This is a genomic window from Novipirellula artificiosorum, from assembly GCF_007860135.1.
GTDB lineage: Bacteria > Planctomycetota > Planctomycetia > Pirellulales > Pirellulaceae > Novipirellula_A > Novipirellula_A artificiosorum.
In genome coordinates this window covers 103,215-160,885 of sequence record NZ_SJPV01000010.1, presented here as the reverse complement: position 1 = coordinate 160,885, position 57,671 = coordinate 103,215, and the positions used below count along the sequence as shown (strand labels likewise).

37 protein-coding genes and 1 tRNA gene (1 of these 38 only partly in view) are annotated in these 57,671 nt (G+C 55.9%); 24 read left to right on the top strand and 14 right to left on the bottom strand.

The features are described 5' to 3' along the window. From Poly41_RS23845 to Poly41_RS23835, 3 genes are all read right to left on the bottom strand, one after another. Positions 1 to 811, bottom strand: the 5' portion of a protein-coding gene (locus tag Poly41_RS23845; RefSeq protein ID WP_146529611.1) for a tyrosine-type recombinase/integrase. Its footprint begins 368 nt before the window's first position; 811 of the gene's 1,179 nt are visible here — the first part of the coding sequence; it begins with the start codon at positions 809 to 811; its stop codon lies off the left edge, out of view. A gap of 249 nt (positions 812 to 1,060) precedes the next feature. After that, positions 1,061 to 1,132, bottom strand: a tRNA-Gln gene (locus tag Poly41_RS23840). 103 nt (positions 1,133 to 1,235) lie between these two features. After that, on the bottom strand, positions 1,236 to 2,033 hold the full coding sequence (locus Poly41_RS23835) for a redox-sensing transcriptional repressor Rex (RefSeq protein ID WP_231615884.1): 798 nt from the start codon (positions 2,031 to 2,033) through the stop codon (positions 1,236 to 1,238). A 277-nt stretch (positions 2,034 to 2,310) separates the two neighbouring features. On the opposite strand from Poly41_RS23835, the gene Poly41_RS23830 reads away from it, so the two are divergent. Beyond that, positions 2,311 to 2,844 (top strand): RDD family protein, encoded by a 534-nt coding sequence (locus tag Poly41_RS23830; protein ID WP_146529607.1) that lies wholly within the window; start codon positions 2,311 to 2,313, stop codon positions 2,842 to 2,844. A gap of 15 nt (positions 2,845 to 2,859) precedes the next feature. Here Poly41_RS23830 and ptsP read toward each other — a convergent pair whose 3' ends face one another. Continuing rightward, complete coding sequence (gene ptsP / locus Poly41_RS23825) at positions 2,860 to 5,148, bottom strand: phosphoenolpyruvate--protein phosphotransferase (RefSeq protein ID WP_231615897.1); 2,289 nt, start codon at positions 5,146 to 5,148, stop codon at positions 2,860 to 2,862. 656 nt (positions 5,149 to 5,804) lie between these two features. On the opposite strand from ptsP, the gene Poly41_RS23820 reads away from it, so the two are divergent. Both Poly41_RS23820 and hemG read left to right on the top strand, forming a co-directional pair. Continuing rightward, positions 5,805 to 6,098, top strand: a complete 294-nt coding sequence (locus tag Poly41_RS23820) for an STAS domain-containing protein (protein ID WP_197231583.1) — start codon at positions 5,805 to 5,807, stop codon at positions 6,096 to 6,098. Between the two features lie 559 nt (positions 6,099 to 6,657). Beyond that, entirely contained in the window at positions 6,658 to 8,103 is a 1,446-nt protein-coding gene (gene hemG, locus Poly41_RS23815) for a protoporphyrinogen oxidase (protein ID WP_197231582.1), read from the top strand. Between the two features lie 110 nt (positions 8,104 to 8,213). Here the strand turns inward: hemG and Poly41_RS23810 are convergent, their stop codons facing one another. From Poly41_RS23810 to Poly41_RS23790, 5 genes are all read right to left on the bottom strand, one after another. Then, entirely contained in the window at positions 8,214 to 10,046 is a 1,833-nt protein-coding gene (locus tag Poly41_RS23810) for an adenylate/guanylate cyclase domain-containing protein (protein ID WP_146529599.1), read from the bottom strand. After that, complete coding sequence (locus Poly41_RS23805) at positions 10,039 to 11,484, bottom strand: RecQ family ATP-dependent DNA helicase (RefSeq protein ID WP_146529597.1); 1,446 nt, start codon at positions 11,482 to 11,484, stop codon at positions 10,039 to 10,041. The genes Poly41_RS23810 and Poly41_RS23805 overlap by 8 nt, the downstream gene beginning before the upstream one ends. A 45-nt stretch (positions 11,485 to 11,529) precedes the next feature. Next, complete coding sequence (locus Poly41_RS23800) at positions 11,530 to 12,897, bottom strand: Gfo/Idh/MocA family protein (RefSeq protein WP_146529595.1); 1,368 nt, start codon at positions 12,895 to 12,897, stop codon at positions 11,530 to 11,532. Positions 12,898 to 13,032: 135 nt separating this feature from the next. Then, positions 13,033 to 13,512, bottom strand: coding sequence for a hypothetical protein (locus tag Poly41_RS23795; RefSeq protein WP_146529593.1), 480 nt, complete (start codon positions 13,510 to 13,512; stop codon positions 13,033 to 13,035). A 121-nt stretch (positions 13,513 to 13,633) separates the two neighbouring features. Beyond that, entirely contained in the window at positions 13,634 to 15,010 is a 1,377-nt protein-coding gene (locus Poly41_RS23790) for a PQQ-binding-like beta-propeller repeat protein (protein WP_390621477.1), read from the bottom strand. A 266-nt stretch (positions 15,011 to 15,276) separates the two neighbouring features. On the opposite strand from Poly41_RS23790, the gene Poly41_RS23785 reads away from it, so the two are divergent. The 3 genes from Poly41_RS23785 to Poly41_RS23775 all read left to right on the top strand — a co-directional run bounded on the left by Poly41_RS23785 (position 15,277) and on the right by Poly41_RS23775 (position 18,263). Continuing rightward, on the top strand, positions 15,277 to 15,810 hold the full coding sequence (locus Poly41_RS23785) for a SixA phosphatase family protein (RefSeq protein ID WP_146529591.1): 534 nt from the start codon (positions 15,277 to 15,279) through the stop codon (positions 15,808 to 15,810). 8 nt (positions 15,811 to 15,818) lie between these two features. Beyond that, a complete protein-coding gene (locus Poly41_RS23780) occupies positions 15,819 to 16,979 on the top strand; it encodes a metallophosphoesterase (RefSeq protein WP_231615883.1) in 1,161 nt (386 codons plus the stop codon). A gap of 195 nt (positions 16,980 to 17,174) precedes the next feature. Further along, entirely contained in the window at positions 17,175 to 18,263 is a 1,089-nt protein-coding gene (locus tag Poly41_RS23775; RefSeq protein WP_146529589.1) for a serine hydrolase domain-containing protein, read from the top strand. 122 nt (positions 18,264 to 18,385) lie between these two features. Here Poly41_RS23775 and Poly41_RS23770 read toward each other — a convergent pair whose 3' ends face one another. From Poly41_RS23770 to Poly41_RS23760, 3 genes are all read right to left on the bottom strand, one after another. Next, a complete protein-coding gene (locus Poly41_RS23770) occupies positions 18,386 to 19,270 on the bottom strand; it encodes a sugar phosphate isomerase/epimerase family protein (RefSeq protein WP_197231581.1) in 885 nt (294 codons plus the stop codon). Between the two features lie 107 nt (positions 19,271 to 19,377). Then, on the bottom strand, positions 19,378 to 20,331 hold the full coding sequence (locus Poly41_RS23765) for a beta-propeller domain-containing protein (protein ID WP_146529585.1): 954 nt from the start codon (positions 20,329 to 20,331) through the stop codon (positions 19,378 to 19,380). Further along, a complete protein-coding gene (locus Poly41_RS23760) occupies positions 20,328 to 24,440 on the bottom strand; it encodes an HzsA-related protein (RefSeq protein ID WP_197231580.1) in 4,113 nt (1,370 codons plus the stop codon). Before Poly41_RS23760 ends, Poly41_RS23765 begins: the two co-directional genes overlap by 4 nt. Between Poly41_RS23760 and Poly41_RS34320 the strand changes: the two genes are divergently transcribed. From Poly41_RS34320 to Poly41_RS23720, 9 genes are all read left to right on the top strand, one after another. After that, positions 24,439 to 24,753: a hypothetical protein gene (locus Poly41_RS34320; protein WP_197231579.1), complete on the top strand. Its 315-nt coding sequence runs from the start codon at positions 24,439 to 24,441 to the stop codon at positions 24,751 to 24,753. The two genes, Poly41_RS23760 and Poly41_RS34320, sit on opposite strands and share 2 nt — an antisense overlap. Continuing rightward, entirely contained in the window at positions 24,735 to 25,745 is a 1,011-nt protein-coding gene (locus Poly41_RS23755; protein WP_146529581.1) for an aldo/keto reductase, read from the top strand. Before Poly41_RS34320 ends, Poly41_RS23755 begins: the two co-directional genes overlap by 19 nt. Before the next feature lie 40 nt (positions 25,746 to 25,785). Further along, a complete protein-coding gene (locus Poly41_RS23750; protein WP_146529579.1) occupies positions 25,786 to 28,320 on the top strand; it encodes an HzsA-related protein in 2,535 nt (844 codons plus the stop codon). 342 nt (positions 28,321 to 28,662) lie between these two features. Further along, positions 28,663 to 29,427, top strand: a complete 765-nt coding sequence (locus Poly41_RS23745) for an outer membrane protein (protein ID WP_146529577.1) — start codon at positions 28,663 to 28,665, stop codon at positions 29,425 to 29,427. Between the two features lie 253 nt (positions 29,428 to 29,680). Next, the gene (locus tag Poly41_RS35790; RefSeq protein WP_146529829.1) at positions 29,681 to 29,830 is read left to right on the top strand and encodes an SHD1 domain-containing protein; all 150 of its coding nucleotides are present in this window, start codon (positions 29,681 to 29,683) and stop codon (positions 29,828 to 29,830) included. Positions 29,831 to 30,086: 256 nt separating this feature from the next. After that, positions 30,087 to 32,537, top strand: coding sequence for a DUF6288 domain-containing protein (locus Poly41_RS23735; protein ID WP_146529575.1), 2,451 nt, complete (start codon positions 30,087 to 30,089; stop codon positions 32,535 to 32,537). Positions 32,538 to 32,597: 60 nt separating this feature from the next. Further along, positions 32,598 to 34,529 carry a hypothetical protein gene (locus Poly41_RS23730; RefSeq protein WP_146529573.1) on the top strand — a complete coding sequence of 644 codons (1,932 nt, stop codon included), beginning with the start codon at positions 32,598 to 32,600 and terminating at the stop codon, positions 34,527 to 34,529. A 32-nt stretch (positions 34,530 to 34,561) separates the two neighbouring features. Continuing rightward, on the top strand, positions 34,562 to 35,662 hold the full coding sequence (locus Poly41_RS23725) for a sialate O-acetylesterase (protein WP_197231577.1): 1,101 nt from the start codon (positions 34,562 to 34,564) through the stop codon (positions 35,660 to 35,662). Positions 35,663 to 35,763: 101 nt separating this feature from the next. After that, on the top strand, positions 35,764 to 37,473 hold the full coding sequence (locus Poly41_RS23720; protein ID WP_146529571.1) for a hypothetical protein: 1,710 nt from the start codon (positions 35,764 to 35,766) through the stop codon (positions 37,471 to 37,473). A gap of 100 nt (positions 37,474 to 37,573) precedes the next feature. On the opposite strand, the gene Poly41_RS23715 is transcribed toward Poly41_RS23720, so the two are convergent. Both Poly41_RS23715 and Poly41_RS23710 read right to left on the bottom strand, forming a co-directional pair. Continuing rightward, positions 37,574 to 38,401, bottom strand: coding sequence for an exodeoxyribonuclease III (locus Poly41_RS23715; RefSeq protein WP_231615882.1), 828 nt, complete (start codon positions 38,399 to 38,401; stop codon positions 37,574 to 37,576). Between the two features lie 1,170 nt (positions 38,402 to 39,571). Beyond that, complete coding sequence (locus tag Poly41_RS23710; protein ID WP_197231576.1) at positions 39,572 to 41,992, bottom strand: BNR-4 repeat-containing protein; 2,421 nt, start codon at positions 41,990 to 41,992, stop codon at positions 39,572 to 39,574. Positions 41,993 to 42,146: 154 nt separating this feature from the next. Between Poly41_RS23710 and Poly41_RS23705 the strand changes: the two genes are divergently transcribed. The 9 genes from Poly41_RS23705 to Poly41_RS23665 all read left to right on the top strand — a co-directional run bounded on the left by Poly41_RS23705 (position 42,147) and on the right by Poly41_RS23665 (position 57,305). Continuing rightward, positions 42,147 to 42,389 (top strand): glycoside hydrolase family 2 protein, encoded by a 243-nt coding sequence (locus tag Poly41_RS23705; RefSeq protein WP_146529567.1) that lies wholly within the window; start codon positions 42,147 to 42,149, stop codon positions 42,387 to 42,389. Between the two features lie 534 nt (positions 42,390 to 42,923). Next, positions 42,924 to 44,498, top strand: a complete 1,575-nt coding sequence (locus Poly41_RS23700; RefSeq protein ID WP_146529823.1) for an alpha-amylase family glycosyl hydrolase — start codon at positions 42,924 to 42,926, stop codon at positions 44,496 to 44,498. 13 nt (positions 44,499 to 44,511) lie between these two features. After that, on the top strand, positions 44,512 to 45,510 hold the full coding sequence (locus Poly41_RS23695) for a glycosyltransferase family 4 protein (RefSeq protein ID WP_231615881.1): 999 nt from the start codon (positions 44,512 to 44,514) through the stop codon (positions 45,508 to 45,510). Positions 45,511 to 45,838: 328 nt separating this feature from the next. Continuing rightward, a complete protein-coding gene (locus Poly41_RS23690) occupies positions 45,839 to 51,121 on the top strand; it encodes a sulfatase-like hydrolase/transferase (RefSeq protein WP_197231575.1) in 5,283 nt (1,760 codons plus the stop codon). Beyond that, positions 51,118 to 52,512 (top strand): sulfatase family protein, encoded by a 1,395-nt coding sequence (locus Poly41_RS23685; protein WP_146529563.1) that lies wholly within the window; start codon positions 51,118 to 51,120, stop codon positions 52,510 to 52,512. Before Poly41_RS23690 ends, Poly41_RS23685 begins: the two co-directional genes overlap by 4 nt. 27 nt (positions 52,513 to 52,539) lie before the next feature. Beyond that, entirely contained in the window at positions 52,540 to 55,860 is a 3,321-nt protein-coding gene (locus tag Poly41_RS23680) for a WD40 repeat domain-containing protein (protein ID WP_146529562.1), read from the top strand. Beyond that, positions 55,857 to 56,042: a hypothetical protein gene (locus tag Poly41_RS23675; RefSeq protein ID WP_146529561.1), complete on the top strand. Its 186-nt coding sequence runs from the start codon at positions 55,857 to 55,859 to the stop codon at positions 56,040 to 56,042. Before Poly41_RS23680 ends, Poly41_RS23675 begins: the two co-directional genes overlap by 4 nt. A gap of 131 nt (positions 56,043 to 56,173) precedes the next feature. Further along, the gene (locus Poly41_RS23670) at positions 56,174 to 56,749 is read left to right on the top strand and encodes a hypothetical protein (protein ID WP_146529560.1); all 576 of its coding nucleotides are present in this window, start codon (positions 56,174 to 56,176) and stop codon (positions 56,747 to 56,749) included. A gap of 109 nt (positions 56,750 to 56,858) precedes the next feature. Next, positions 56,859 to 57,305: a hypothetical protein gene (locus Poly41_RS23665; protein ID WP_146529559.1), complete on the top strand. Its 447-nt coding sequence runs from the start codon at positions 56,859 to 56,861 to the stop codon at positions 57,303 to 57,305. The last annotated feature ends 366 nt before the right edge of the window (positions 57,306 to 57,671 follow it).

The window sequence follows — 57,671 nt, the reverse complement described above, 5'->3', positions numbered from 1 at the left end:
GGCGAGTCCCACCGAGCACCGCTTGCAAGGAGGCTACGGTTTCAGGCCACAACCAAGCAGCCCGGTCTTCGCCTGTCTTCCTTCGCGGTCGTTCGAGCCAGCTCTCCCGCCAGTCGATCCAATTGGCCTGAAGAAAAGCACAGTCCGTGTTTCCATATGCTGCATTGATGCCAAGCCAAATCATCGCCCGCATTTGGGGCCTCGCATCGGCTATTAGTGACCATACTTGAGCTGCCGTAAAAAGCTTCTTTGGTTTATCGGCTTTCTCGATACGTATGGCCCGCTTCGGAGGGACCGAAAACAGCTTGCCGTATTTTGGCACCGAATCGATCAGGTCGTTTTCCCAGGCCCATTTGAAGATGGCCCGGATGCCCAGGATGTTGTTGCGACGTGTCCTCAGTGACCACTTGGTCGGAAACTTCGACTTCATCGCAGCGAAGTCCTCTTTCACGATGGTATCGACCTGCCGAGTCGCTCCAAAGTGTTTGAGCAACTGAACGCAGTAGGCTCGGACTTCGCGGACATGGGCATCTGAAATATCCCTCATGGCGGCACGCTGCTTCTGCTCCCTCAAGTACCGATTGCAAATCACTTTTACGGTCGCAATCGTCGCCGCCTTGGCAGGTTTGCCCTCGTCGAGTCGTGCTTTGATTTCCAGCCATTTGCGTTCTGCTGCTGCGGGATCGTCCCATGGGCCGCAATTGTGTTTCGTACCTCCATACGATTTGCACCAGTATCCGCGCGGATGGGCGTACAGGGGGAAGTCGGGGCGGGGTTTCGCTGGCTTCTTGGTCTGCGTCTTTGCGACCATCAAGCTGACTCCATGGGCATGACGAGAGTGCGTTCGCAAGCTGGCACATCGCAGGATCGGTGGCTCGGGACATTGTCTGGGCGATAAGCCTGGGCGGGTCACGAACCACGCGCATTGATGTGCTGATCACGCAAATGTAGGGGTGCCAAATCCAGATTTCAAGAGGTGAAATCGGGGTGCCCGAGGGTGCCGGTCCGTTTCAAGAAGGCGTTTTTAGCTGAAACACCGTAAAAATGGAGCTTTGATAAGCTACCCCGCTAGGACTTGAACCTAGAATGGCTGGACCAAAACCAGCTGTGTTGCCAATTACACCACGGGGTAGAACTTCGAATACTTTAGCAAGTTGCCTTCGAGTCTAAAAGAGGGACTTTTCCAGACTGCGGGCGTTGTTCACCGATTTTTCCCTTCGCCGCCTTTCTTGCGGTTATCGGCCACTTTGCACCGCAAACGCAAGTCTTTGTAGCTCGCTGGCAAGGTCCACATTGACGACCGCGATCCGCGGGGGCAGTCGAAGCGTCACCGGAGCGAAGTTCAGCAGTCCACAGACGCCGAGCGAAACCAATTGGTTCGCCACGTCGGCCGCTTTTTCGGCTGGAATGGCGAGAATGGCGAGATTCGGAGGGCGTTGACGGAATCGTGATTCCATCTCCGCAGCGTCGCGTATCTTGATTCCCCCGACCGTCGTACCAATCCGCACCGGATCGACATCGAACGCGTCGGTAAGCGTGAATCCGAGCCTCTCAAACCCGCGATATCGCAGCAAGGCGTCACCAAGTGAGCCGACTCCGATCAAGACGACCTCCCATTGTTGTCCCGACCCAAGAACCTCACCAATTCGCTCGATCAGCGTTTGTACCGAATAGCCAACGCCTCGGCGGCCGACGGTGCCGAGGGCGCTAAGGTCTCGGCGGACGACAGCGGGCGAGACATTGACCAATCGCCCGAGTTGCTGGCTATTGATCGTCGCATGTTTCGACTCCCGAAGCCGGTGAAGCTCCCGAAAATACAAACTTGCGCGCCCCACCGCCGGTCCCGGCAACTGAGTTGGCAAGGAGGCTTTGGTTCGATCCGAGCTCTCGACGAAATCGGAGCCTTCAACCGAATCCGGACGCTCATCATCCGGACGCTCATCATCCGGGCGCTCATCATCCGGGCGCTCATCATCCGGGCGCTCGTCATCCGGGCGCTCGTCGGGATTTTGGCTGCGGCGACTATCTGACAAGGCAATTCCTCGCCGAAACGAAAAACGGAAGTGGAGGGTCGTGACCCACCGAATACGATCCTTTGGCGAGCGCCTCTGCATGGGCGACGCCAAACGGAATTGTATCGGATTGCCCTGCATTCTGTGGCACCGATCGCCTCACTCGAGGGAGATAGCAGAAGATAACCGAGGGAATTGCCAAGCGGGGCGGCGATCTTCGTTGCAAACCAATTTCGCAATCCGGTATGCTTTTCTCAACTAGACCACTTCACTTCTACTTTTCTTGGGATAGACCACCATGTCGTCAGGCTATGACAACCCCTTCGCTGCTCCTTCGGAAACCAGCACCTTATCCACCGATCCCTCGCTATCCTACGAATTGGCTACCCGAGGCGAGCGGTTTGCCGGTGCGTTGATCGATGGACTCTTGATGCTACCTCTGGTTTTCGGAGGGGGCATGGCACTGGGGGTCGCCATGATTGCGGCCGGAATCAATCCAGAGAGCTTGCAGTTTAATTTGATTGCGACGGTCGTCGGTGGCTTTCTTGGGGCAGTCGTTTTTCTTGTGATCAATGGCTACTTGTTAGCGACCAAGGGACAAACGGTTGGGAAATTGATTATCAAAACACAGATCGTTTCCGAGTCGACTAACACCATTTTGCCATTCGGCCAACTGGTCATGCTGCGTTATCTACCGTTTTGGGTTGCTGGCTCGCTCCCGATCCTGAGCCGATTCGTTCCCTTGATCGATGCGCTGGCAATCTTTCGCGCGAGCCGAAAATGTATTCATGACGACATCGCCGGCACAAAGGTCATCAAACTTAGCCTGTGATGAATGTGGGGCTCTTCAACACGCAGGTGTTGCGGTGGATTCGTCACCCGGTTCACGCAACAGGTCTTCGGCAAGACTGCGAATGTCACTGCCACGTGTCTGTGACAGGGCGACTTGGGCAAGTTTACGAAGTTGTCCGATGGACAGTTTGGACAACCGTGCCTTGAGCGACAGGATGGACGGAGAGGAAATCGAAAATTCACGTAGCCCAAGACCCACCAGGATTGCAAAGCAGGCCGGGTCGCTCGCCATTTCACCGCAAATGCACAGCCCTCGGTTGTGACGGCTTGCCACGCCAACCATGTGATGGATCGCGTGGAGGATCGCTGGGTGAAGCGCATCATAGTAATGTCGAATCCGCGAGTTTCCTCGGTCCGCGGCCAACATGTATTGAACCAGATCGTTGGTGCCGAGGGCAAAGAAGTCGACTTCGCGGGCAAAGTGGTCCGCGAGCGAGATTGCAGCGGGAACTTCCACCATGATCCCAAAGGGAACGTGTGGAAGGATCCAGCCTTCGTCGTGAAGCTTCGACTGCGCTTCGGAAACGACTTCTTTGCAGGCGTGGATTTCCTCGATATTTGTCACCATTGGGAACATGAGTTTGACATGACCATGAGTCGACGCCATCAAGATTGCTTCAATTTGCGTGCGGAACATGTCACGGTGATCGAGTGACACACGCACACTTCGCCACCCGAGGAACGGGTTTTCTTCGCTTGGCGCGTCAAAGTAGGGCAGCATTTTGTCGCCGCCGATGTCGAGCGTTCGAATCGTCACGGATTGGCCAGGGAAGCTCTCCACAACACGTCGATAAACCTCGTACTGAGATTGGCGGTCGGGGAAATCGGCACGTGCCATGTAAGGCAGTTCCGTCCGATAAAGCCCGACTCCGGACGCACCGGAACGATGGGCAATCTCGACATCGCTGAACAAACCAACGTTGGCTCGGAGCATGACTTGCGTCCCGTCAAGGGTCGCTGCATCACGATCCCGATACTGCATCAATTGTTCTTGGTGGCGGATATTGTCGGCTTGCAATCGGCCGTATTCCTTGCGAACCTCCGAGCCCGGTTCGATGTGCAAGCAACCGCTATTCGCATCGAGAATCAGCGGTGCCCCCGGTTCAATATGATGCAGCGCCTGCTTGACTCCGATCAGGGTGGGGATGCCCAGCGATTTGGCGATGATCACCGCATGCCCATTGCTGTCGTCTGATTCCAACACGAGGCCAAGGATCTGGTGAGGATCCATCATCGCGATCTCGGAGGGCATGAGCTCTTTGGCGACGACAATCGCGGGGCGGTTGATTGTAATGGCGCCTCGATCGTGACCCAGCAGATGGGAAGTGACGCGGCGACCGATGTCTTCCATGTCCGCCGCGCGTTCTCGCAAATAGGGGTCCTCCATGCGTCGGAAGGCGGCAACGTATTCGGCAATTACATGTTTTACCGCAGCAACCGCACTCCGCCCCTCATCGATTTGACTGTGCAATTTTTTAGTTAAGACGCGGTCTTGCAGAATCATCAAATGGCTGTGGAAAATCGCGGCGTCTTCTTCACTGAGACGCTCGGCGACTCGCTTCTCCAAGCACAGCGTTTCAACGCGTGCTTTTTCAAGCGATTCATCAAGTCGATTCCGTTCGGCCAGTGAATCCACTGGCTCATCGTCCCTGATTTCGACGCTACCCAGCACATCGTCAATCAAGAACGCTGGACCGATCGCGACCCCTGCGAACGCAGCGCTGCCATTGAGGATCGAGACGATTTCCGCCGACCTGTTTGCCGGTGTCATTCGGTCAAGCGAGGCCGGGCTATCCACTTGTTCGCGTTCAAGTCGATCTAACAGTCGGGCATTCGCAACGACCGTCGACAATTGAAATGCGATCGTCGTGAGCATGCTGATTTCAATCGCATCGAATTCTCGTGGTTCGATGGTTTGTATCGCCATCACGCCGAGCAGGTTTTGGCGATCGAAAAGCGGGATTCCCAAGAACGAATGGTAGCTTTCTTCGTTCGAGGATTCGACGTAACGAAACCGTGCATGCGATTGAGGCTCATTCACATTCACGACCGCCCGTGTTTCGGCCGTGTAACCAATCAGGCCCTCCCCGATCCGAAGCTCGGTATGACCGACCAAATCCTCTGGCAATCCAATCGTTGCCCGCATCGTCAATTGCTGGTCATCACGGAGATAGATTGAACAGACTTCGGTTCGCATCCGATCGGACACGAGTCGAACGATGTTGAGAAGTGTCTCGTCCAAACCATGCGAATCAAGAATCAGCTTGCTGATATCCTCGAGCATCGACAAGCCGTGCCGCTCCGCCACAGGGATGGAAGGGAGCGAGGGTTGGGAGGAGTGACGCAATGAGGAGAGAACCATGACGGAGAAGGCTTCGGTCAAAAGGAGGAAGGATCATCGCCGAACTTTCCGATGGCGCCATCGGGGCAACGCGTCGAAAGCGAATCGCTCCGAGGGGATCGTTCGAATGCAACCGGCATACCAATTGCCGCCGTGGAGCTGCCCAATGAAGCCTTGCGGACGTGGCACATCGACCAAATGCGCCAGCAATTCTTGCACAAAGGCTCATTTTCCTCGGCGTGATAACCGAATCCTACCGAGTGCTGGGGGCAGCTCGCCTGCGCATCAATCGGGCACTGACCTGCGAACTAATTGTGCAGTGACCGATGCAGCGAGGATCCTTTGGGGGGAGGATCTTCCGCTAACCAGCCTGTATCGCCACTGGATGGACTTAAGACGATTGGGCAACCGTGGCACGAGAGCTGCTACACAGGGGAGATACGACCGAGCTTCCGCTCTGTCGTGCATCCACAGCCCGTTGGCTGGGCGGCAGCGACGCGTCAATGCGGCAGTGATGCCTTTTTTTATTTCTGGAACGCGACAATCGTTCGATCGCAACAAGCGATCGGGAAGAGAATTCCATCGGCATGGCCGTCAAGATGACTTCAACGAGTTCAGATTGGCTTACAGCTGTCGCGCGGGCGATCGAGCAAGCAGATGAAGCGGAAGTGATTGTCGATCTGTCGGCGGTCCAGATGATCGCCAGCAGTGACCTGAGCGAACTCATTCGGCTGCAATTGGCGGCCAGGCAGCTTGGACGGAGAATGATTCTTCAGAATCCGCAGGTCAACGTCTTGGAAGTATTTACGCTCACGCGTCTCGATCGGCTGATCGAGCTCCGCCATGAGGGTCAGTCGACCCTCTACGGTCACCATTTCGACGCTGCGAGGTAGTTCGTGTCAGGTGTGTGGGGGCAGCTTGAAGGGATACGGTCGTTGACGCTCGGTTTGCGGACGGATATTCTGTATGTCTAGGTCTACAAGTCGATTGCAGGTCCTTTCGTTCGTCTGCTCGAGTGCCACGATGATCTCCCAAGTCGCCGAATGCGCCCTTCGCGCGGTCGTCTGATTGGCGGTCCTTCAATGACCGCCCGATGCCGGCTTTCTACGACAGGATCCAAGCGTGCGACTTGGTCTGTTTGCGTTGCCGTGCTTGTGCCAAACCGGAGTGTCAGCCCTACGTGGTGAAGAGGACCGAGGCAATGCATTTTCGACGTTTTGCGATCTAAAATCGTCCATCCAAAGCGAATTCGTGTGATCAGGATCCCCACAAGCCATTTATCCCGATGGGGTTGAACGACGGAATAGGGGTGAAGTTCGTTCGCCATGCGGGATGGATACACCCCAGCGGTTTCTTGCCGGCGGTTTATGGTGCGTTCTCGCATCAAGGCACGATCACTATGGGGGACTCACTGCGAGTTTCATTACGAGAGAATCAACGAGGAGAAGAATTATGCGACGTCGTGTCGCGGTCATTGGTGGCGGAGTCTCGGGGCTGGCCGCTGCGCACCATTTGCAAGAAATCGCTCCTGAGCTCGATGTGCTGTTGTTCGAAGCATCGGGTCGAGTGGGTGGGGTCATTCAAACGACGAAGCAAGATGGATTCTTGATTGAAAGTGCGGCGGATAACTTCATCACCACGCCCCCCAGCGGGATCAAGTTGTGTCAGCGTCTTGGCTTGAAAGACGATTTGATTGGCACAAGCCCCACCGGTCGCAAAGCCATGGTCGTGAGTCGGGGCCGGTTGGAACCGATCCCCGAGGGCTTCTTGATCATGGCTCCCTCGCGGATATGGCCGCTGGCGAGCACGCGAACGTTAGGAGTGTTTGGAAAACTGCGTGCTGGATGGGAGTACTTCGTGCCGCGGAAATATCGTGACGAGGACGAGTCGTTGCGGTCCTTCGTGTGTCGACGTTTCGGCAAAGAGCTGTTTGATCGGTTGGTTCAACCGCTGGTGGGCGGGATCTACACGGCGGATCCCGAAAAATTGAGTGTCGCTGCGACGATGCCACGTTTTCTGACCATGGAACGTGAACATGGCAGTTTAATCCGAGCCATGCTCAAAGCGAAAAAGGGAAAGCCCAAGGAGAAGAGCTCGGGGGCGAGGTATGGCCAGTTTGCCACGCTCCGCGGTGGCATGTCGACGTTGCTCGATGCGATGGTCGATCGACTGCCCGCAGGCACGGTCCACTTGAACGCTCCGGTCACGGGACTCACGCGGAACGCGGACGGTCAATGGACGCTGTCGATCGGCGGAGACTCTCCAAGGAGCGAACAGGTCGACGGTGTGATTGTCGCGATCCCTGCCCGCCATGCATCCGAGTTGCTGCGTGAGACCGATGCGAAGATTGCGGACGAACTTGGCCAAATCGAGTACGCCAGTTGCGCGGTGTTGTCGATGGGATATCGCCGTGACCAGATCTCACATCCGCTCAACGCCTTCGGCTTCGTCGTTCCCATCGTCGAAGATCGTCAAATCCTGTCGTGCAGTTTCTCAAGCGTCAAGTATGAAGGGCGAGCGCCGGAAGATCATGTCCTGTTGCGTGTGTACATCGGTGGCGCCTGCCAAAGCGAATTGCTCGAGAAGTCTGACGACGAACTGATTCGAATCGCGAAGGCAGAATTGGCCGACTTGATTGGGCTTCAAGGCGATCCCGTGGTGGAAAAAATGAGTCTGCAGCGGCAAGCGATGCCACAATACCATGTCGGGCATTGTGATCGCATTGCGTTAATCGAACGACGCCTCGAGCCGTTCCCCACTTTAGGTTTGGCTGGCAATTCGCTTCACGGTGTCGGTATTCCTGGGTGCGTCGACACGGGTGAATCCGCTGCGCAAAGCGTCGCCAAGGCGATTCGGGCGACTAGCGGCGTGGACGTCCCGTCACCCCAGCAATCGTGACCGTACCAACGACTTCGAATCGTTCCGCGCCGGGGGCGGCAAGCTTGTACTCCAAGGAATGTTGGCCACTGCTGCCATCGTCGTCGCTTTGTTGCAGAGGACGTAGCAGACTACGACGGGTTCTTCACAAAATCAATCGCCCCCGACCAATCTTCGGGCGGAGCCGACCGATGGCGAAGGATAAAGTTGACGACCAATTGGCTTGCGCGGTCTCGCGATGAGAGCGACTGAAAAACGGGAAGGGCGACGCTCCATTGACCTTCAAGGAAACTCTGGATCGCATCTTCGTAGCGGTTGATGTCATCGTCGGAGAGCAAGTGGACGTCCGCGCTGGGGTCAGTGTCCGGCGACATCAATTCGAACACATCCGCCGCCAGCGTGAAGCCCGCGGGGCGGACGCGCGCGAGATACCGCAGCCGAACCTCGGCCGCAGCAGATTGACGAATCGCATCGGCCGTGGCCTTGTCGAGAATGACGTTCACCCCAAAGGCCTTGGTCAGCCCTTCCAATCGACTTGCCAGGTTCACCACCGGTCCAAACGCAGTGACTTTGACTTGATCGACGGTACCAATTTGGCCGGCGACGGCTCGCCCCGTTGCGATTCCGATGCCGTGTTGAAACGTGATCCCCGGTTGCAGGGAACGAGCCTGCCTTAAGCGTATTTGCACGGCGGCCCTCGCGGCACGGGCAGCGCAATCGGTTTGCGGCAAAGGCCAGCCCCAAAACCCCATGGCCGCGTCGCCATGGAAATCGCCAATGACGCCGCCGGTGTCCAAGATCGCCCGGGTCATCAGCCCTAGCGATTCGCTGACGCGGCTGAGCAGGTCCATCAACGCATCGGATTGCTGCTCGCTGTGTCGCGAGAAGCCACGAAGGTCACAAAACATGACCGTCAGATCGGTTTCTCGCGGCGCGAGCACCTGTTCGGGATCGCGTCCGGCCAGCGCGTCCATGACCAGCGGCGCGAAGAACTGACGCATGGACGCTTGTCGTCGCTCCAATCGATGGCTTTGTCGCAAATTGGCGACCATGGAACCGACAAGCTCCGCGAATTTCAGATCGTCTTGCAATTCGTCGGGCACGGATTGCAACGGATTGGATGTGATCGAATACGTTTCCGGAGAAAATTGACCGATGACATAGATCGCCCATCCGCGGCATGCCTCGGATCGAAGCGGCACACAGAATGCCCAATCCACCCCTTCGTTGGAAGTGTAGACCGGAGACGGGGCTTGGTTGCTCCAAATCTGGAGGACACTTTCGTTCGATTCGATTGCGGTGCGAGCTAAGGTTGCACTGACCGACGTCGAATCACTTTCAAGTTGGCGACTATCGTAGTGCAGCACCTGAACTTGGGCAGGTGGCTCGGATGCTGCAATCTTCGCCGCATCGATCGCGACGACTGCCACCGACGTGGCCGACGGGGTCGATTGCAGCAACACGTTCGTCATTCGCACCAAGAGTTCTTCATCGGTACCGCTGCTGGTGATCAGATCAGGCAATCGGCTGAGCACGTTGATTCGCGACGCTGTGTCGCGAAAGTTCCGACCACGCAGTTCTGCTTGATCAAACGCGTGTTCGGTCAATTGGCGCGTTGAAGCGACCGGCCCTGCAATCGACACATGGGAAACGCCCGGACGATTTGCAAACGTAAAGGTCGTTTCGCCAATCACAAAATGTTCGCCGATGGCGATCTTGAAATGCTGAGATTGGCTGCCGCGGTAGTACACGGGGTTGCGAGCCGAGAGGTTGCGGATCACTTCGAGTTGTTTGTCTGGCATTGCGATCAGTCGCACATGCTTGCGGGAAATCATCGCATCCCATGGCACATTCCAATCGCTATCCGATCGTCCTAAGCTGACTTCTCGCCCCGACGCCGGTTCGGGTAACGGGCGACGCCAGCGTTGGCCTGGCAGGGGGCCTTGCGCGATCAGGTCAAGCATCGACGTAATCCTGCTGAGGTGAACCTTCGAAGTAACGGGTCAAAAACGCTTTTCGATCTCCTTGCTCTGCAGCCAATTGTACCATTGCGTACAAACGTGTTTGGTCTCGACGCTTCTTTTCCTCAAGCGTTTCGTCGCTTTTGAACTGGGGTGGCAGTTCGGTCAGCACATCGAAGCAGCGTGGTGGTTGAGGGCCAGCAACGACACCGGTGCGATCGAGCATCGCTATCGCCGTCGCTAAGCGGTGATCATGGCGACTGAGGCGTTGCAGGCGATCATTCAGCCATTCCATCCCAAACGCCTTGCACGGTTCATTCTGCTCGACCAAGGTGTCGTACAAGCGTCCGTAGAATTCGGCGTCCGGATTGGACCATTCAATGAATTGCATCTGGGTCATCAGATCTTGTTGGTCATACAACCAAACACAACGACTCGGTTGATTGTCACGGCCGGCACGGCCCACCTCTTGATAATACGACTCGATCGACCCAGGGGTTTCGGCATGGATCACCATTCGAATATCTTCCTTGTCGATTCCCATTCCAAATGCATTGGTTGCCAAAACCCTATCGCCGTCTCCGCGCATAAAACGATCTTGCACCTCCCGCCGATGGCGACGATTCAAATCGCCATGGTAACAATCGTGTTCGATTCCTCGCCGCAACAAGTCGTCGCTGAATCGGTTCAGAGTCTTGATCAGACTGAAATAGACCACCACGCTGCCACCGCGGTAGGTGGGATCTGAAAAACAATCGAGCATCGCAGCAAGCTTCTCATCGTCTCCGAGCACCGGCTGCACATCGAGTGACAAATTGGGTCGTTCGATGCCCTGGTAGAAAAGGCGAATGTCGGATGGGTCGATCCCGATTTGACGATAGATGTCGTGACGGCATTCGGCCGTAGCGGTCGCCGTCAGTGTAATTGTGGTTGGAAATCCCAGTTGTTCACGAATCTCGCCGACGCGAGAGTAGTCGGGACGAAAATCATGCCCCCATTGGCTAACACAATGTGCTTCATCGATCGCCAACAGTTTGACACGCCGACGTCCAATGCAGTCACGGAACTCGTTTTTTCGAAATCGTTCGGGTGTGACGTAAAGCAACGGGTGCTTTCCCCTCGCGATCGCTTCATATCGGCGTTCGCGATCCACGCGATCCAGTGACGAGTTGATGTAGGTGGCATCGATTCCCTTGGCTTGTAGCGATGTCACCTGGTCGTGCATCAAGGCAACAAGAGGCGAAAGCACGAGCACGATCTCGTCGGATGCTTCGTCGATGGTCAAGGCGGGAATCTGGTAACAGACCGATTTTCCCATCCCGGTAGGCATGATGACCATGGCGTGACGTTTTGAAAGGACATGTTCGATGACCTCACGCTGGTCGGGACGAAACGTCGCATGACCGTAGTAACGTCTCAACAAATCATCGATTGATTCCATGAGTAGGCGTTCAGTTTCCAGGTGGAGCGGGTTGCAGGCGAAGACTTAGCCGATTCCTGGAATCGCGATGGGGTAAGTTCCCCCTTGGTCAGGATAGACGGGGGCTTGATCCGATAGCGATCGAATCACATCGGTGTCGGCCAATCGCGATCGGTCCTTGATTGCGGTATCCCAATGAACCACCTTTCCGGTGTAAGTCGCGATGCGGCCGAGGATCGCCGTCATGGTGCTGTGGGCTGCTTCATCAGCCTCGTTAGGGATCTCGCCCCGACGAAGTGCGGCAAACAAATCAACCTGTAGCTGCGGAGTCCCGCGCCCCGCCTTGACGTCTGTTGCGCCGAATTCCCAAATGCGATCTCCGTTGGCATCAAACAAGATCCCGCCGCTCAGGTCGGCGGTGCCCTTTGTGCCATGAATGTATTCACCGATCCGGTTGCTACAGCCCTTGATGTGTCGGCACTGGCTCAGCAAAGTCGCGCCGCCCGCGTAAGTGAACTCGACCATGTGGTGATCAAAGATTTGGCCATGGTCCGGTCCACGACGCACCTCACGACCGCCTTGACCCTGAGCTTCATTCGGATGCCCTTTCATGACCCAATTGATCACGTCGAGGTTGTGGATGTGTTGTTCAGCAATGTGATCACCACTGAGCCATGTGAAGTAATACCAATTTCGAATTTGATAATCCAATTCGCTTTGGTCCTTGGTTCTCGGCCGAACCCAAACACCACTTCCGTTCCAGTAGGCTCGAGCAAACAGGGGCTCACCAATCACTCCGTCGTGCAATCGCTTGATGCATTGCTGATAGCGAGCTTCGTGGCGTCGTTGAAGTCCCACTTGAACCGCCAAGTTGTTTTGCTTTGCAATTGCATTGGCGGACAAGATTCGCTGCACGCCAAAAGCATCGGTCGCAACAGGCTTTTCCATGAAAACATGCTTGCCCGCGTCGACAGCAGCCTCAAAGTGTTGTGGTCGAAATCCGGGCGGTGTCGCCAAAATCACAACATCGGCGTCGCTGGCAAAGACCTGTTTGTATCCTTCCAGTCCAATAAAGCGGGTGTCCTGGACGTCCACGTTGTGGGGATGTTTCCCTCGGATCGTACGGTAGGCTGCGTGCAGGTTATCCGCAAAGACATCGGCCATGGCCACAAGCTGAGTTTCGCCACCGGTCGTATGAAGCGCTTCGATCGCGGCCCGGGTTCCCCGAGCTCCACAGCCGACCAGGCCAATTTTGATGGTGTCGCTACCGAACGAATGAGCGGCGCGGGCAACCGCAAGGTTTCCGCCACCGATTGCACCACCGGCGAGCATCATGCCGCCACCCTTCAAAAAACCACGCCGAGACGCAGCGGCTTGAGACGAGGGTGGAACCGAGTCCGTTGGGGTCGTTTTTTTTCGAGATCGTTTCGACATCAATCAGGCTGCGAAAAGCAGAGTCTTGAACCGTTGCAGACAGGAGAAGCTGGCGCGTTTCCTTGAAACTTGCTGCCAATTGAGGATACCCAGCAATCGGCAAAGCAGCAAACGCTTTGCCAGGTCGATCGGAGGCTACAAGTACATGCCCAAAAAACCACCTTCGGCATCACTTTGTTCTTGGATCGCCTTGATCCGCTCTTCGGTCTTCTGCAAGTCGCCGGCCTCGATGTACCGGTCAAATTCGACCATGACCGCCCGCTCGGCACTCTGAGCCAGCAATTCGACCATCGGTTCGGTCAACCATGCACAGGTTTCACCACTCAGTTCAACCGACAGCTCCAGCGCCTTGGTCTTCAGATCCTTTTCTCCCGTCATCACCGATCCCTCAAAGGCAAACTCAACCATGCCGATCTGAGGATCGTTGGTCAAGTAATATCGGCATTTCCCGCGATGCAAGTAATAGGTGTTATGAGACCCATGCTTGGCCATCGCTGCTTTGATTCTCTGCACAAACTGCTGGTACCTGGGAGATGCGTCAATTGGGGCGTCCATGCGGGGAACGCTGCGCAGCGGCAAGCAATCAAATTCGATTTCGACCCATCGTCCAAACATAGCGTTACGTTTCCTTTGATGACTGCAAACAGGAAGAAGCGGCTCCTTCATGGTCTGTGGCGATTGTAGCAAAACCGACGAGCCTTGGCCCGAGGGCTTCGCAGCCAAACAGGACGGTCTGTTATTTGGAGGGATCCGCTAAATCGACTGCAACAATCTCTTTGTCGTTTCTTGCATACGCGGTGCGATTGGCATAAGCCGGATGGCTCCACACCACGTCGCGTCCAGCTGCCTCGCCCGTCGGTTCGAGCACATGAAATCGGCCTCGCTCTTCATACGCGTCCTTGGTCAATCGGGCAAGAATCAGGTCGCCAATCTCACTCATCAACAAGTAGCGATCCGTATCACCAACCCGAGTCAAGAAAGCCGTCGCCTGCTTGAGAAAACGCGTTTCACCCAAATGGGTCGCATCGAGCGTTTCCCACAACCGCGAACCATCCTTTGAATCCACCGCGATCAATTTCCCCGTTCCCGTGTCGACGCCATATAGGATTCCATCGACGATGATTGGAGTGCTGTTGCATGCGTAGACCGATTGTTTCGGCTCGCCTCGCCACAATTCTTCGACCCTCGGTTGATCGGCATCGAGTTTCAGCATCACCCCTTCGGTATAGATGCCGCTCGCGTACATCCGATCCCCTTCAATCATCGGCCTGGCGATCGACATCTCATACAGCGGTTTCAAGGGAACCTCCCAATACTGCGATCCATCGCTGGGATTCAAACTGACCACCGCATCGGGGTGAAAGACGATTAATTGCGTGGTGTTGGCAAAGTGGATCATCGAGGGAGGGCAATAGCCCGCCTTTGCGTTGAGTGACTTCCATTTGACGGCGCCGGTGTTCTTGTCAAATGCGACGACACCCTGGCCGTCGCCGCCGACCATACAGTAAAGCGTATCTCCCTCCACGAGCGGATGGCCAGCGAATCCCCAAACAGGAACCTCGGCCGAGAAGTCATCCTTAAAGGATCGCTGCCAAACCAATTCACCATCGGCGGTCTTGAGGCAGTGGAGGTCCCCCTCGCTGCCGAGAATGTAGACGCGGTCTCCGTCGACCGTCGGCGTACAACGAGGGCCCGCCGGGTACGAGATGCTGTAGGGGCAATCGTATTCAAACTTCCAAATCATCTTGCCCGTGGCTTCATCGAGTACCAAGAGCCGTTCTTTTCCATTCAGATTCGCCCGTTTCCCAGGGTCATTGAAAGCTTCGCCCGATTCCTTTTTGTAGTCAAACACGTAAACGTGGCCGTTGGCGACCGCAGGCCCCGCATAGCCGCCGTGGATTGGCGTCCGCCACTTGACCTTCAATCCTGCCGCTGGGATCGTCTCAACGATTCCTGTTTCGTGGTAGACTCCATCTCGTTGGGCTCCCATCCATCCTGGCCAATCGTCAGCGACGCAAGCAGGATTGCTGGCAAAAGCCATCAACACCGCAGCGACCGAGGAAAATGCGGCAGAGAAGCGGGTCAAGGAACACTGTGTTTGAAGGAATGTCATGGGCAGCGCTTTCGTATTGTCAGTGATCGGGTGAATTCTTGTTAATCGGAGAAGATTGGGTTCTCGAGCAGCCTTTTCCCCCTGAGCAGCCATTCAGCCCCTCCAGCGATGCGGCACGTCAGCGTCCCAGGGTGGCAGCCCGCTTTTTTGGGGCAAAAAGCATTCTGTTCGATTGTACCAACTGGACCCGCGAGGCTCGATCGGAAATAACATCGCCCTGATGCGTTTACTGCAAAATCGTTCCCGCTACCCCTGATCGACAGCCCATGAACCGATCCCAAGCCGATTCCTCCCCCGACTCTCCGTCGAAGCGGCTGGTTTTGATGCGTCACGCCAAGAGCGATTGGTCGAGCCAGGGGCTTTCGGATCATCAGCGTCCGTTGAATCGGCGCGGACAGCGCGATGCCCCCGACATGGCCCGCTGGCTCTGCGATGTCGAGCTTTGTCCCGATCATGTGCTCTGCTCGTCCGCTGTGCGAACACGCGAGACGCTGGACTTGATGACAAGTGAACTCGTAAACCCGCCCACAATCGATTTCTCGGACTCCCTCTACTGTGCTCCATCCGAAGCGATCGCCGAGATCATTCGTGATACCGGCGGCGAGGCAAATCGCTTGCTGGTGCTTGCCCACAATCCGGGAATGTCCGATTTGGTTTCGACCCTCTCGGGGCAATTCATGGGAATGCCAACGGCGGCCATCGCGGTGTTCGAATTGCAGTTGGAAGACTGGCAGCAGTTTCACACCAGCATGATCACGACACTGATCCATTTCATGCGTCCCAAGGCATTGTCATTGTGATTGGGGAAGTGAATCGTTGGTGGTTGGTGCTGTTGGCGGTCGCTGTCGGGCATTTCGGTATCCACCTGGCCATCTACAATCGTGTCAATGCGATTGGCTTGTCGCGGTTGACCACAAAGATCATTACCAAGGGTTTCTTGCTTTCCACGATCCTGATCCCACTGCTCCTTTTGCTTTGGTTTCCGCGGCCCCTGCGAGAGCTGCTGGCGAATCAGACGGAAACCGCTCGCTTCCCAGTCTATGTCACGACCTACGCCATCGTTTGTCTTTCCAGTTGGGTATTCTTGGGGATCCCGTGGCTGCTATGGCGACCGATCTTTGGATTGGAATGGGTTCGAGCCCCGAGGAGCATTGAAATCCAGGACGTTCAGCGTTGGGTCCGTCATTCCTTAGCACGGACACGCCGCTGCAAGATCGAGTCGCGGCTACCGCTGAATCAAATCTTTGATCTTGCGATCGAACAGATCACGCTTCCCGTCGTCGGATTGCCAGCCCAACTTGATGGCTACAAAATTGCGCACTTGTCGGACATCCACTTAACCGGCCATGCCCATCCCGACTACGCAAAGCATGTGGTCCAGATGGCGACTCGGTGGCAGCCCGAGATGATGGTACTGAGCGGCGATATTATCGATCGACAGGTTTGCGTCGATTGGTTGCCCGAAATCTTTTCGCTTGCCGAGGCGAGAGACGGCTGTTACTACGTCCTCGGCAACCACGACACTCGGATCAGCGACTCGCGTCAAACTCGCCGTGCGATGGACCTTGCCGGATGGACCGACTTGGGGAATCTGTCCGCGATCCACAGCCTGCGTGACATCCCGGTGCGGATGATTGGAAACGAGTATCCTTGGTTTGACCGTCCGAAGGTCGAGCCAAACGATCACGGCGAATTCCGGGTCTTGGTCAGCCACAGCCCTGACCAAATTTGGTGGGCGCGGCGGCGCGGAATCCAGCTGATGTTCGCAGGGCACACGCATGGCGGCCAAGGCCGGTTGCCGCTGATCGGGCCGCTGCTGAGCCCCAGTTATCACGGCAGCCGTTTTGCGTCGGGCGATTTCTACAAGCCACCGACGACGATGCATGTGTCGCGAGGTCTCGGTGGTTGCCACTTGATGCGAATTCATTGCCCGCCTGAACTTTCGCTTGTTACACTGAAGGCCGGTTAAAGTCATGGGTTGCCGGAACGGCTGAAGCCTGAACTCCAACATGCTGGTTAAGACAATGGGGTTGCTGGAGCGGCTGAAGCCTGAACTCCAACATGCTCTGGCCCCACTTGGCGACTGCAAAAACCTTAGGCCTTAGAAGTCGGCTTGCGCCGATTAGGTGTGCCTCCCCTTCCCACCGCTCGAAAAGATTTCATCATGAAGAAGTTCGTATTGCTAGTCGGATTATTCGCTTTGGCGCTGAGTCCGTTCAATCTCGCGTTAGCTCAAGGCGATCCTTTGCAGCGCAGTACACCCGAATCCCAAGGCGTTTCATCGGCGCAGATCGCGAAGTATCTCGAAGCCGCGAACGAACAAGTCGATTCCATGCACAGCTTTATGCTGGTGCGGCATGGGAAGGTGATCGCCGAAGCCTGGTGGGCTCCCCAATCGGCAGAGCAACCCCACGTGCTATGGTCGCTCAGTAAGAGCTTTACATCGACGGCCGTTGGGATCGCGGTGGCCGAAGGGAAGTTAAGTGTCGATGATCGGGTCTTGGAATTGTTCCCCGAGGACGCACCACAGAACCCCTCAGCGAATCTGCAAGCGATGCGAGTGCGCGATCTGTTGACCATGTCGACTGGACACCAAGACGAGGTCAATTTGCGAGAAGCGGAGCATTGGACCAAGGCGTTTATGAACCATCCGGTCCCCCACAAACCGGGAACTCATTTTCAATACAACACGCCCGCCACCTACATGCTTTCGGCGATCGTCCAAAAGGTCAGCGGTCAAACCGTGTTGGATTATCTGCGACCGCGTCTGTTTGAACCGCTGGGCATTGCTGCGCCGCGGTGGGACGAGAGTCCGCAAGGGATTTCGATCGGCGGCTACGGTTTGTACCTCTGCACCGAGGACATCGCGAAGTTCGGGCAGTTGTACCTGCAGCAGGGGCATTGGAACGGTCAGCAGCTTGTTCCCGAGTCCTGGATCGAGCAGGCGACATCGAAACAAGTCTCCAACGGCAGCGACCCGGATCGCGACTGGGACCAAGGGTATGGCTTTCAGTTTTGGCGCTGCCGTTTTGGCGCCTACCGTGGCGATGGCAAAGACGGCCAGTTTTGTGTGGTTTTGCCGGAGCAAGATGCGGTGATCGCCATCACCGCCAACACGCGTGACATGCAGGCGGAACTGAACGTGGTCTGGGAAAAACTCAAAAGTGCATTTCACGACAGCCCGCTTCCCGAGGATCCGGATGCCCAAAGGAAGTTGAGTGAGCTGATTGAGACGTTGAAGGCAACGAGATGAAACGCCGGATCCGCAGGCAGCTGTAGCCTTTGCATCAGGGACCGAAAGGTGATTTCAGCGACCCACGGGAGCGGGCTAACGCCACCCCGAGCGGTAGCTCGCTCCGCTGCGGCCGTGCCGCCCTACGAAGTCAACGCCTGTTTGCAGAACTGGACGCACTTGGTGACTTCGTTCACCGCATCGGAGTCCTTCGGAATGGTGTATTCCAACTCGATATCCGCGGGGAACGTCAACTGATTCTCCTTCATGTATTGGAGAACTTCCGTGACGGGGGTCTCGCCGAGGCCAAAAGGCATGTTTGGACCGTTGTCTTTCTTTCGGTCTTTGATGTGCAAACTAAGGATTCGGTCTTGATGCGCCTCGATCAGACGGAGTGGATTTTCGTTGGTGCCTGCGAGGTAGTGACCGATGTCAAGGTTGATGCCAAGGTACTTTCCAGAGGAGAGGATTGATCCGTCGTAAGTCGTTGGCTTCAGTTGGGTGTGGTTGTGAAAGCCGATCATGATCTCATGTTTGTCCGCGATCGGTCCAAGTCGCTTGGCTGCGTCCTCGGACAACTCGCGAGTGATACCGGTTGCTCCAAGCGCCTTTGCTGCAAGGAAGCAGTCTTCGATTTGCTCGTCCGACATGTTGGCGTTCCCAATCTTGGGGAACTTGACGATGTGGATTTCAACACCGGCATCGTTGTACAGCTTCCTGAGTGCCGAGAATCCCGCCGTGCCGCCCTCTTCGCTGCCATTCTTCTGGGCAAACTGTTCTGCTGTATTTCCCATCAATTCAATGGAGTTGATTCCGGATTCACAAACATACTTCAGTATGTCTTCTGCGCTGCTTGGCATCGAACGGTAGCTATAGGTGATGATGCCTATCTGGACACCGCTGAACTTTGAGTTGGGTTTGGCCGCTGCAGCGGCCAAACCGTTGCCTGGCAACATTGCCGTGGTAGCAAGGGTTGCGCTGGCACCGACGAAGGTCCTGCGTGAGACTTTGGGAGTGTTGATTGGCATGGTTTGGCTCTCATTCAGGGGTGTCGTATCTGGAAAGTAAGCGTCGCTCGTTTGACGGCAACACGCATGGTAACGCTGTCGCATGCAGAGAACAATCGTTGAAGAACTCAGTGCAGAATTTCCCCCTGGGTTACGTCGCCGGGGATATCCAAGAGCTGGATCGTCGAGATCGTTTTCATCGCTTCGTGATCCGCAAAGGTCCAGACAACCTTCTTGTCAGGGGTGACCTCGATGGCGTGCGGAGCGGTGCCGAGTCGACCGTGTCCAAGCCAATTCGTCATCACGGTGTTGCCGTTGGGTAGTCGTTGTAGTCCCGACATGAATGCCAAGTGAATGCCTGGCAAGTCTTCGCTTGTCACCTGCCAAACCGTGTTGCCTTGCGGGTCGCATTCGAACACGTGCGCGGGCTCTTTGTTTTGATCGCCGCACGCAATCAGCGTATTTCCGTTCGGTAATCGGATGGCGCTGTGAGGGCCGCCGGGTGCAGCAAATTCGGTGATCGGCGCACCCTCTGAGTCGTACTGACGAACCACGCTTTCGGCGTAGTGAGTCACGAGATAGTGTCCGTTCTTCAATTTTCGGGCATTGCGCATGTAGCCGTGCCCGCCATCTTTTCCTTCGGGCAGTAAGCGAATCTGTTTGACAAGCTGGCCTTTCGGATCCACTTCGATCAAACGTCCTGCATTGCATTCCGCGATGAACGTGTTGCCGTTTGGCAGGCGTTGGCAGGCATAGATCTCGCTTTTCGATTCATACGAAAAGATCACTTCCTTATTTCGATTGACTTCCTTGACGCCGTGTCCGGTTCCAAACAAGAGGTTGCCATTGGGAAGCACCCACAAGTCGTTGCAGTGAGCAGCCGGATGCTCCCAAGTCACCTTGCCGTCTGCCGATACGATCAGGACCTTGCCCGAGGTGTAGTCACAGCACGCAAACGAATGCCCCGCTCTCTCTTGTTGGGTTGCGGGTTGAATCGAGTCGGCCGGCTCTGATGCGTTCAAGTGGGCAAACGCACCGGCAAGCAGGATCGGCGAAATGAGGACCCGTGTTATTGATTTCATGGTTGATTGCTTGTGCAAATGACTCGGAACCCCACATTGAAGACTTTCATGTAGGGTCTGTAATCGACTTGGCTTCCCGCGGTGCATCGCTTGGGACGATCATAGTAGGACCCGCCACACGCCAGCACGCGATTCGCGTCGTTGCGTGTTGCAGTCCATTCCCAAACATTGCCGTGCATGTCATGCAAGCCCCATGGATTCGGTTGAAATAGGGGCCTTTGGGGCATCCCCCGCTGACCGTCGGGGCGTTCGGACTGGTACATTGGCGTTGCCAACATCACGCCGGTTTCATCTCGCGGGAAACGCTGAGTGAGGAAGACATGGTCATCCCATTTGCGGTCGCGCGGAACCCGGTCGTCGTACTTGCCCGGGTTCTGAATCAAGGCTGTTGTCGTGTATTGGCCGGTGTTGGTGTTTGATGCAAATTCGGAAAGCCGAACATCGCCCAAGTTCGCGTACGGTGAGAAATCATCACCCAGTTTTCCAAACCAGAAATCGCGATCGGATCCGGCCCGACAGGCCCACTCCCATTGCTCGAGGGTGGGAAGTGAGAACGTGTGTCCGGTTTGTTGCGAAAGCCAATTGCAGAACGCATTGGCCTTGTTCCAATCGACTCGCACCGCCGCCATTTCATCGCCATTCATGTTGTAGCACAGACGCCCAAACTGATAGCCATAACGATCCTCGCGGCGCGAATTGAATTCGGGTTCAAAGCATCGCAGCTGTTCGTTGGTCGTCTCGAACTGTGCCATCCAGAACGGTTGTTCAACGAGGGTCCGTTCCCCCTCGGCGTTTGTATACTCGCCCGCTGGAATCCGTGACATGTCGAGTTCGATCTGATTGCCAAGATGGACCGACCAAGTCGGCTTGGCGCCTTGCAACGTCACTGCCTTGTCGGCTGAGAACGGCCAATCAGCCAGGGGAGTTGTGGGCGGCAGCGTTGCCCGATCACTTGGGGGCGCGATCGGTGGTTGGAACGGCAACGAACTGGGCAAGGGGTCCTGTTCTTCAAAGTTCGTATAGATCGCAGCATATTGTTTGGCAAGATCCATTCGCCGGTCATTGACCTGCTTGACTCGCTGAGCGGGTTGCTCACCCACGGCAGTCCAAGTGCCGTGGCAGGGTGCGTTCAGGTCGATCCATGTGATCAGTTGCTGCCAGGATTGAGCATCCAAATGCACGTTGTAATGCCTTCCCTCGCGAAGCATCTGAACCAGTTCGGTGGTATCGGCGTGGAACTCGCCTGGGGAGAGCATTTCCAGTGGACCCTCGATGCCATTGCGCCGCACGTATCGCTCGAGCGCGACGTAAGAAACGGGGAAGTTGCCGCCACGGGCTCCGCCGCCGCAGTTCCCACCATGATCACTTTGCCAGTCGGTGATGTATTGCTCGCCTCGCAAATCGACGAGCCCCTCACCATTCTCTTGATCGCATGAAAGGTCGTGCGGATAGGAAAGGCCCTCGATCTTAGGAAGTTCCGTGGCATCCGAACCCTTGTGGCAGCCCACACAGTAGCGATCCAAAACAGGTTGCACTTGATGGGGAAAGCTGAAACCACGAACGGCTTGTGATCCCATCTCGATGGTTGTAGGTGGACGCAGCGACGCTTTCGTTTGGCGAAGCGATCCCACTGTGTTCTGGTTTTCGTGGCATCCAACACACGAAACAACCTCACCGGGCATCCCAACCATCCAACTGCGCATCAATTGGACCGCCTTCCCCTCGTCATCAAGCGGTTGCATGAAGATGGGTGTATTGGCAGGAATGGTAAACGATGCGGAACCATCGTCTTCAACCGGGACCGTTCCAAGCACTCGCTTGATATCCCAGGGCCCATCGGCGCCGATCGATCCAAGCAAGCCACCCGTACCATGCGTGCTGAAGTAGTACGTGCCGATGCGAAGCTGTTTCACGGTATGTCGCGGGATGTCCTTCAATCCTTGGCCAGCGTAAACGTCTGCTAGAAAGACGGTTGCGTTTTTCTCGCCCGGCACCGTCTTCTCAGCCAAACGCCGCGGTCGTTCGCGTTGCCTCAGCGGAATGGGGTCCAAGATGGCACTGCCCTCTTCTTGATAGAGGAGCGTCATGTTGTCGAATGCATCCACCAAATAGACGCCCCACAACGCGTCGGGACTGGGCTTCATCGAGACGATGAAATCGTTTTCACTCAACGGATAGGGATGCAGGAAATGTGGCCAGCCGAAATCAGCCAACCGGTCTCGCACCTCGGGCTGGACGGTTTGGTTCCAACCGGGGATCTCCCGAACGACTCCCTCGGCTTCGCGTTGACCCCGTTGAGGATCAATCACCAGCAATCGACCACTGCGAGGTGTGCCGTGATGGCCAGTCGCGATACCGACCACTTGTGAATCCTGGCCGGGAATCGGACGAGGATAGAAAAACGACGGCATGAAATACGAACCCGACCCGTAATACGCCATCTGTTCGGTTCCGTCGGGATTCATTTGAAACAAAATTCGACTGTTGCTATGAGGCAAATCACAGTACTCCCACCTTTGGTACATCACTCGACCGTTGGGCAGTGCTGTTGGATTCCAGTCGCTATCTTGTTCGAACGTTAACTGCCTAATCTCTCCGCTGCGTCGATTTTGTTTGTACAAACAAGTCATTCGCCGCGCGCCGTATTCACAGGGTAACCCTTGATAGGAGGCGGTCGAACAAAAGATCAGTTCGTCGGGGTCGGCCAAATAGCATGAGTCAAAGTGACCCACGTCGTCGCCATCATCGGGAGTCAATTGTCGAACATTCGGTGTGGCGGATCCATCAAGTGACAAGTCCATCTCGAACACTCGCCAATTGTCCTGTGTCCGTCCAATGGACGAGAACATCATCCGCGAAGCATCAAAGTCAACTTCCAAGTCGGTGATGAGTCGGCCCTCGGAATGGTAAAGCGTCTGCACCATCGGCTGCGTTGGCAGACTCGAGACCACAGCAACCTCATTGTCCCAACCGTGTCGGGGCAGCGAGTCGTTGGTGTGCGCGTTGAGAGTCGCTACTCCCAACTCCTTTCCCATCGCCCCGCGCGCTCTGTCACCCAGTCGGCGGCGCAGGATCACCATCTTGGAAAAGTCCAAGCGAGGATTGCGTAGCAGAATGTCACGTTCGAATCGAACCAGTTCCGCTGCCTCGGTCCAGGCACCCGTTTGCCCCGTTGACGTGGCAAGACGCAGCGATTCAAAGGACGAAGCGTAAGCGGTCAGCCGCGAGCGAATCGATTTCGCGTCGGGATAAAGGGCGGGATGTTTGCTGGCCAAATCTTCAAATGCTCGCTGCAACGCATCGATGTCGATCAAGTCGAACTGTTGACACACATCGTTCCACCTTTCACTCCGTTCACGACAAGCCTTGTAGAGGTTGTCCCAGCCAGCGTCGTTCAAAGGAATCCGGCGAGCAACAAGTTCTTCACATCGAGTCGACAAGTCATGATGACCGTCCATCCGCTTGAAAAAGGAAGCCAGCGTGGATCTCGCCACAGCGTATTGAAAACGCCAATCGGTGTCGGTTTCGGGAAGCGTTACCGATCGAGTCGACCAATGGCTGACACTCGATTGAGTGCAAGGTCGTCCCAACGCAAGATTCGTCTGCTTGTCCTCGGGTGCAAACACCTTGACTTCATCTAAGTGCATCCATGTCGGTCCCGGTGCCGTAATCCGCAAGTATCGAGCACGGGCGGTACCCAGTTGGACCTCGATCTTTCGGTTCTCCGCGGAGGTGGCTCCGTGCGAGTGCACCAAATTCCATTGTTTTGCATCTTCCGATGCCAGAATTGTGAAATTCGACAACCGCTCACTCGAATGAGGCGCATCAATGCAAACGAAGCCAACGGATTCGATGGCTCCGAGATCAACTTGCCACCAAGGTGAAGGGTCTTGGCTTGTGTGTGTGCTGTACTTGCCCGTGACCCTTCCATCGACCGCACCCGCAGCGTCTTCTGCGCGTGTTACCTGGGCCGAGGAAAGAAGGGCTCGCTGAATTTCGCGTGCAAACTCAGCGGCAATCAGTTGTGACCCACAAAGGGAAATGAGGCAGATCGCGAAAATTTGGTTTGCGACGAAACGGATTCGTTGCCAAAGGGGGGGGCTCTTCATGGCACGCGCTGGTGAGGGTGGGAAGCGGGCATGGGTAGGGGACCCCATCGTATCCCCGTGGAATCTCTATGTCAATGTAAAGCGAGGTGTTGTCGTGCTGCGCTGGTTGCATTTCAAGGTCAATAGCGACTACAATTTATTGAACAGGCAAAACGTTCGTTTGCCTCCCACCCCGATGAACTTCCCACCCCTGTCAGGCCGATTGGCTTGTTTCGACGCCTGTGGTTGCCGTGCTGCCGGTCCGTTGTTGCCGGAGCGGAAGTCGACTCCCTCTAACCCCTATCGCGATCCAAAATGCAATACAGGAATCTAGGCTCATCGGACCTCAAAGCTTCGGTCGTTGGCATGGGGGCTTGGGCGATTGGCGGCGGTGCAAGTTGGGGCAGCAAGGTTGATGACGAAGAGGCGATCCGAACGATTGAAACTGCCGTTGATTCGGGAATCAACTTTTTTGATACCGCACCTGCTTATGGTTGGGGGCACAGTGAGCGATTGCTGGGTCGCGCGATCCAAGGGCGGCGCGACCAAGTGATCCTCGCCACAAAATGCGGACTGTGGTGGGATGACGATCGCGGATCGTTCTTTGCCGACTTTGAAGGTCGACCGCTCTATCGTTCGTTGCGACCCGATACCCTTGCCATCGAAATCGAGCGGTCTCTTCAAAATCTGAACACGGAATATATCGACTTGTATCAAGTGCATTGGCCGGCAGTCGAACCGGAACAAACGCCGATTGCGGACACGATGGAAGCATTGTTGAAGCTCGTCGAGGCTGGCAAAGTGCGGGCGATCGGCGTCTGCAATGTCAGTGAGGAGGAGCTTCAGCAGTATCTTGCTTGCGGGGCCATTGTCAGTGATCAGTTCCGATACTCGATGCTCTATCGATCACCGGAAAAGGACATCTTGCCACGATGCCAACAACAAGGCCTGGCCACACTGACTTACATGTCGCTTGAACAAGGGTTACTGACGGGAAAGGTGACCGCCGAAACGGTTTTTGAACAGGGCGACCTCCGCACCCACGCGGGTTGGAACCCCTGGTATTTGCTTGCCAATCGGACTCGCGTGATTGATCTGTTGCAGGCTTGGAAACCACTTTGCGACGAATACAACTGCAATTTGGCGCAATTGGTGCTGGGTTGGACACTGGCACAGGACGCCGTGACACATGTCTTGGCCGGCGCACGACGTCCCGACCAAATCCGTCAAAATGCCGCCGCGGGTGATCTGTCCCTGTCTGCGGAAATCATTGAACGCATGAACCAAGACCTCACGGATTTGGGTGAACCCAACCCGGACCCATGAATCACTCAGCGAATTCAGGAACGACAAAAGGATCACGAACATGCTAGTGACAACCCTACCGAATAAAGTAAATCGTGTTTTGGGACCCAGGATGTTGATCACGGGGCTTCCGTTGTTGCTCTTGTCGGTGGTGGTTGGCCGATCGGTTGCCGGACAATCGGCCGTGTCATTGGACCTTGAGCAGGAGGCTCAGGCACAGTACGAAACCCTCCTTGATGACTTGAACGAGATCGAGCGGTTCGAGAGGTATGCAGAGGAGACCTATCATCCGGAAGCTTTAGTCAAACGTAGCGATCGAGACCCGCTCGATGTTCTGGTGCGGAGAACGCGAGCGTTGTTGGACGATATCCAAGGCAGGTTCGCGGCACCGGAACTGAAGGAATTGTCTGCGAAATTCGCGGCACTGAGCGAGAGGGCAACGCTTGTCGATGCGGGCGAGAAACCACGCCGTCGAAAGCTGTTTGGCGAGCTCTTTTTGTTGCGCCGCAAGATTGCTTTTTCGAATCCGCTGCTCGACTTTGACAAACTCCTGTTCCTTAAGCGTGATCGTGCCACGTACGATCATATGTGCGACCAATACTACGGCACAAACGCCGCGCCCGGTGGCGGAGTCTATTTATTGAGCGATCCCTTTAGCGATGCCCCGACTTCCACGGATTTGCTTGCGAATACGGTGGTCACCAGCGGTCGGCTAGCCAGCACCTCACTGGTGAACGGGAGTTTCTTGTCACCGGAGATTTCTTATGACGGTAAGAGCGTGATGTTTGCTTACGTCGAGTGTGTTGGAGATCCTTCTCACGTGACCCATCTCGATCATGCGAACAATGGGCACTGGGATCGCGGCCGCTGTTATCACTTGTTTTCAATGAATGTCGATAGCGAGAGTTTGGAAACCTCCAATCTGCGTCAGCTTACCGATGGCACGTTTAACGACTTCGACCCCTGTTACTTGCCCAACGGTCGGGTGGCATTCATTTCCGAACGGCGCGGCGGTTACCTGCGATGCGGGCGTGATTGTCCGTCCTATACCGTCCATGACATGAAACCCGATGGATCAGACATCCGAATTCTCAGTCCGCATGAAAACAACGAATGGCACCCGAGTGTCACCGACGATGGCATGCTTCTTTACACACGATGGGACTATGTTGACCGCCATGGATGTACGGCACACCATCCTTGGATCATGACGCCCGATGGTCGCGATTCGCGAGCGATCCACGGCAACTTCTCCACCAAGAAAGAACGCGCGGACATGGAGATGGATCTCCGCCAGATCTCTGGCTCCGCAAAGATTATCGGCACCGCTGCGCCGCACCATGGCCAAGCATACGGTTCGATCATTATCGTCGATCCGAACATCCCTGACGACGATGCGATGGCCCCCGTGCGTCGTGTCACGCCGGATGTCGGATTCCCTGAGAGCCAAAACGGGGCTCAGGTCTATGGCACGCCTTGGCCACTCAGTGAGAACTATTTTCTTTGTGTCTACGATGCCAAGATGGCAAAGGGGACCGGCAAGCACAACAAGCCGGAGGGTCCCGGGCAATATGGCGTCTATCTGCTCGACGCGTTCGGCAACAAAATTTTGCTCTACCGCGACCCTGCGATCGCCTGCCTGAGTCCCATGCCATTGCGTGCCCGCACCAAGCCTCTTGTCGTTGCCGATCAAAGTGCCCGCCTGGCGAGTGATCCTCCAACGGAGGGCACGATGGCGATCATCGATGTTTATGACAGCATGTTGGCGTGGCCCGAGGGCACCAAGATTTCCGCGCTAAGGATTTATCAAATCTACCCCAGTTCGACGCCATCGGCCGTTGGATTGAGCCCCCATCAATTGGGGCGACGTATCGCCGAGGCTGCAGACTCCAATAACCTCGCCCGAAGCGTTCTCGGTACGGTCCCGGTCGAGAAGGATGGAAGTGCCTATTTCACTTTGCCGGCTTTGAAGGAGGTCTATTTCCAAGCCCTCGACGAAAAGGGTCTTGCCGTGCAATCGATGCGATCAGCCACATGGGTGCAGCCGGGTGAGCGGTTGCTCTGCTATGGGTGCCATGAACCCAAGCAGCGTGCGCCACAAATGCCCGAGCAAACCCCACTTGCCTTGCTGCGGGAACCCTCGGTGCCAACACCGGATGTCGACGGCACCCATCCGTTTAGCTACCCCCGGTTGGTGCAACCTGTGCTCGATGCCAAATGCGTCAGCTGTCACGCAGAGAGTTTGGATCAGGGGGCTCCGCCATTGGACCGTCAATTGGTCCAGGCCAACCTGACGGCAAATAAAAATCTGTCGAAGCTAACGACGGTTTATCGGTCCTACGATAGTCTTGTTCATGACTATGCCTTCTGGAGCTATGGAGATGTCTATCGAACAAGACCTGGTCAGTTCGGTGCTCGTGCATCGGAGCTCTACAAACTACTCTCTGCCGGACACCACGACGTCGAGTTGAGCGAGGACGAGATGCACCGCATCACCGTTTGGCTCGATTCGCTGTCGAACTTTTATGGCGTCTATGAAGAAGAAGGTGGGAAGATCCAACTCAAAGGCGGCGTCGCCCATCCAACGCTGCAGTAAGGCGTGGTGAATTACGCTACTTTTGGGGGCCGTTGAGCTTGCGTCTCACAGCCAGACAGCCATGCTGGTCCGGTGCGATGTCTCGTTTCACTGATTGCATTTTTGCAATGGTCCAGGCTGTTCTGCGGGTCAGCTTGAGAAGGTGTGTGGATTGCGCGAGATAGCGGTTTTTTGCATTTTTCCTTAATCGGTTTTCGTTCGGTTTTTCTGGATTCGTGTCATCCTTATTGGACGATCTTTTTGCACAGGTGTATCGAGAGGCACCGTTTCACATGATGTCTCTTGAAGTACCGAACGGTGAAATGGAATTCAGATCCTTAGAACACTCAAGGCGATGGTTTGATGCGAAAAGTCAATTTCTTCATGACTGCACTTGTGGCGGTCTCTCTCTCGCCGGCCGTTCAAGCGGCAGGCCCTTTCGGATTGTTCGATCATGGTGGATGCGATTCGGCTTGTGAAGTCGAATGCGGCTGTGAAGCGATCGGTTGCGATAGCAACTGTGATGTGGCGTGCGACTCGGTTTGCTGTGGCAGCCAGTCATCGTGCGGTTACGTGAGCCTGTTTGGTGGCTGGAACTTCTTACATGATTACACGGGTGAAAGCGGTAACTTCGACATCATCGGCGGCTTCAGTGACGGTTGGGCCATTGGTGGGGCGTTGGGTCGTCGCATCGGAAATGGATTCCGAGCCGAGCTCGAATTTGCTTTCCGAAGCAACACCGCCGACACGTTCGTGGCCCCCCGAGGCCGAGTCGCGGGTGAATGGAGCGGCCATTCATTTGCATACAGTGGAATGGGGAATGTGTACTACGACGTGTGCGATCTGCAAGTCGCAGGGATTACACCCTACATCGGCGGTGGGATCGGGCTCGCGGTTGTAGATGCCGATTTTGAATCCCTCGGGCTTCCTATCGAAATTCAGGACGCGGCGTTTGCGTACCAAGCCATCGTCGGAGCAACGAAGCAGCTCAATCGTAGCGTCGATCTCTTTGCGGAATATCGATATGTCGGCACGACCGACATCACGGCTGAGCCGCAAGGTTTCGAACCTGTGGACGCGTCCACCGAATTGGAAAATGTCTTTTTCGGCATTCGTCTGAATCGATAGGCGTCTGTGTCACGATGCGGAAGCCAACGCAACAAGCCAGCCGTTCGGGCGATCCCCGAACGGCGTGAGCTGAGGAACCGGGGCTCTCCAGCGGCACGGGCTCTTCAGCGGAATGAATGGGTCGATGCTTCTGGGTTTGGGGCCTTCGTAGTGAGTGGTGTTGACGGTTGCGGGTTCGCTTCCGCCGGAGGTTCGCCGACCGCCCACTCACGCATCTGCCGCCCCGGTGGCCTGTTCGTCACGGCGATAGAAAATCGCCAGCGGGAAGTTTTCCGTGACTGCCCAGCTTGTTTCCGTCAACGACCAACGCGTCGTCTTACGCAAAACAAGCGGAGACGAGATCGAAGTCCTTCTTAGCCAACTTCATCCGAAAGACCGGGAGTTCGCATCTTCAGCGCACTAAAGACCCGTCTCGTCCGCATAATCCCGGTTGCACCCCATCGACGCACCGACCGGGCTAAAAAAACGGTATCCTATCAAGAGTTTGGGGACCGACCGTGCTCGCCGAGTTGGCGGTGCTGAACCAGCAGGTTCAAGATGCAACCAACCTTCGAACGAACATCGATGAAACATCCCGTACATCGATACGCGTTGTATCCACCCGCTACATTCGTGCGAAATGCACTGACTTCACATCGCAAAGAGGGCAGCCAAGAATCATGAAGGCCAATCGATACAAGACCGCGTTTCCGTATGCAGTCCTTCTGATGGCAACACTGGTCTTCCCCGTCTCGACCGTGCTCGTTTTGCTCGCGGATCCGTTGTCGGCAGCTGGGCCGGGGGCAGCGATCGCTAACCCGGACTTGACGCAAAACGACAAGATCCCCGAGGATGCGGACCACGACTGGAACCTCGGGCCGACAGGCGCGCGCGGTTGGATGTTCAGTGACAAGCTCGTTACCACCGACGCTCGGCAGATCGCGATCACAAGCGTACAAAAGAACTCCCCCGCCGCAGGTGTCCTTGCGGTTAGCGATGTGATCCTCGGCGTTGGCGGCAAGCCGTTTTCCTTCGATCCACGCACCGAGTTGGGCAAAGCGATCACCGCAGCCGAATCCGAGGCAGGTGGCGGAGACTTGTCGCTGATTCGGTGGCGGGCCGGCAAGACCGAAAGCGTTGTCGTCAAGCTCCCTGTTCTTGGTACTTACAGTGCGACGGCACCCTACAACTGCCCGAAGTCGCAGCGGATCCTCGAAGTGGGGTGCAAGGCGTTGGCTGTGCGAGTCGCGGACCCCTCTTACCAACCGAATCCGATCACGCGTTCGTTGAACGCTCTCGCTCTGCTGGCAAGCGGCAATGATGATTACCTGCCCTTGGTGAAGAAGGAGGCTCAGTGGGCGGCGGACTACTCGGCCGATAGCTTTCAAACCTGGTACTACGGCTATGTCATCATGTTGCTCTCGGAGTATGTGATGGAAACCGGAGACGACTCTGTCATGCCGGGCTTGCGGCGTCTGACGATGGAAGCCGCCAACGGCCAGAGTGTGGTCGGTTCCTGGGGTCATCGCTTCGCGAACCCTGACGGACGCCTGGGTGGATATGGGATGATGAACGCGCCGGGGTTGCCGCTGACCACCTCGCTAATTCTCGCTCGAAAAGCGGGAATGCAGGATCCCAAGCTTGACCAAGCCATTGAGAAGAGCTTGCGGTTGATGCGGTTCTACGTCGGCAAGGGCAGTATCCCGTACGGCGATCATGCTCCCTGGATCGAAGCCCACGAGGACAACGGCAAGAACGGAATCGCTGCGGTGATGTTCAACCTGCTAGGCGAAACCCAAGGGGCTGCGTTCTTCTCGCAGATGAGCGTCGCTTCGCACGGGCCGGAGCGTGACACGGGGCACACTGGAAACTTCTTCAACATCCTGTGGTCGATGCCCGGTGTCGCGCAGTCAGGCCAACACGCCACAGGCGTATGGATGGAGGAGTTCGGCGCATGGTATTTCGACCTTGCGCGAGATTGGGACGGGACCTACCTTCACCAGGGACCGCCTGAAACGAAAGGCGACAAGTATGACGGTTGGGATTGCACCGGCGCCTACCTGTTGGCCTACGCCTTGCCGCTGAAGAAGATCCATCTGACCGGCAAGCAGCCTTCGGTCGCACCTCAACTCGATTCCGCCGCGGCACAAAATCTAATCCTTGACGGACGCGGTTGGAGCAATAAGGATCGCACTAGCTTTTATGATGCGTTGAGCAGCCAGGACCTGATCAGCCGTCTGAGCAGCTGGTCGCCCGTCGTTCGCAATCGCGCAGCGATGGCGCTGGGGCGTCGGCAGGAGGACGTCATGGCCCAATTGATTCCGTTGCTCGGCGCCCCGGATCTCTACACACAATACGGTGCCTGCCAGGCGATCAAGATGCAGCGAGGACGCGGCGCTGCGGCGGTTCCAGCGTTGCAGAAAGCGTCTCGATCGGATGACCTCTGGCTGCGGGTTCTGGCAGATGAGGCGATGGCAGGGATTGGGGATCCAGCCAGAGTGGCCATTCCCGAGATGCTCGCAAGACTCGCCAAGACCGATCCGAAGAACGATCCCCGCAGCATGGAGCAACGTTACCTCTGTTTTGCCCTGTTCAACAAGCGCGGCGGACTGATCGGCCAGTCACTGGAAGGTGTCGACCGCGAGCCGCTGCTCAAGGCCATTCGTGCCGGATTACAAAACGAAGACGGACGAGCGCGAGGCAGTCTTGCGACGGCGTACGAGAATCTCCGCTACGATGAAATCAAACCGCTGTTGCCCTCGATCCATCAAGCGATTGTTGTACCAGCACCAAGCGGCGTCATGTTCGCCAGCAACATCCGGGTCGAGGGACTCCGGTTGCTGGCCAAGCATCGGGTCGCGGAGGGTATCGATGCGTGTGTGAAGTACACGCGAACGCAAAACCCTTGGGCCAGCGAGAAGCGAACGCCGGAGTTGATGAAGCTGCTGTTGCTTTACGGCGCCCACGCCAAGCCAGCCGTTCCGGAACTGAGACGAATCGCCGACTACTTCGAAAACGACGAGAAGGATTTCCCACGGAGATTGATGCTTGAAAAAGCCAAGATTGTCCGCGAGACAATCCGTGCCATCGAGGCTTCGGACGAGCATCCCGAGTTGATTCGTCTCGAGTAGCGTTTCGCTTGCTTTGGTCAGCTGTTCAGAAAAACGACGTTCTCAAAAAGGAAAAAAGAAGTGTTTCGCCATCTCGCTCTATCTTGTTTGTTGTTGAGCTTTCTCTATTGCGGGGAGGTCCGCTGCCAAGACCGTCCGCAAAAAATGCCTCCTGAGGACGTCGTTCATGTTCCGGCGATCGGAGAAGGCCTCTGCCTGAGCAACGTCTTCCAGTCCAACATGGTTCTTCAACGAGACAAACCAATCGGCATTTGGGGCTGGGCAGATCCCGGTGAGAAAGTCACGGTCACGTTCGCCGGACAAAACGCAGACACCGTCGCCGGCGCCGACCGCGACTGGAAGGTGACACTCACGGGCATAGCGGCCAACGCTGCACCACAGACCATGACGGTCAAGGGCAGCGACCAGACGTTGACACTGGAGAACATCCTGGTCGGTGACGTCTGGATCTTAGGTGGTCAGAGCAACATGGAATTCCCGATCAGCAGAGTGGACGACGGGGAACTCGAAATCGTATCGGCCAACTTTCCCCAAATCCGGCTGTTGACGATGCCTTGGGGTAAGGGCTTCGATTCCGTCAAGAGTTTTGAACGCTTGGACGAGTGGAGTTCTTGGTGGAGCAAGCATTTCCGCAAGGGCGATTGGGAGGTTTGTTCCCCCGAGACGGTGAAAGAATTCTCGGCGCTGGGTTATGTCTTCGGGCGACGCCTCCACATGGCCACTCAGGTTCCGATCGGACTCGTTGATGCTTCGATTGGCGGAACAACCGTCGAGACGTGGACTCCGCAAGACGTGATGGCGAATATCGACGGCGAGGAAACTCGCGATCTGCTCAAAGACTGGTCCGACAGGATCGCCGCGTTCGATCCGCAAGCTGATCTCGAAATGCGGATTGCGAACTACGAGAACCGAAACAAGAATCTCATGGCCCAGGGGAAGAGCGTGCCGGCAGATAGCAAGCCGCCAAGTGACCTGCAACCAGGGCCCTCTGCCGACAGGAACCGACCCGGCTATTGTTACGCGAGCGTGATTCAGCCCCTCGAAGGTCTTTCGGTCAAGGGCAGCGTCTTTCACCAGGGTTACAACAATTGCTTCAACGGTTCGGCCGGAGCAAGGATGTACTACCAGATCTTTGGGAAAATGATTACGGCTTGGCGCTCAGCGTTCAACGATTCACAGATGCCGTTCTGCATTATCTCACTGTGTACCGACGGTGAGCCGCAGACTCAAGAGAACTTTCTCAAACCGATGTATGACGTCGGTGTCCTGATACGAGAAGCTCAGTACAAAACCTTCCGCGATTTCTATGATGCCGGGGATAGGGGAATCGGTTTTGTCAGTTCCTTCGACCTTCGAAAAAGTTGGTACCACCCTCAGATCAAAATCCCAGCAGGCGAAAGGGCGGCCAAATGGGCATTGGTTACGCAGTACAATCTTCTCCAGGGAAGCGATGCCCAACAGTACTGGCTTCCTCCATCGATCGAGAAGGTAGAAACCGTTGAGGGAACGATCCGGTTGACGATGAGCAGCAACCTCAAAACAGCAGACGACAGCGACGGCAAGCTGTTGGGGTTTGCCATCGCCGGGGCGGATCGACGCTTCTGGCTCGCTGACGTCCAGTGGTACACGGACGGTTCCGTCGACAATCGCAATCAACCGAAGCTTCAACGCAACGTCCTCGTGTTGAGTAGTCCCTTCGTCGCCGAGCCATTGCACTTCCGCCACGCCTGGGCGCGAAACCCCATGTCGAACATCGTCAACAGTCGCGGCGTGCCCTTGGCCACGCAACGAAGCGACGATTGGACTCTGGAAGAGACGCCGATCAAGATCCCGCTTCCTCCCAACACGGATCTGAAAAGTCAAGCCAGGCGCATTCGCAGCTTGCTGATAAAAGAGTTGGAACTCGCTGATGCCGAACGTCGGATCAAGGAAGCCGAAGCGACCATCACCGAACTCGAACCGCTCCTGGAAAAAGCCAGCACACCGCAGTAACGCAGGTCACTCTACAAAGAAGGGCAACCAAATTGTCATTCCACCAATGCACACATGTGCTTTCGTGTGTCGTTCTACTTTGGACGCTACTGATCCTTCCCGCAGCTTCGGCGGAAGTCTCCGATCCACTGCCCGATCCCGACGGCAAACCGGCCGATCTGAGCAAGCCGGTACAGGTGTTTATCCTATTAGGCCAATCGAACATGCTGGGCTTTGGCCGGGTTGGCCCTGCGGACAAGCAAGGTACACTCGAATACATGATCAAAGAGAAAGGCAAGTATCAGCATCTTGTCGATGATCAAGGAAAATGGACTGAGAGAAAGGATGTGCGCTACGTCCATGTTATGGATAAGAGGGGTGTGGATTTCCGGGACATGGAGCAGTTTGCAGACATGAAGAACCAATGGCTGACCGTAACGGGTAACTTTGGACCGGAATTGGGCTTTGGCCACGTGATGGGGCATTTCTACGACGAACCCATTCTGGTCCTCAAAGCTTGCATCGGCAACCGAAGCTTGGGGTGGGACCTACTTCCTCCAAACAGCCAGCGCTATGAGTTTGAGGGCAAGACGTATGCTGGCTACAAAGACAATCCTGGATCATGGACTGAGGGTGCTCCCAAGCAGAAAGTCAATTGGTACGCTGGCAGGCAGTACGACGCTGACACGAGCCATGCCAAGGCGGTCTTAGAGAATCTGGACAAATACTACCCGGGCGCGAGGGGATACGAAGTGGCTGGCTTTGTCTTTTGGCAAGGGCACAAGGACCAAAACGCAGCCCACGCAAAACGTTACGAACAGAACCTCGTGCGTTTCATCAAGACACTGCGCAAGGACTTTAACGCGCCGGACGCCAAATTTGTCTTGGCAACGATCGCCTTCGGTGGAAACAAATTGAGTGGCCATGGTTTGACGGTGGCGAAGGCCCAGCTGGCTGTAAGCGGTGAAACTGGCAAGTATCCCGAGTTCAAATGTAACGTGAAAACCATCGATGCACGCCCCTTCTGGCGAGACAAAGAGGGGTCTCCTAGCGGCGCGGATTATCACTACAACCACAACGCCGAAACCTACATGGAGGTCGGCGACGCATTGGGTCGGGGGATGGTGGAGCTCTTAACCCAAGTCGAAGACTGAAAGGCCTGCGCGGTGTCAGGTTGTGACCCGTTCTTAGCCTTTTCTGAGACGGTTGAATCAACACGAAAGCCTGGACGCGCCAACCGAATGAAGGATTCAATGTGAAGACATCCACGGAAGTGACCATCAAGAAGAGGAGCCGAACGAAACGACGCTGGTTCATCCTGTCCACTTGCATGATCCTGTTGATCGTGTTGGCGGTTCTAGGTCGTATGGCGGTCTACTATGTCGGTGCGACGCCTTTTTCACATGTGCCGCTTGAGAGCGGCAATATCGTGGTCCCAACATTGCGAACTTTGGAATGGCAGGATCGTTCGCAGACGACCGATCGTCTGATGGAGTATTGGGCCAAACAGTCGCTGGGCCAATGGAAGACTGATGGCAAGGTTGGGACGCCTCGCGCCTTGATGGGGCGATTCTTACTCAAGCGTGATCTGGATGCGGCGAACGCCTATCTTTTGAGTGTGACGCCGTGGGGCGAGGCAGGCTCGACTTGGGAACGCCATCCCGAGGGGGATTATGACTTCACGATGGCGGGACTCACGCCGATTCTGTTTCTTTTCGGGGATCAGCCCGAAGTGTTGTATCCGGAAACGCGAGAGCATTTGCTGAAGGTATTGTTGCCGCTCGAAGGAGGCGAACCGTTGGTGATGGTGCCGCGCACGCTCGGACTGGTACGAGACACCGAGAACCATCTTCTGATGACCGAAGGCTCACGCTACCTAAAAAATCGTTGGCTGGCACTCCACAACAGCCAATTGCCGGTGCACGACAACGTCGCCAACACCTTGGAGCCCTGGTTGCTGAATTTGCTGGAAGAATTGCGAACCGCAGGACTCTACGAATTTAATTCGATTCCCTACGAAGGCTATACGCTGACAGCGCTGTTGAATCTGGAGGCGTTTGGCTCGGAAGCGGTACAGCAAGCCGCACGCGATTTGCTCGATCAACTGAATTGGAACTACGCATTGGGCAGTTTAAGCTTTCGTCGCTTTCCACCGTTTCGTCGGCAACCGAAGCATGCCGACGATACGGGGCTGACCGGTGATCGGCACACGGCGTTGATCAAGGCGTGGATCAGTTTATTGCCCAGCGGCCCCGAGAACATCGAGGTGACGGAAAGCCATCACGTCGGGCTCTGGGCCTGTTGGTCACCTTATCGGTTAGCGGATAGAACCGCGCAGTGGATCCTCGGAAAACCGAATGACTACTATGTTCAAATCGGGCACGGTCCCTCGAGCTCACCAGAAATCTATAGCGGAGGTCCCGGCTATCTGCTTACCGCAGGCGGCGTCCACCGGGGCGCGCGTTCCTTGCTCGTGTCACGGCCCATCACGCTGATCCTTGATGACGGCGACGCCACCGATCTTTCGCAGGTACTGCATCTCTCTGGTCCAGGCGGGGACTACCGCCAGTGGAACAACACGGGCGTCTGGCGTGACTTTGCCGTCACCGGCGGTCCCGTTTCGATTCCCAAGATCTGGTTGCCAGACGCGAAGGGCAAGACTTGGAAGGTGTATCGCCGCAGCGAAGATCGATGTATCGCCGTCTATTCGAGCACCCATTTGGGTGTCGTTCATCTGACGCGTTCTTCGAATCCGCAAGCTGTGCTGGAGGCTGTGGAGAGAGCGAATCCCGACGACGACGTGTTGAGACATTCGTTTCATCAGCCCAATGGGAGTCGGATCGATTACGACACCGGTGCACCACGCCACCGGTGGGTGATTGAGCGTATCGACAACCAACCGGTCGATCGCCGGTTTGATGCCTGGCCAAGACTCCAGGGCGAGGGAGTTGACGAGACAAAATGAAGCTCGATGGTGCCATCCGTATAGCGGAAGCGGATCCCTCCTCGGATCGGACCCATCGTGTTGATTCTGTTGTTTGTGGGCATCGCTTGCGCACAGTCCTTCATGCCTTAGGCGACGAAAGTGTCAGCTCGACGGGGCAGTGATCAGAACCAAGGATTTCACTGTAAATTCGAGCTCCCTGAACGCGGCCCCATAATTTCTTGGCGACCCAAAAGTAGTCCAAACGCCAGCCAATGTTCCGAGCTCGCGCGTCGCTGCGGTAGGTCCACCAACTGTAGTGGCCTGGACCCTTTTCGAACTGCCGGAAGGAGTCGAGAAAACCAGCTTCGACGACTAGATCTAAACCAGCTCGCTCTTCGTCGCTGAATCCAGCGTTCTTGCGATTGGATTTTGGGTTGGCGAGGTCAATCTCTTGGTGGGCGCAATTGACGTCGCCACAGAAGATGACGGGCTTCCGCCGGTTCAGTTTTTTCACGTAGGCGAGGAAGTCGGCATCCCATTGCTGCCGGTAATCCAATCGCTTCAATCCACGCTGTGCGTTGGGCGTGTAAACATTGACGAGATGGAAGTCGCCAAACGTCGCCGTAATCACCCGGCCTTCTCGATCATGTTGCTCGATTCCCATGCCGAGCGTGGCTTTGCTCGGTTTCACTGTGCTCCAAATCGAAGTCCCGCTGTATCCCTTCTTCTCGGCACCGTTCCATATCTGGTGATAGCCAAGTTCGTCAGCCCATCTGAGATCCACTTGGCTGCGCTCAGCTTTGGTTTCTTGCAAACAGAGCACATCGGGTGGATTGCTTTCGACAAAGTCACGAAACCCTTTGTCCATCGAGGCGCGGATGCCATTGACGTTCCATGATACCAATCGCATGTCGGCACGTTCCTCCGTTTTGGGGTCGTTGAGTGTTGTGGCTGCGAGCATACCCATTCAAAGGTGTTGCTACGACCCACCGTTTGACTCGAGTGCTGGGTTGTCAAAAATACGGGGTTGGGGCGATTTAAGATTACGCAAGATTTCATCCCGAAGGGATTTCAAGCCATTAGCCCCAGGTCGCGAAGCGCACCTGGGGATCACGAGCGAATGGACTGAATGGATCTTGGGCTTTATGGAATGCTCTTTCGCCCGCTGGCGTTGTATTCCAGAGCCTAGGGTCGCGCCGCGGCGAAGCCGCAGATCGCACCCTAGGTCACCGACCGCGTCACGCGGCATACCTCGAAGAGGTTTTACAATGAACGGCATCGACGCCGCAAAATGATGCCAATCAGCGTTGGCGTCATTGTACAACGCCTGCGGCGTAGGAAGTCATTGTACAACGCCTGCGGCGTAGGAAAACGATGTCGACACCGTGGCCCCCAGGGTGCGCCGCTGCGCGTCGACCCAGGGCTCTGGAGTCTAACCGCTTCGCGGTAAAATAGAGTTCCGAAACATCTCTACCGAACGTCCCACGCAGCGACCACCCGGCTAATGGCTTGAAATCCCTTCGGGATGGATTGGCAGCCCGATCGCTAGTGCTTTGTCAATCTTTAATTATAGGGTTCGAGGGACCGGGGGGCTCACGCTCAATACCGCTAAAACTTGTAGCGGAACGGCGCGAGCCGTCCGGTCTCATCCTAATTTTTGATCTGGACAACGCACTAGGAACAGAATCGAGCCCATCGAAAAGGCCGCAACACCAAATTTTTGAGGCTCATCCGGCGGAAGCGTGCGCAGGAGGTTTTCGAGGCATCTCTCCGGTGTCCCATCATTGCTGGCAGGAGCTATTTTCACTTGTTATCGTGCAGTTGCCGGTAGAAACGGAGTCGAGCTCTGCAGAGGTGCAACTTGACAAGGGATATCCCGGTCGACGGTGCGCCAAGGGTGCTACCGGTTCCCGGCGGACGACCGTCCGTTGGGGACTCTTTTCTAAGAGATCATTGGACACCGGAGCCATACCTCCAAAAAACCTCGAGTCTGGGTTCCGCGCGCTTCCGTCGGATGAGCCATTTTTGACAGCCCAGGCTAGCAAATTTCTATTCAAGATGAGGGTACGCTGTATTCGTAGGCCAGGACCTGTCCTGACCCCTTAACCCTAATTCTTGATCTTGACGCACCAGTAGGTTACAGGTCACTCGTTTCGACCAGTTTCCATGTTGTGCCGCGGTTGGGCGACATGATCACCGCTCGTCGGTCGCCTTGATGGTCGGTGCGGTAAAACCAATACGTTGACCAGTAGTCGTAGGAAAGGAACAATCGGCCTTTTCGATCGATTGTCAAACGATGATAGAAGATGCTGTATTCCGAAAACGGGGCGACGATCAAAACGCGAGGCGCTTCCCAGGGTTGGCCGGGAGGTTTTCGTTGATAGGCAAGGGTTGCATGATGGCTAGCTGGATGCGGTTGCTCACCCTGTCTCCACATCCGAAAGACAAGATGCAAGGTGTCGTCGGCGCCGCAGACCAAGCCCACGTAGGTTTGTCGCCCGTCACCGACGGTCACGGGGTCGGTCCAGCCCAAGCTAGCGTCGTTCGTGGCCAAGGAACGTGAGTAGGGAAAGGGCTGTCCATGCGTTCCACAGAGGACGTGCAAGGTTCCTCGGCTGTCCATCGTAATGCTGGGTGAATTGTGAACATCGTTCGCTGGCGGGCCATAGCCAACGAGTGCAGGTTTCCCGAGTTGCCCCGTCCGGCGATCAAAGGTCACGACGTACGCGGGGACGCCCGGCACTTGCTCCGCAGGATCGGTAGCCTGACCCCAAGCGACATGGACTTTGTCGCCTCGAGAGACAACCGACGATGGAATTCCGGAGTGCGAAGACAATCCGATGCAGGACTTTGAAATGAGAACCGAGTGATCAAACGTGATTCGGCCGTTATTCTTTTTGGGAAGAATCAACTCCAGGTCATTGAGCCGTCGCCATTTCAATTTCGAATCAGTTGCCGTCCGAGTGAAACGAACAATCGCTGGGGGTTGGTCCGACACGTTGTGCCCAGAAAACTGCTCCATGTCCAACACACTCGCTTGTTTCTCTGGGCCAGGAATCGCGTAAGCAGAAAACGTGCGGCCACGGTTGACCGAGTGCAGCAGAACGGCCTGTCCCCCTGCCCTGGCCAATACGTACATGCCGTTGCTCGAATCGAAAGCGATTTTTGTCGACGCCGCTTTGATCGATTGACCCTTCAATTGCGGATCGCAGTACTCGATTGCAGACGACAGATCCGACTGGGTCCAATGCTCATCGCCCAGCGTGGCAATCTCGCCGTCCTGTTGCAGACAAGGTCGGTTCTCAACATCAAAGTACATTTGGTTTTCCGAAGGATAGTCTCGCTGATATCCATACAACTCGTTTTCATGCTGGTAAGGCTTCAGCACGATGGGCATCTCAAGTGGTTGGGATGCCAGCGGTGGCTCCGCTGTGACCCTCAGTGTCGAGTAGGTCGAAAGCTCGGGGCAGTCGGTTGGCGTTGCTCGAATGTGACAAACCTTTGCTTCTCCATCGGTGGGAACGCAGTAGGTGGCCGTGACTTCCGCCGCTTGTCTCGGAGCCAGTTGCACTTGTTGTGAGGATAGCTCTACCGGCCAATTCTGATCGTCAAACTCAAGATTCAGTTCGATGGTTGTCGGTGAAGATCCGTTGTTGTGAAGCCGAAATCGCGTTTGGCGTTGTTCGCCCGGCGGAGCGTGTATCGTTGTACGGTAAGGCGTCAAAAGCCACCGGTAAGGCAACAAGGAAAAGTAGGACGTGGGGTCAGGAGTCCAGCACGGTAGATTCACGTAGGGATCAGTTGAATCCCAACGGGTCACACCGTCAATCTGAATCGTGGCTTGGTAGGATGGTAAATGCAGTCGCCACGGAAGTGCGTCGCGATGTGTCTGGGCTGGAAAGGAATGCGTCGTCTTGCCTTGCGAATCGACCGCAAGCGTCTGGATCAATTCGTCGTTGCCATCGAATACCGAGAGTTCACCAGCGGTGTTCGACAAACCGCTGATCTCCATGTCAAACTTGCCTTCTCGCGGCACGAAACAGACATCACCAGCTCGACTTGGATTCAATAACACGATCGGTTCCTGGCGTCGCTCGTCTCGATGCCCCCGAGAGGTCTCGACCATGTATTTCTTGCAGTTCGTTTGGAAACCCCACGCCATCTCACTGCCATAACGATCTTGCGACACCGTGATATTCAGTGCAAAGATCCCTTTTCGAGACACCGTTGTTGTGAATCGCACATGCTGAGCTTCCCCCCATCCATGACCTGCGGGTTTTTCGTCGTCAGGAATCACGGCTTCTTGTAAAACTTGGCGATCGGGGCCAACAAGAATCGCCCGTAGTTCCGTCGTGCGGCCTCCGCGATTTCGATCTCGTTTGTAGACATCGATCACCAGTTCACCAGGCGAAGCCAGCAGATAGACGCCGCCACATCCACCGATCGCCACATCCATCGTGTCATCGTCGAACCCCTCGGCGTCTAACACCGATGTAGCCTGTGCAGTGAACAACAAGCACCAAAACAATGGCACCAAAAAACGATTGATATGAATCATGAGCTTTCTCTTCCTCTCAGTCCCGCTGTCAAAAAAACGGTCCACCCGGCACAAACGCAGCTCCGCCGGCACCAGCGATACTTGCTGAAATGTTCCTGCTCCGTTGAACGTACAAATCAGACGCAAGCAGTTTATCATGTCTTGAAACGTGGACGTGCATCACCGACCCACGCTCAAGGTGATGTTTGTGGAGGACGGGATTCAGATCAGCACGGACAACTTTGCTCGACAGGTGACCCTGGAGGTTCCGGGTGGGTCTGGCACGGTGTTCGAGGACAATTACTTTGACCTGGTACCCGGGACCAGTCGCACGATCAGACTGATTCACGCGACGAAAGGCAACACGGTTCGCGTGAGCGCCGTGTCGGCGGAACCGGTGGAGGTAGAAATCCCATAAACTTGGGACTCCTACTGATTGACCTGCTCTGGTCATTATCTCGTTTGGTCGTTATCCCATCTGACGCTTGTGGCCGTCGATGCGATCCGGGCAAAGCGACAGATCTGTCTGCGATTTTCGAGCCTTTCAGGATCATTCTTTGAGGGGGGCGTTCACCTTCGGCTTGCCGCTCGTGATGAACTCCCCGTTGTACGTCACCTTCACGAGCGACGAATCGCAGGTTTTAACGACGGTTTGTCCAATGAAACGCATTTGAAGCCGCGAAGCAGAGTTGCTTTAGGGCCATCTGTGCTCCGTTAGATTGACGCTGATCAGCTCGTTGGCAACACCAGTTGTGCGACAGGATGGTAGAGTGGGATGACGTGTGCGGGAGACCTGCCCAATCAGTGTGGCGACCGCTTGTCCTTTCGTAGGGACAATTCGGTTCGAGCCTGATGGATCGAACGCGGGACGCTTCTTCGTAATTCAAACGAACTGGGATCGGTCAACTTGGTGCGCGAAGGACAACGACAGACTCCTTGGTGGGAACGCGGAGTGATCTATCAGATCTACCCCCGCTCGTTTCAGGATAGCGATGCGGATGGCGTGGGTGACCTTGCCGGAATCGAGTTGCGGCTTGATTATCTCGCTGGGCTTGGCATCGATGCGATCTGGTTGTCACCGATTTATCCCTCCCCCATGGCGGATTTTGGATACGACGTTGCTGACTTTTGCGGCATCGATGCAATGTTCGGCGATCTCGCCGGTTTCGACCGATTGCTTGCGGCGGTCCACAATCGCGGCCTCAGGCTTCTGCTCGATTTTGTTCCCAATCATTCGTCAGACCAACATCCATGGTTCGTCGAAAGTCGGGGGTCGCGTGACAACCCGAAACGTGATTGGTATATCTGGCGCGATCCGGCGCCGGATGGAGGACCACCGAACAACTGGATTAGCGACTTCGGTGGCTCGTCCTGGGAGTGGGACGAGACGACAGGCCAATACTACCTTCATGCTTTCCTCGCGTCGCAACCCGATCTGAACTGGCGAAAACCGGAGCTGCGTGAAGCGATGGTGACGGTGCTGCGATTTTGGTTGGACCGCGGCGTCGATGGATTCCGGATTGACGTGCTCTGGCACATTATCAAGGCCGAAGGGCTGCCCGACAATCCGATCAACACGCACTGGACGCCCGATTGCACGCAGCGCGACCGGCTGGTCCAGGTCTATTCGACCGACCAGCCGGAAGCGCATGCGATCTCTGCGGAGTTCCGCGCGCTAGCCGACCGCTATGGCGACCGTGTCCTGATCGGCGAGATCTGTTTACCCAACGATCGCCATGCGCGATGGTACGGCACACCGGATCGTCTTCAAGTCCATCTGCCTTTCAATTTCCAGCTCATCGAAAACGCCTGGGACGCAGCCTCGCTCAGAAGGATGATTGCCGCCTACGAGGCGTCGCTGCCAGCATTCGGTTGGCCAAACTGGGTGATCGGCAGCCATGATGCACCGCGGATCGCTGCTCGGATCGGTGAGACGCAGGCACGCGTTGCCGCAATGCTTCTGCTGACGCTTCGCGGCACGCCAACGATGTACCAGGGCGACGAAATCGGCATTGGCGAGGTGAAGATCTCGCCCGATCGGGTGCGAGACCCACAGGATCTTCGTCAGCCCGGTCTGGGGATCGGTCGTGATCGTTCGCGCACGCCGATACCTTGGAATGCTTCGGCCTATGCGGGGTTCAGCACGGTCGAACCGTGGCTTCCACTCAACGAGGACTGGCGGGAGCGCAACTTCGAGATACAAGATCGGGATTCCAACTCACTGTTGTCTCTCTACCGATCTCTGCTCGCACTGCGACGATCACACGACGCACTCGCAATCGGCGACTTCAAGCTCGTCGACGCAGCGGAGGACGTACTCGCCTACCAGCGGCGGCATGCCGGCGAGTGCCTGCTGATCGCGCTGAACCTTAGCGACGCCATGCGGACCCTGATGTTGCCGACCGATACTTGTGTCGAAGAGGTTCTTGCATCGACCTTGCCACCATCGACCTGGGCGCTTCGTCCGCTGGACGCTGCGCTCGCCCCTAACGAAGGTCTCCTACTGCGACTGAAAGAGAAACACTAATATGCGCGTAGCAATGCTTGCCCCGATCGCGTGGCGCACGCCGCCGAGAACCTACGGCCCTTGGGAACTCGTCACCAGTATGCTGACCGAGGCGCTCGTCGAGCGCGGGGTCGATGTGACGCTTTTCGCCACGCTTGACAGCATCACGTCCGCAACGCTCGATGGCGTCGTTCCAGCGCCTTATGGGGACGATGCATCGATCGACGCGAAGGTCTGGGAATTCCGCCATCTAGCCCACCTCTTCGAGCAAGCCGGCCAGTTCGATCTGATTCACAATCAGGCGGACTTCCCTGCCCACGCTTTCGCGCGTTTGACCGACACGCCGATCGTGACGACGATCCACGGCTTCTCGTCCGATCGCATCCTGCCGATGTATGTGGAATACCAGGAAGTGGTTCATTATGTCGCCATTTCGGACGCCGATCGTCATCCGGATCTGCGCTACGCTGCGACGATTCATCATGGCATTCCGATCGACGATTTTCCGTTCCATCCGGTCGGCAGTGATGATCTGCTTTTCTTCGGACGCATCCACCCCGACAAGGGCGCTGCGGAGGCGATCGTCGCCGCTCGAGCAAGCGGGCGCCATCTCCACATGTACGGCATCGTGCAGGACACCGACTATTATGAACAGGAGGTCCAGCCATCCGATGACGGCGTGTCGGTCACGTATCATGGGGCAGTCGGTGGGACGCAGCGGCTACACGCCCTTGGCGCTGCACGGGCGCTTTTGCACCTGATCAATTTCGAAGAGCCCTTTGGGCTGTCGGTGATCGAAGCGATGGCTTGTGGCACACCCGTTATCGCCTCGCGGCGCGGATCGATGCCTGAGCTGATTGAGCATGGTGTCACTGGCTTTCTGGTCGACAGCCTTGACGAAGCACATCAGGCAATCGAGCGTATCAACGAGATCGACCGCCGCAGCGTCCGCCGCGCCGTCGCGGATCGATTTACCATCGATCGGATGGCGGACGCCTATCTGACGCTGTATCGGCGCATCCTCGGCGTTTAGTGCTTCATCCATCCCAAAAGCAAGACGGGATGATGCACTAGGAACCGATCATCCACAGCGATTTCCGCGATCGATCCATTCGAAAGGACCCCTCTTGCGGACGATTCACAATTCAGCGCGCAAAGACAGCAAATGAAACGGCGATGGAATACAATGGTGCCGCGATCCGACAATCGGATTGAAGTTCGCCCTCGAAGTCCCGGGAGAAATCATCGCGGTTCGTAGCGGCGATTCCACCCGTCATGATTCCTTCCAAGCCCTGGGTCGTAAGGTCTTCATTGGCCTTTGCCTTGTCGTCATGCGTTCGAGAAAAGGTGAGTCATCCAATATGAAAAACATTTCTGTCTTTTCCGTTTTGGTCATCCTTCTGATTGGATCCTCGAATCTATCGCTGGGGGCTGTGCGAGAAAGCGTGGAGCTCGATTGCGATTGGCGCTTCACTTTTTATGAAATCTATAACGACGCAGAGGCCGAGGGGCCGTTGAAACTCGGACCCGAAGGGCTTGAGGCAGCGGACTACGACGACGACGCATGGCGGACGGTCAACCTTCCTCACGACTGGGCCATCGAAGGGGATTACGCCTCCGATCATCCGACGCGCGACAATGCGGGCTATGTACAGGCGGGCATCGGCTGGTATCGAAAGACGATCGACCTGCCGGCATCCTGGCAAGGGAAGCGACTCTGGCTCGAATTCGACGGTGTCTTTCGCAAGAGCACCGTGTGGGTCAACGGCGTCGAGTTGGGGCATCGACCCTACGGCTGGATTTCTTTTGGGTATGACATCACCGAGGCTGTCGCTGGCCAGGACAAGGCCGTGATCGCGGTGCGCGTCGACAACTCGCAGCAAAACGCCGCACGCTGGTATACGGGCAGCGGCATCTACGCGCCGGTGCGGCTGGCGGTGACCGATCCGGTCCACATTTCGCCGTGGGGGACCTTCGTGCGTGCGGAGGTGGGTTCCGATTCTGCTGTTCTCATGATGGATACAGAAATCGCCAACGCGGGTCCCTCGGACGAGGCCGTTGAAGTGCGCAATTTGATCCTCGATCCCGAGGGACATGAAGTTGCCCGTGACACGGTGAATAGGACGGTCGACGCCGAAACCACCGAATCGATCACGCAGCGGATTCAATTGGCCAAACCGCAACTTTGGTCCTGTCAGAGCCCGACCCTCTACACGGCAATCAGTGAAATCTACCTCGGCCAGCGCTGCATCGACCGCTACGAAACGCGCTTCGGTATCCGAACGGTCAACTGGAGGAACGAATCCGGTTTTTGGCTGAACGGCGAGAACGTCAAGCTGAAGGGTGTGTGCAACCACCAAGACGCGGGACCGCTCGGCGCGGCAGTACCGGACAAAATTCTGCGATTCAGGTTGCAACAACTCAAGAACATGGGATGCAATGCCATTCGGACGTCCCACAATCCGCAAACACCAGCCTTCTACGACTTCTGTGATGAGATGGGGATCCTCGTCATGGATGAAATTTTCGACGGCTGGAAACGCAAAGCTCCCGCCGATTACGGCGCCTATGATTTTGACGAGTGGTGGCGCCGCGACTTGCGCGACTGGATACGCCGTGATCGCAACCATCCGAGCGTCGTCATCTGGAGTGTCGGCAACGAAACCCAACGCAGCGACGTGCCAATGGGCAAGTGGATTGTCGACCTTTGCCACGAGCTCGATCCAACTCGACAGGTCACTTCCGGCGGCAGCGACTCCCGTTCGATGGATGTGCATGGAGAAAACGGGCGATCCGAAGTCTCAACCTTTCCCCGAACGCACGGTGCCAAAATCGATCAGCCATTCGTGGCGACGGAATATCCTCACACCTGGCAGGTGAGGGGCTTCTACAAAACGCAGACTTGGTACCGTGACGGGTATCCGAACCCGAAACAAAAGCCCTCGTTCATCCCGGATTTGACGCTCGACGAAATCTTCTTCTTGGACTGGACCGAAGCGGCGAATAAAACGAACGCGAAGAAGCAAATATTCAATTCGTCCTACGACAACGGCACGGTGCGGATCTCGGCGCGCCAGGCTTGGCAGCAGGTTCGCGATCTACCTTGGTGGAGCGGCCAGTTCCGCTGGACCGGTCACGACTACCTTGGCGAGGCCGGTTATGTGCATGGCGGCTGGCCGTTCAAAGCATTCATGGGTGGTGCCATCGATTTGTGCAACTTCGAGAAAGACCTTTACTATCTCTACCAGAGCCAGTGGACCGACAAACCCATGGTGCATCTGCTGCCCCATTGGACGCACCCCACCATGACGACTGGAACGGAGATTCCGGTTTGGGCCTACAGCAATTGCGACGAGGTGGAGCTGTTTTTGAACGGAGAGTCGCTCGGTCGTGACAAGCCAGGTACCGAGTGGGACGAGATGCAGTGCGAGTGGCTCGTGCCCTGGACACCCGGCCAATTGAAGGCCATCGGCTATCGAGGTGGCAAGGCCGTAGCCGAAGCCGTTCATCGTACCGCAGCAACGCCGGCACGCGTGGCGCTGTCCAGCGATACACCCCAATTGGCAGTCGACGGCAAAGACATTGCCCAGGTTACTGCTGCGCAGCAGGACGCCGAAGGCAGCTTCTATCCCTACGGCGAGAACCGTGTCTACTTTTACCTCGATGGTCCCGCCCGGTTGCGTGCGCTCGGCAGCGGCAGCCCTATCGATGTCGAGCCCCATTACAACGTGAACAGTCGCGTCACCTTCTTCGGACTGGCCAAGGCCTACGTCGAGGCGACGCATGAAGCAGGGCCCATCACGCTCACGGCTGCTGCCATCTGTGGCGAGAAACGGCAGATCACCTCGGATCGTGTCAGCATTGATGTGCAGCAACTGGCTTTGCGGGGAAGTTCCGCTTCCGCGAAGGTTCAAGTTTTCTACACAACCGACGGCACCAAGCCGACACACCAATCGGTTCGGTACGAGCATGCGTTTCCCGTCCCGTTGGGGACGACTGTCAAAGCGGCCGTCTTCGTCGACAACCAGCGCATCCTCGATCTCGAAGAACGTTTTGCCGAGAACGAAGGTTTCGATTGGGGCGGCAAACAAGCGATTGCGGAGTCAAGCGAGAAGTGGGGCGAAGAAGGCGAACAGGCTGAAAAGACGCAACTTTCTGGCGTCACACGCAAGAGCAAACAAGGCTCAGCGTTTCACGGCGACGGCTATGTCGAACTGCCGGGTGAAGGTGCCATCACTTGGTTTATCGAAAACGATGGCGATGCCACCGATTACGATCTCGTCTTTCGCTACACAGGCGAAGACCCCCAGGGCGGTCGTCCCATGCGGCTTGAACTCAATGGAGAAGTCGTCGTCACCAAGATGCTGCTCAAGAACACCGGCAGCTGGAGGAGCCATTGGAAAACGTGGACGACTCGTCAGCGACTTCAGCAGGGTGCCAACGAAATCCGCCTGTCGACGCTCGGTCAAGGCGGAATGAGCATTGACGAAGTTCTCGTCAAACCCGTCGAGCGGGATGTCGATCCCAATCAAGCCGATTCGGACCGAGACGGTACGCCCGACGCAGTGGAAGTAGCCAAGGGATTGGACCCAAACGATCCTACACAAAGGCTCGATCGACCAAATATCATTTTCATTCTGGCAGACGATCTCGGCTATGGCGACCTTGGCGTGCTTTGGCAGAACTCGGTTGCAGGAAGCAAAAAGTTTGCCACGCCGAACTTTGATCGGATGGCGGCCGAGGGACTGATTCTGAACCAGCACTACACGGGGGCGCCCGTCTGTGCGCCAGCGCGAGGAACGTTACTCACGGGCGTGCATCAAGGCCACTGTACCATTCGAAATACAGACTTCGACAACGCCCTGGAACATAACTTCACGCTTGGGAACACACTTCAGCGGGCCGGATATGCAACGGCTCTGATCGGGAAGTACGGCCTGCAAGGCGCAGGCACGTCCCCCGCAACCTGGACGGCTTATCCGACCAAACGCGGGTTTGATTTCTTTCATGGTTACGTGCGGCACGCCGATGGGCACCAGCACTACCCAGCCAATGAATGGCGGTTGGGCAACTCGAAACCACATCGAAGTCCCAAAGAACTGTACGAAAACGACCGTGAGATCTCGGCCGATCTGGACAAGTGCTTCACGCCTGATCTATTCACTGCGCGAGCCAAGAAATGGATCATTGATCATCACGCCGCTAGCGCCGAACAGGCTTTCTTCCTTTACCTTGCGTTCGACACGCCGCACGCCGCACTACAGCTTCCGACCTCCGCTTATCCCGAAGGCGCTGGAACAAAGGGTGGTGTGCAGTGGATGGGTACGCCGGGGCACATGATCAATACGGCCAGTGGAGATGTCGATTCATGGCGTCATCCGGATTATGTGGGCAAGGGATGGACAGATGAGGAAGAGCGTTTTGCCACACTTGTTCGACGCATGGACGACTGTGTCGGCGACCTACTTCAGACGCTTCGCGACCTGCAGATTGACGACAACACGTTGGTGGTTTTCAGTGCCGACAACGGCCCACACGACGTACATTACCTTTCGGGTGGCCACTATGACGCGAGTGCCTTCGACTCGTTTGGCCCGTTCGAGGGAATCAAACGCGATTGTTATGAGGGTGGATTGCGTCAGCCGACGCTCGCCTGGTGGCCGAAGAAGATTACTGCGGGGCAGACCAACGACACTCCTTCACAGTTTCAGGATTGGATGGCAACCTTCTGCGATTTGGCTCAGAGGCCGACGCCGGCTCGAAGTGATGGTGTCTCACTGGTGCCCACTCTAACCGGAAACGGAAACCAACGTGACGGGATCGTGTACGTCGAGTTCAAGCAGAACGGAAACACCCCGAGCTATCCTGAATTCATTCATCACGCCAAGGATCCTCGTGGTAACCAACAAGTCATTTTTCTGGATGGCTACAAGGGCATTCGTAATGGCATCCGTTCGCATGCCGACGACTTCCAGATCTACGATGTCGGCAAGGACCTCAAAGAAGCAACCAATCTCTTTCTCGATCCGAACAACGATCGGCCAGAATACTTCGCCGAGCTACAACAGCGGATGAAAGACCGTGTGCTTCGGGTTCGTCAGATTGAAAAGGACGATCCATTCGATCCAAGTTCGGACAAAACAGAGTCTCGCCCCTATGACGCGGAACTTGTCCCCCCGGTCACTCTTGATGTGACATCCGGTGTCGACGTTGCCGCCTACGAAGGTTTGTGGCCCTGGGTGCCGGAATTCGATGAATTGAAGCCGCTCGGTACAAAAAACGTGGTTGCAATTGACGTGACGAATGACTTGTCACGCTCGAAGGACGCCGGGCTTTGCTACCGAGGCTTTTTGAAAGTTCCTGCCGACGGGGCATGGACTTTCTACGTAACCTCGGATGCCGGCACTCACCTGCGTATTCATGAGTCTCAAGTAATCGATGACGACTTCAATCATGACGGATCGGAGGCCAGCGGAAAAATCCTGCTCAAGGCGGGGCTGCATCCTTTCACGCTCTACTATCGAACCGCAGACGATACCCCGGCACTGACATTGCAATGGTCCGGTCCCGACACCGCAAAACAGGTTATCCCTGATGAGTGTCTGTTTCGCGCCAAGATTTCTACCGATGGGGCAAGACAATGAATCAACTACCAGCGGTGTTCACCGTGCTGACGATCGCCAGCGTTTTGACCCTCGCTACATCGGCGCACGCTGGCGAAGATTTTGACCGCCCCAATATCGTCTTGATTATGGCGGAAGACATCGGCAATGACTTGGCATGCTACGGCACCAAGGGTGTAAAAACGCCGACGCTCGACAAGTTGGCTGATGACGGGATGCGTTACACACGTTTCTACACGAATTCACCGATTTGTTCGCCCAGCCGTACGGCTCTGATGCTCGGCATGTACCAGACTTCCTGCAATGGGCACAACCATCGCAGTAACGTCAAAGGTGCATCGGGACTGCACTACATGACGCACTATCTGAGGCAAGCCGGTTACGTCAACCTTGTCGGCTCGAAAGTCATCCAGCGCAAAAGCGGCAAAACCGATATCAATGTGCGTCTCGATGAACCCTTGTTTGACAAATCGAACCCAAAACCGGGACAACCGTTCTTTCAGCAAATCCAGCTTCAAGTGACGCACCGCCAAGCGAACGACTCACGCTGGCAAGATTTGCGCGCGAGCAAGAAACTTCCCGTCAGCACACGCGAGGTCGAAATACCGCCGTATCTTCCCGATACACCGGAGGTTCGACTGGATTGGGCGACGTACCTTGATCAGATCGAACAGGCAGATCTGGAAACGAGTCAGATCATTGCGGACCTGAAAGAAAAAGGGCAACTCGATCGTACGATTCTCATCTGGATCGGTGACAATGGTCGTTGTCAGATTCGCGGCAAAGGTTATCTCTTTGAGGACGGCATCAAGTGTCCGATGATCATTTGGGGTAAAGGGATTGAGCAAGGCAAGACCGTGAATGACCTTGTCTCCGGCATTGACCTGACCGCCACGATTTTGGCGCTCGCAGGTATCGAGAAGCCTGCCCAAATGCAGGGCCAGGCATTCCTTGCCAATCCTGGATACGAAAGCAAACAATACGTCTTCTGTGCCCGCGACCGCTGGGACGAGATCGTCGATTGTAGCCGTGTGATCGTCGGTGAGCGGTACAAGTACATTCACAACTTCATGCCCGAAGTCCCGTATGATGCCGGTCAAAAATATCTCGATACGGACAATGTCAGACCGATCCTGCCACTGCTGAGACAAATGAATCGGTCCCGAAAGTTGAATGCGGCTCAGGCCTATTTCTTTAGGCCTGAGAAAGAGGTCGAGCAGTTGTATGATCTTCAGCAGGATCCATGGGAACTCCACAACCTCGCGGCATCCGCTGGGCATAACAGAACGAAAGCAGAATTGCGTGAAAAACTATTTCAGTGGTTCGTCTCGACGAACGATCAGGGTCTCACGCGTGATAACCAAGGTACATGGAAGCCGAAATTGGAAATGCAAATGCAGACACCTCGTTGACCCGGATGCTTCCTCGGAGTTGGGCAAGTGTTTCAAGAATCCCTACGTTCACTCATCGGCTTCCTAACCCTTGCAGCCTTGACGGGTTGCCAGCGTCCCCAGGATCTGCCTCCTGTCGCTGCCGAACCGAAATCGTCATCGATCGACAGTCCGATGTGGGTCGATCTTGGCACGGCGGCCCCCGTTGCAATGGCCGTTCGCCCAGATGGACGACAAGTGATCGTTTCGGCTCCGCCGGTCACGCATGCCTACGCATTGCCGTCGGGAAAACGAATTCACACTTGGCCGCGGCAAGTCTTGGCGTTCTACAGTGGGGATGGAAAAACAGTCCTTACGGTGTCGGATTCCGTGACGTCGGTATCGGATACTCAATCGTTTCGACCGCTGCAATCTTTTCCCTCTCCATGGCCGAATCAAACCAACGAACGACCGCCCTTCGCGGCAGCGATCAGCCACGACGGATCACGAATTGCGGTCACCGATCTTTCTCAGGCAACCAGTTACCATTCACCAAGCGTCATCCGTGTCTTCGATTGCACCAATGGCACGGAATCACTTTCCATCTTCGTTCCTGAAAAAGCTAAGGTGCAGTCGATTGAGTTTTTGCTCGATGCCACACGGCTGCTTGTGCAGTACACCGGATCAAGCGACCCTCTGTACAATGGAACCAGAGAACTATGGGATCTTCAGCATTCCGAAGTACTCGTAGAGTTTGCACGCGCCGCGAAGGTCATTGCGAGCAAAAGCCGCAAACGGATCGCAGTCGGAAAAATCGATCAACCAACGAAGATCACCATCCATGATGCGGGAACGGGCAGGTTGCAAAACGAGTTTCATCATCCTGACCTATTGCGTGACTTCTGCTTTCGACCGGACTCGAATCAGATCTTGATTGCCAGTGAGGTTCCGCGATCAAAGGCAGCTCCTGATGAGGCATCCGACTCACCGCCATCAAAGAATCCGATTGGCCGGATCACGCAGTGGGACATCGCGTCTTCGAGAATCACTTTTGAACAGACCGATGACGAGTTTCCATTTGCAAAAGCGATGTACGACGCCGAAGGGGATCGAATCTTCGGGGCGCTGGAGAAACCAACGGGGCTCGATGAGGACGTTGACTTCTATTTATTGGGCTGGGACGCGACGACATCAACGTCGATCACGACGCTGCCACAGGCGTTTTTCAGTTATCGAATCGGCGACGTTGTTTTCCTACCTGGCTCGGATCAGGTCGTTGCGTTACAAGAACCATTTTCGCTACGCAACGTGAACACCGGCGAAGCAATCACGCCACTCGGCCGCTATCGGGTCGCTCAGACGCACGTTCAATTCAAGGCAAACGAACCGTCGATCTATTCCGGTTCGTCTCTGACGGATCTTCGGTCTGGGTTGTCCTCTTCCTCGCGTATCGGGCCGGCCGACCAATTTGTACAGAATGGCAAGACGCTTTTTAGTAGCCGACATCCAAGCCTGAGCCTTTTCGATGTCAAATCAGGTAAGCCCTTCTGGGATCTCTATCTCGAGTGTAGTCCGTACGCAGCGCGTAGCACCGAGATTACCAAAGACGCCCGCTCCATTGTCCGATCACAGCCCACCAGTGACAATACAATCGACGATGCACGTGTCTTGATCATTCAACCGGAGGCACCGGATTCGCCGAGGATTCTGCATCGCTATGCGGCTGCTATTGCCATCCATCCTTCGGACAAGCAATTTGCTGCCGCCTCGGATCAATCCATTGAGGAATTCGATATCGCGAGTGCAGGGCTGTTGGGAAGAATTGGTGAGGTCCCAGGACGGGTGCTCGACATGGCCTACACGGCCGACGGTTCTCAGATCGCGGCGTGCGGCGTTATCGACCATCGCAACCCGCAAACGCGTACTAGCAAATCCAGTTTCGGGTGGGCTTGGCTGTACGATCGTGAAACCCATCAAGTTCAACCGCTAATAGGACACACTGCGGTGGTTACATCGCTAGCGATTGACTCGCCACGACATCGCTTGGCAACGAGTTCCAACGATGGCACGGTGCGTTTGTGGAACATGGAAACGGGTGAGTGCTTGTGGGTCTATAAGGGACACCATAGCCAGATCGATTGCGTTGATATCAGCTCGGATGGAAAACTGATGGCTAGCGCCGGCGTCGATGGCATCGCAATTTGGAACATCGCCGGCGTGGTCGATCCTGATATCCAACCGGCTCAACTTGCCAGTGAGTTTACGTCGGCACAAAAGACAGAGACAACCAATGAAACGCCGGGCAAAGCGGCTTCCTCAACACCGCCACCCAGTCCTGCCCAGGGCACCGCCCAATGGGATGTCGTCAAGGTGGGGGATACAAGCAGAGTCCATTTTCACAACGCGTCGGTGGATCCGTGGCTACAGCAAAATCGCAATGCCCACCAAGCGTTACGAAGACGCGAAGTACCTCGGCGACCGAACGGCGTGCCCTCGGCATATAGCGGCCCATCAAGCCAAAGTAGCAACGGTGAGCGACTGCTGTTTACCAAGTTTGCAAAACCTTTCGTCAAAGTATTTGATTCCAATTACGAGGAAGTCCAAAGTTGGCCGATTCGTGCATCCGGCCAAACCGCCGTGATTTCACCGGATGGAGACTGCGTTTTCATTGTGCGTGATGTCGAAGGTCACAGCACGGGTAAAATACATGTCGATATCTACGACGTCGAGTCAGGAGAACGGTTAGGGAAGATTCAAGACATTGATGCCCGCTGGGGCACGGCCATCGACATGGATCCGCTGGGACGAACGCTGCTACTTCGAGTCGATAACAACAGCATTGATTTGCGTGAAATCGCGACCGGTAAGTCGCTCGGCCAACTCCGCTCAACTCCGGCGGGTGCGGGACGCAGTGCACAATACAGTCCCGATGGGCGTTTGATCGCAATGGGCAAATATCCCGACACGGAAATTTCACTCTGTGATCCTTTGACCCTCGAGCCAATCCAGACCATCGTCAATGACTTGCCGGTTCGCTGGTTCATCTTCACTCCCGATGGAAAACGAATCCTGGCGGGGCAACCCTACGCGCAATCGCGGACCTGGCTAACGATGTGGGAGATCGATGATGCGGAATCGACAAGTGTTCGTCGCCTTTGGAGCCATGCCGGACCCGCAGGCGACAACGGCTTCTTTTCCGATGACGGTCGTCGCTATCTGTCGCCAGCAAATTGGAATCTTTGGACGCTATGGGATACCGATAACGGGCATGTCGATGTTGCGATCCTCACCAGCCTCACAAACTCAAAAGACCAATTCGCCCTATCCGCCGACGGCCAATCCATTCATTTCTATGCCAGCGACGGCCCCCAAGTATGGCCACCACCATGACAGAAAAACAATCTCCTCCGCAGAATCGTGTTGGTGCTGTCTCATCCATGAGCGAACCGGTGCTTGGTGTGAGATACGGAACAGATGGAAATCTGTACGTTTTCCTTACTGTTCCGTTTTGGATCATCGCCACACTGGTCGGATTTGCTTCATTATTAGCCTTCGCACGCCTTAGTGACTAGCTGTCCTGCCTAGGCATCTGGTTGCTGTGTTAATCATCACGGCGTTGTTTTTACTCGCTCTCGTTCCCTTCTTCGCGTACACTGGTGACGGTCGGTGTTATGCCTACAACTGACACATAGCGAGGTCCAAAATGATGCGTCCCAGCTTCGTTTGTTTACTGGTCTTCAACATGGTCGCGGCTATTGCTACCGAGTTACCCGCTCAGGCCCCCACGCCGGAGTCGAGCGCGCGTGAACGGTTCAACCAAGTGTTCGTCAAAGTCATCGTGCCCATCACCCCTCACACTCCGAAGCAGGACGGCCCCGTCGTTGAGTCTTGGGTTGCAGAGCAGCTCAAACAACTGGGCGAGTCCGAATACTTTGCTGTCACAGACTGGGTGCCTGTTTGTGATGGGCTGCTTGCGGACGATATCGTAGACAATTGCGTTCCTCTTAACGGCAAACTCCCCTATTGCCCTGTCGGCGGAGACATTCCTGAACGGGAAAACGGTCGCTTGCTGGTCAGCGTTGGTGGCTTTACGCCAGTCGGTGGCGAGGCGAACATCAGGCTGCCGGATGAACCAGGTAGTCGAGCAGTTGGCCCCGTGCGGTTGCTTGTTGGCAAAGAAGGAAAGCGGATAAAGATCGAAGAAGGGCTCCCATACGTGGCAGTCATCATTGCGCCGCCACCTCAGGAGAGAGTCGCGTCACGCGGCGATACCAAATAGGCAGAACAAAGCGGTGAACCCGAGGCGCCGATCACGCGGATCCGAAAGCATCGTTTTTTGGCGGCGTCCCGGTGACGGGTAACGACTATACCTTCAGGAAATTCTTGTGATGACTCGACCATTGTTTGCTGCATTCGTCATGTTGGGACTGGTGGGGTTCGGCTACTACGCTCAGGCTGAGAAGGGCGACAATCCTCAGGCGAAGGACGATTTAATCGCGTTGCAGCAGAAGCGTATCGAGCTGCTTGAAGAGCGAGTGTCGACCATCGAGCGCTACGTAAAGGCGAACGTTGGTAGCAGGTCGGATATGGTTGCGGCGCAGATGGATGTCGTTAATGCTCGGCTTGACTACGCTCAGTCCAATGATCAGAAGCAGAGCCTCCTTTCAGAATTGCTCAAGATGTATGACCAGCAGATTGAGGTTGCTGAAGTTAAGACACTCGCACCGATTAGTCCCGGACGTAGTGCCAAGAACGACCTCGCCGCAGATTCTCGATTGCTGCTTTTGAGATCGGAGCGAATTCGCATTCAGATCGAACGGGACATGCTCGACTAATCACGGCATAACCATCGGATGCAACGGAGGCGTCGGCCCATCCGACACCCCAATTAGGGTAGTTCGAGTCAAAGGGAATTTTCGTCCGCATCTGTTTTTATCGACTTGAACGTCGCCTTGAGCTGCAAGCTGGCTCTGGCACAATCAAGTCATTATGCTGGGATGCGGGTGACCATAAGGACCGGTGGTCAGTTTTTACGAATGGATCCTCAACTCCCGGTCCCCGCTGATCGCAACTCGTTGAACTTAATCGAAGTGCTCCGGTGCAGTGCGCGGTGACTGCGAACACGTGGACAATGGGGTGACGCTGAATGGGGCGGCTCCGGTGCAGGCGGTGGTCCCGTCAACGCTGGCACGCTTCCTGCG

Bases quoted from the DNA above. Each gene is read 5' to 3' on its own strand.
- Poly41_RS23690 (WP_197231575.1), top strand. From the start codon at position 45,839: ATGAAAAACATTTCTGTCTTTTCCGTTTTGGTCATCCTTCTGATTGGA.
- Poly41_RS23770 (WP_197231581.1), bottom strand. From the start codon at position 19,270: ATGCCAATCAACACTCCCAAAGTCTCACGCAGGACCTTCGTCGGTGCC.
- Poly41_RS23675 (WP_146529561.1), top strand. From the start codon at position 55,857: ATGACAGAAAAACAATCTCCTCCGCAGAATCGTGTTGGTGCTGTCTCA.
- Poly41_RS23775 (WP_146529589.1), top strand. From the start codon at position 17,175: ATGAAGAAGTTCGTATTGCTAGTCGGATTATTCGCTTTGGCGCTGAGT.
- Poly41_RS23755 (WP_146529581.1), top strand. From the start codon at position 24,735: ATGCAATACAGGAATCTAGGCTCATCGGACCTCAAAGCTTCGGTCGTT.
- Poly41_RS23710 (WP_197231576.1), bottom strand. From the start codon at position 41,992: ATGATTCATATCAATCGTTTTTTGGTGCCATTGTTTTGGTGCTTGTTG.
- Poly41_RS23805 (WP_146529597.1), bottom strand. From the start codon at position 11,484: ATGGAATCAATCGATGATTTGTTGAGACGTTACTACGGTCATGCGACG.
- Poly41_RS23785 (WP_146529591.1), top strand. From the start codon at position 15,277: ATGAACCGATCCCAAGCCGATTCCTCCCCCGACTCTCCGTCGAAGCGG.
- Poly41_RS23695 (WP_231615881.1), top strand. From the start codon at position 44,512: ATGCTTGCCCCGATCGCGTGGCGCACGCCGCCGAGAACCTACGGCCCT.
- Poly41_RS34320 (WP_197231579.1), top strand. From the start codon at position 24,439: ATGGCACGCGCTGGTGAGGGTGGGAAGCGGGCATGGGTAGGGGACCCC.
- Poly41_RS23810 (WP_146529599.1), bottom strand. From the start codon at position 10,046: ATGCTTGACCTGATCGCGCAAGGCCCCCTGCCAGGCCAACGCTGGCGT.
- Poly41_RS23685 (WP_146529563.1), top strand. From the start codon at position 51,118: ATGAATCAACTACCAGCGGTGTTCACCGTGCTGACGATCGCCAGCGTT.
- hemG (WP_197231582.1), top strand. From the start codon at position 6,658: ATGCGACGTCGTGTCGCGGTCATTGGTGGCGGAGTCTCGGGGCTGGCC.
- Poly41_RS23760 (WP_197231580.1), bottom strand. From the start codon at position 24,440: ATGAAGAGCCCCCCCCTTTGGCAACGAATCCGTTTCGTCGCAAACCAA.
- Poly41_RS23800 (WP_146529595.1), bottom strand. From the start codon at position 12,897: ATGTCGAAACGATCTCGAAAAAAAACGACCCCAACGGACTCGGTTCCA.
- Poly41_RS23735 (WP_146529575.1), top strand. From the start codon at position 30,087: ATGAAGGCCAATCGATACAAGACCGCGTTTCCGTATGCAGTCCTTCTG.
- Poly41_RS23820 (WP_197231583.1), top strand. From the start codon at position 5,805: ATGACTTCAACGAGTTCAGATTGGCTTACAGCTGTCGCGCGGGCGATC.
- Poly41_RS23665 (WP_146529559.1), top strand. From the start codon at position 56,859: ATGACTCGACCATTGTTTGCTGCATTCGTCATGTTGGGACTGGTGGGG.
- Poly41_RS23765 (WP_146529585.1), bottom strand. From the start codon at position 20,331: ATGAAATCAATAACACGGGTCCTCATTTCGCCGATCCTGCTTGCCGGT.
- Poly41_RS23750 (WP_146529579.1), top strand. From the start codon at position 25,786: ATGCTAGTGACAACCCTACCGAATAAAGTAAATCGTGTTTTGGGACCC.
- Poly41_RS23790 (WP_390621477.1), bottom strand. From the start codon at position 15,010: ATGACATTCCTTCAAACACAGTGTTCCTTGACCCGCTTCTCTGCCGCA.
- Poly41_RS23795 (WP_146529593.1), bottom strand. From the start codon at position 13,512: ATGTTTGGACGATGGGTCGAAATCGAATTTGATTGCTTGCCGCTGCGC.
- Poly41_RS23830 (WP_146529607.1), top strand. From the start codon at position 2,311: ATGTCGTCAGGCTATGACAACCCCTTCGCTGCTCCTTCGGAAACCAGC.
- Poly41_RS23670 (WP_146529560.1), top strand. From the start codon at position 56,174: ATGATGCGTCCCAGCTTCGTTTGTTTACTGGTCTTCAACATGGTCGCG.
- Poly41_RS23715 (WP_231615882.1), bottom strand. From the start codon at position 38,401: ATGGGTATGCTCGCAGCCACAACACTCAACGACCCCAAAACGGAGGAA.
- ptsP (WP_231615897.1), bottom strand. From the start codon at position 5,148: ATGCTCGAGGATATCAGCAAGCTGATTCTTGATTCGCATGGTTTGGAC.
- Poly41_RS23745 (WP_146529577.1), top strand. From the start codon at position 28,663: ATGCGAAAAGTCAATTTCTTCATGACTGCACTTGTGGCGGTCTCTCTC.